This window comes from Chryseobacterium bernardetii, assembly GCF_003815975.1.
GTDB lineage: Bacteria > Bacteroidota > Bacteroidia > Flavobacteriales > Weeksellaceae > Chryseobacterium > Chryseobacterium bernardetii.
This window is the reverse complement of record NZ_CP033932.1, coordinates 1,499,461-1,557,131: the sequence shown is the minus strand read 5'-3', so window position 1 is coordinate 1,557,131 and position 57,671 is coordinate 1,499,461. Positions and strand designations below refer to the sequence as shown.

The following is a 57,671-nucleotide window of genomic DNA, read 5'->3' as shown; positions in this document are numbered from 1 at the left end:
GATCTATCCGGAAAGTTTTCAACAGATTTTAGATGTTTATCAGCAATACCCGGATAAGAAACAGATTGGGATATTAAGCCCGATGCATCTGGATGGAAGCGGAAAAAAACTTGATCTCCATTTTGAAAACTACCTGGCCAAAGATCTGAGAAATAACAGAATGCTTTCAGATATCTATTTTGATGGAATGAAAGCATACTACGAAATTGGTTTTGTAAATGCTGCGCACTGGTGTATTCCCAGAAGTATTATTGAAAAAGTAGGGGGGTTTAATCCTTATTTCTTTCATGGTGCTGAAGATTATGAATATGTAAACCGGATAACTTATTTCGGACTTAAAATAGTGGTATGTTCCAAAAGTAAAGTGGTGCATGACACCGTTCAGTCATTTTATAAACAAGAACCTAAAGATAAAGAGGAGCTGCTAAAAAATAAAAGACTCTCTATGATTATGCAGCGGGAAACAAAATATCTTGATCCCAATTACCATTATGACAGCAGAAGAGAGAAAAAAGCACTCTTTTCTTTCGCTCTGAAAATGGCAGCTAAGAGAAATATCAGTGAGTATAAATTTTATATGGAACAGTATAAATATTTCTCCGGAAAGTTCAATGAAATTGAAATCGCCAGAAAAACGGCCATAACAGCCCAACATCCGTTCCTGAATATTTAAATAAGAATGAATATGGAGAAACTACCCATAAGCATCTGCATTCTTTCCTGGAAAACAGGAAAAACATTGAGAAACACATTGAAATCCTATCAGAAGTATGGTCTTCTGAACATGATTGATGATATTGTAATTCTTTTTCAGGAAGTAAGTGAATCTGACAAAAAACTGGCAGATCAGTACAACATCAGGTACATAGGGCTAAAGGACAATATCGGTATCGGAAAAGGGATGAAAACACTGGCAGAAAATGCAGTTTGTGAAAACATTCTTTTTCTGGAACATGACTTTGAACTTGTTGAAGATCAGAAAACCGTATTCTCCCGCCTCAAAAGCGGATTGAAAATGCTTGACAATGGTTTCGATGTAGTTCGCTACCGAAGCAGGAACACCCCCGGCTATCCTCTTATTTCCATCAGGCATAAAGGAAATGAACTGGATTATTATGATGACTGGCACGAGTGCACCTCTCCCCATCTTCTGGAATCTTTACATTGGCTGGATCCTGCAGTAGAGTTTCCTGATAAAATTCAAAAGCAAGGTGAGTATTTCATTACCACCTCACGTTGGGCCAACTGGACTAATAATCCGTATCTTGTGAGAAAAAGTTTCTTGCTTGAGACCATTATTCCTTTTTCCGGAGAAACAGCTTCTCTGGAAAGAAATATTGCAGCTTGGTGGGTAAAACAGAATTTCAGGATTGCGCAGGGAGAAGGACTTTTTAAACATAACGACCTTACCAAATATCCGAAGAAAACCATTGTTCAGAAAATAGTGGGAAGACTGAAAAAAATATTTAAATAGCACACTAGATGAAAATTCTTTTCCATGAGGATGAACTCAATTACAGAGGAACTTCCATAGCAGTATACGATTATGCAGATTTCAATGAGAAATATCTGGGTAATGAATCTATAATTGTATATAATAAAAATTCAAAGACCAATCATCCGCTAGGTATTGAAAAATTTGAAAAAAGATTCCGTGTACATGGTTATTCAGACTTCAGTGAGGTAGATCAGCTTATCCGTAAAGATAATATAGACCTTTTTTATGCGATTAAAAACGGTAATATTGATGGGATAGATACTAAGGAGTGTAAATCTGTAATACACAGTGTTTTTAAACATTTTGAACCCCATGGGGACGTATATGCCTATGTTTCTGAATGGCTGAGCCAGGAAATGACAGGTTCAAAATATCCTTATGTTCCCCACATGGTTAATTTTGATTCTCAAACCAATGAAGATTTGAGAACAGAGCTTAATATTCCCAAAAATGCCAAGGTTTTTGGTTATTATGGTGGCCATATCAGCTTTAATATTCTTTTTGCCCAAAAAACCATTGAAAAAATTGCATCAAAATATAAAGATATCTATTTCATTTTTATGGGAGTAAATCCTTTTATCAAAAAGAAATGGTGGAAGTCTGTTCCTTCTAATATTATCTTTCTACCGCCAAGCTCGGATATTATGATGAAACAAAAGTTCATCAATACCTGTAATGCTTTGCTTCATGCACGGGAAAGAGGAGAAACATTCGGAATTACCGTGGCTGAATTTGCTATTATGGGAAAACCGGTAATTGCTTTTGCCAACCCTCCGGAAAAGGCACACATTACCCATCTACAGAACCAGGCTTATTATTATAATGACAGTAAAGACCTGCAGAACATTATTCTGGATGCAGACCTCACTTTATCAGCCAAAGAACTTTATGAAAAATTTCTCCCTCATCCTGTGATGGATACTTTTAAGAAAGTTTTTATTGATTGAAACTGCAACAACAGAAAACATATCCTTTCTTTAAAATCTGATAATAACTACTAATGAAAACGAAAATAGCCAATTATATAATAGGTTTGATATTTCTCATTTACTATTGTATCTGTATTTACAATAGCTATCTTCAGCTTGTATTTTATAAAAACGGATGGTATCTTGGCGAGTGGCTGATTAATTATCAGGATGGAGGATTCAAACGCAGAGGCCTTTTCGGAAGTCTTTTTATTTTTCTCAACGAGCTCACCCATATCAAGCTGGAATTTATTGTATTTGCATTTGTATCTATATTGTATGCAATCTTTTTTACAATGCTCATCCAACTCTTTATGCAGAAGAAAAATACCCTGCTCACTATTAGTATTATATTACTTCCGGCAGGCATGGGAATGCTATTGAAAGATCCAACCATTATTGCAAAAAAAGAAATCATGATTTTTCTGCCCTATCTGGTTTATTTCGTAAGACTTGAGGCCCGGAAGTCTATAAAAAGCATTGCTGTAAGTTTATTCATTATTATCGCAATTCTGAATCATGAAGCCGCATTTTTTTACATCCCATTTATAAGTTTTACCTACTTTATCAAAAGTAGTGAACCATCTTTCAGCAAATTTAAAAATATAATACTCTATCACTTAGCACCTGCCAGTGTTGTTATGGTATTACTTTATCAGTTCGGATACAGTATTAGTACCCCCAACTCTATTCAGTTCCTGCAGAAACATGGACTTATGCTCATCCTTAAAGGCATTTACGGGTATGATCCAAACTATAATGTTCTGAACTTTTACACAGCTCATTCATATGGCTATCTTACTTACCTCATCAGCTTATTGTTTGCATCAGTTACCTTTTACATCTATTGTACATTAAACAAAATCAGCATCAATAAAAAATTTATTGCTGTACAGATAATTTTCTTAATTCCCTTATTTTATATTGCCTATGATTGGGGAAGATGGATCAATATTTTCTTCACGTTGTTAACAATCTTTATTATCGGTGAACAACAATTGGTCAGTACCCTGAAAAAAGATATTACAGCTGTTATAGTAATTGCGGTCAATTCGTTATGGAAAATGCTGCTTTTCACAGCAGGCTTCCTTACTTTTCCAGCGCTTGATTCTATTATAAAAAAAGTATATTACTTTATCTACTTTAAATTTTTTTAAAGTAAAACACATCCCTATTGAGAAAATAAATATGAAAACAAAAATAATTAATTACCTCATTGGTTTACTATTTATCATATACTACTACGTCAGTATTACAACCTCTTATACGCTTATCATAGTAGAAAAAGGGGGGTGGTGTTTTGGTGACTGGATTATCAATTATCAGGATGGAGGATTCAAACGAAGAGGGCTTTTTGGAACTTTATTTATAGCTATCAATGAACTTACTCATATTAAGCTTGAATATATTGCATTTGCATTTGTATCTTTACTGTACACCGCCATTTTCTACCTTTTAATTAAACTCTTTTGGAATGAAAAGAATAACCTTCTTGTCATAGCCTTACTTTTGCTTCCGGTAGGCTTCGGGATGATGATAAAAGATCCTAATATTGCTACAAGAAAAGAAATGCTGTTCTTTTTCCTGTATCTTGTATACATCTTATGCCTGCGCTCAAAGGTTGTTATCAAAGATATTACCATTACTTCCTTTATCAGTATTGCTATTCTGACACATGAAGCTGCATTCTTTTATTTGCCGTTTGTTGGATTAGCCTATTTCAAGAAAAATGGAGGTTCATCATTTGATAAGCTGAAAAAAATAACATTCTATCAGCTTTTACCCGCAACGATTATAATGGTACTTCTCTATAAGTTTGGGATCAGCTTAAGGACAGAAAATACCGTGGAATTTTTTAAAGCTCATGGCTTGATACTTAAAGAAATGGGAATTTTTGATTATGATCCTAGCTATGATGTCATTGGCTTTTATAAATCTCATTTTTATGATTATCAAACTTATGGAATAAGTATATTGCTGGGTGCATTAACGGTTTATACTTATTGTAAATTCAATAAAGTCAAAATAAATGGTTTATTCCTGATAATACAGCTCCTATTTTTAATTCCATTGTTCTATCTGGCAGTGGACTGGGGAAGATGGATCAATATTTTCTTCTCCCTTTTAACAATTTTCATTGCTACAGAACCCAGAGCTGTTCTCAGCAGAAAACAGGAAATTATTGCTGTTGCATTAATTTTGTTTAATCTTTCATGGAGAATGATGCTGATTACACAGGGATTCTTAACTTTCCCCCAGTTTGACAAGTTGCTTAAACAGATCTACTATTTTTTGTATTTTAGAATCACTAATTTGTAATAATATCATAGGTTGCCCATTCAGAACCCCAAAACATTAAATAAAAAATGTCTCAAATCCATATTATTATTGTTACCTACAATGCCATGAAATGGGCAGAACGCTGCTTTACCAGTTTAAGGAAATCATCTGTTCCTGTAAAATGCTTTGTAATTGACAACGGATCTACAGATGGAACCCAGGAATACATAAAAACACATTTTCCGGAAGTAAACTTTACCCAGTCTGAATCTAATCTCGGATTTGGAAAGGCCAATAATATAGGTATTGAAAAAGCTTATAAAAATGGTGCTGATTTCTTCTATCTTATGAATCAGGATGCCTGGCTCTATGAAAACAGCATGGAAAGGATGCTTGAAGTATATAACAGTCACCCCAATAAGGATGAAATTGGTATTATAAGCCCTATTCATATTGATGGTTCTGAAAAGTATCTTGATATCTTTCTGGATCAGTATATTGCCAAGAATTATGAAAAAACCAGAATGATCTCTGATCTGTATTTTCAGACTTTAAAACCTTATTACGAAATTCACTTTGTAAATGCTGCGCATTGGCTGTTACCCAAAAAAACAATAGAGACCATAGGAGGATTTAATCCTTATTTTTTCCATTATGGAGAAGATGACGAATACGTTAACCGGGTTCATTTCCATCAGAAAAAAGTTCTGCTGGTTCCGGGCAGTAAGGTAGTTCATGACGGGGTACAGCTTCTCCATAAAATAGATTTCACCAAATATGAAGATCTCCGTATAGAAATCAATATACTGAATCCAAGTCTTCCGGATGCTTTAAGACAGGAAAAAAAAGCATTAAAGCAAAGTATGCTGAAGAATCTAATAACAGGAAATTTCACCCGGTATAAGGAGCTTTCTCTGAAATATAAAAAAATTGCCGGAGACAGCGAAAAATTAAGCAGTTTACGAAATCAATTGATTCAATCAGGCCCTAGTTTTCTGAATCTGTCGTAAATTAGCTATACAAAATTTTTAAAATTAATGATGAAAAATAATATATTATGTGCGGAATAGCGGGGATTATAGGCAGTAATGCAAGGAATTACCAGGAAGAAATCCAAAAGATGACAGATGCATTGGTTCATCGTGGTCCGGATTCTTCTCATTATGAATTTTATGAAAATGCCGCGCTGGGCCACCGCCGCCTTTCCATTATAGACTTATCTGATAATGGGAAACAGCCAATGTTCTCCAATACTAAGAATGAATGTATTGTACTCAACGGAGAGATCTACGGTTATCTGGAGATCAAAAGACAATACGCAGAATATCCTTATCACGGAGGTTCTGATACGGAGGTTATTCTTGCCATGTATCAGAGAAAACAGGAAAATCTCATCCATGATCTTCCGGGAATGTTTGCATTTGCCATTTGGGATGAGCATAAGCAACAGTTATTCTGTGCAAGAGACCGTTTTGGGGAAAAACCTTTTTATTATGCCATAGGAAAAAACAATGAGTTCATTTTTGCATCAGAAATCAAAGCTATTCTGGCTTCCGGGCTTATCCAGCCTCAAGTAAGTTCCCAGGCACTCTCCCACTATCTTCAATATGGATATGTAAGTTCTCATCAGAGTATTTACAGCAATATTCATACACTTCCTCCCGCACACCAGCTGATCTGGAAAGACGGAAAATTTACAGTTTCCCGTTATTATAGCTTACCTGCGAAAGACAGAGTTATAAGCATTTCCGACGCCAGGGAAGAGTTTCTATATCTGTTGAAAAATGCAATAAAGAAACAGCTTATTGCGGATGTAGAAGTAGGAAGTTTCCTGAGCGGAGGGCTGGATTCCTCATCAGTAGTAGCTTTAGTAGATGAATTTTTACCTCATCAGACTACCATCAGCTTCGGATACGATCACAAAGACAATGAACTTAAATATGCAAAGGAAATTGCAGATAAATACAAAACCAATCACATTGAAGTTCATGAAAAGAAATCTGACCTTGTCAGTTCTTTACTAAAAATATCGCCCTTTTTTGATGAACCTTTTGCAGATGCGTCATTTATCCCTCATTATGAGATCTGCAGAGCAGCCAGAAAAAATCTTACGGTAGTATTATCCGGGGATGTAGGAGATGAACTGTTTGGCGGCTATCATTTCTATACTGTTGAAAATAAATTAAAGAAACATTTCAGCTATAAAAATATCATTGCACAGTTCGGTTTAAAGCTATATCAGCAAATAAAGCCAACGTCATTCCTCAGCCGCAAAAACGTAGAATTCTCATCCATTATGGATTTCCATCTGAATGATGTACGGAATGCTTTTAATAAGAAAGAACGGGATCTCCTCGGAGTTTCTTCAGATTATCTGCAAACTTATAGTTTTACCCCAAATCTGGATTCCCTTAACGATATTATGAGGATAGATCTGGAAAACTATGTTCCAGCAAATATGATGGTAAAATCAGACAGAATGGCAATGGCCAATTCCCTGGAAGTGAGAACTCCATTCCTTGATCTGGATTTTGCAGAATTTTGTATCCAATTACCGGATCAGCTTAAACTGAATGACAGTAATGATAAAATCATTCTTCGCGAAGCTATGGGTTCCTATTGGACTGAAACCATCAGAAACCGCCATAAACAGGGCTTTGGACTCGGAGTAAAAAGCTGGTTTGCAGAAGAGAACCTGATGAATCTCTCAAATGACCTGCTAAAGAATCCCAATCATAAAGTATTCAATTTTATTGATTTTAAAGCTGCCCAGAACTTCCTTGATAAGGATGAAAGACATTGGAATCTTTTACAGCTTGCATTATGGGCGGATAATAATCAATCTTATTTATAAAGCAATAATTATTTTAAACACAAAACCTAAAAAAAATTCATATGTCCAATTACTTAAAATCCCTTCAAAGCATATTATTTAAAGAAACTCCTATCAGATTCGTAAAAAGAAAGCTGAATATTTCTTATCTTGATAACCGTAAGCTCTTTACCATTCATTATAATAACAGAAAAACCAGAATTTATCTTAATAAAAAGTTTGGCTATGTTGATCTTTATATTTTTGAGAATGGTATTTATGAAAAACATATCATTGATGATATAAGATCTGTTCTTACTAAAGACAAAGTATTATTGGATATAGGTGCTAATATCGGGCAGCATAGTTTGCTTTTAGCACCTTACTGCAAGCAGGTCTATGCATTTGAACCTATTCCCGATGTATATCATGAGTTCAATGAGAGTATTAAAAAAAACAATTATCAGAATATCAAACTTTTCAATACCGCCATTGGAGGTTCCTCAGCTGTAAAATCATTTAATTATGTTGCAGGACATGCAGGAATGAGTTCGTTTATTGAAACAAAAAATCCAGGTAAAAGATTGATCAATGTACAGATAGAACCACTACAAAATTTGATATCCGATACAAAATTTGATGTTGTGAAAATGGATGTTGAAGGATATGAAGCTGTTGTTATTCTGGAAAACAAAGATGTATTTTTAAAAAACAGGCCTGTATTCTTTATGGAATTTTGTCCGGCTGCAATTGATGAACAGGGAGATTACACCTCTCAGGACCTACTTCAGTTCTTTTTTGATAATAATTTTAAAGTATACAGCAGAGTACATAAAAAAGACTTCTTTACAACAAGCCCAGAATTACTTGTTAATGATAACCTAATTATTACACCCCTTTAGGCTCATGAAGATATCAGTAGTCATTCCCGTGTACAACGCAGAAAAATATCTTATAAAAGCTGTAGAATCTGCTCTACAGCTTGATGAAGTTTATGAGGTAATTCTAATAGAAGACCAATCACCGGATAATGCCCTTCAGATATGCTTTGAACTGGCTCAAAAATATGATAGGGTAAAACTTTTCCAACATCCTGACCGGGGAAATCATGGTGCCGGGGCAAGCAGGAATCTTGGAATTGAAAAAGCCACCGGCGACTTCATTGCTTTTCTGGATGCCGATGATTATTATCTGCCTAACCGTTTTGATGTTGAAAAAGAACTTTTCAAAGATGCGAAGATAGACGGGGTTTTCAATGCTATTGGTACGGAATATTTAACAGAAAAAGGAAAAGAGGAATTTCAATCCAAATTCAAAGAAATAACCCTCAGCACAGTCAATTACCCAGCAGAGGGAGAAGAAGTATTTAAAGGGCTGTTAAGTTTAACAGCTAAAACTTTTGGTACTTCTTTTCACCTTAATTCACTCACAGTAAGAAGAGCCTCTCTGGAGCTACAGCATCTTCTATTCAATCAGGAACTCAAAGTGCATCAGGATTCGGATTTCATCATCAAACTGGCCTATCACTGCCATTTAAAAACGGGAAATATAACAGAAGCAGTTGCCATGAGAGGAATTCATGATGATAACAGGATCACTAAAATTGTAAAGTACTCTCCGCAATATAACCAAAGGCAGTTTCTTTTATGGAAATCCCTGAATGAATGGGCTATTTCCAACCAGATCCCACCAGAATTCAGAAATAGAATTTACCTGCTTTATAAATCATTTGATCTTTCTTTACAGAAAGGCCTTACCAAATACTGTAATATTTTAGGAGAAGCTCTTAAAAACCCAGCAATATTAAAGACCCAATACCGTTTTACTTACTACAATAGATAACATGAAGACCTCAGTAATTATTCCTGTATACAATGCCGAAAAATATCTATCACATGCTGTAGAATCAGCCTTACAGTTTGATGAGGTCTATGAAGTAATTCTGATAGAAGACCATTCTCCGGATAATGCTCTTCAAATATGCCGTGAACTGGCTCAAAAATATGATAAGGTAAAACTTTTTCAGCATCCTGACCTGGGAAATCATGGGGCCGGAGCCAGCAGGAACCTTGGACTTAGTAAAGTTACCGGAGATTTTATTGCATTTCTGGATGCCGATGATTATTTCCTGCCCAACAGATTTACAGCAGAAAAAGAACTGTTTAAAGATCCTGAAATAGAAGGCGTTTTTAATGCTATTGGTACTGAGTATCTGACAGAAAAAGGGAAACGGGAATTCACGTCCAATATCAATGACAGCGAACTTCTGACTGTTAACTATGCTGCAGAAGGAAAAGAGGTCTTCAGAGGACTTTTAAGTTTAACAACTAAAACTTTCGGTACTTTTTTCCACCTTAATTCACTTACAGTAAGAAGACATTCTCTTGAATCTAAAAAATTAAAATTTAATGAGGCTCTCCGTCTTCATCAGGATTCAGATTTCATCATTAAGCTTTCCTGTTTATGTCATTTAAAATCCGGTATAATAGATCATCCTGTGGCGATGAGAGGAATGCATGATGACAACAGAATTACTAAAATAGTAAAGTATTCTCCACAATATAACCAACGGCAATTCCTTTTCTGGAATTCTCTCTACGAATGGTCTAAAACCTTATCTCTTGAAACAGATATTGCACAGCACATTTATCTTCAGAAAATGGCATTCGAGCTTTCACAAAAAAAAGGAATTTCAAAAAAAATAGGATTGTTTGCTGCTATTTTTAAAAACCCAAATATTCTGAGGACAAAATACAGATTTACTTATTCTCATGAGACACAATAAATCATTTATTTCTTACCATCTTCAGCTTTACTTTTGAAGTAAAAGAGCTGCTGTTCTTCAGTTTTCTTAGGCAATTCATACTATTCTTTGTACTTATCTCACCCTTTTGTGGAGATATTTTTCAGAGAAAACAGGGTTACAGCATACATTTGCCTACCACATTTTATTAAAAAATCATCATTGTAATGGCTCTGGCTACATTTCTGTATCATTTTACAGAAAAAAAGATGACTGCATTCTTAAAAATAAAATTAAAAGCTTAAATTTCCAATTCCAAATGGTACTAATAAAAACACAATTGTAATTCTAAATTTATTGTAAAAAGGAGAAGAAATGAGAATCTCAGTGGTTATTCCCGTTTATAATGCAGAAAAGTATGTTTCTCAGGCGGTAAACTCTGTGCTTCAGTTTGACGAAGTGCATGAGATTATTCTGATTGAGGATAAATCCCCTGACAATGCTTTACAGATATGTCAGCAGCTAGCGGAAAAGCATGAAAAAGTAAAACTTTACCAGCACCCGGATAAGAAAAACCATGGGGCAGGCCCAAGTAGGAATTTGGGAATTGAAAAATCTACAGGAGATTTTGTTGCCTTTCTCGATGCAGACGATTATTACCTACCTAATCGGTTTAATGCTGAAAAAGAGCTATTTAAAGATCCAAAAGTAGAAGGAGTTTATGGGGCTCTTGGAGTACATTACTACTCCGAAAAAGCAAAAGAGCAATATTATCAATTATTTGGGGACAGGCTGACTACAGTTTATAAAAAACATGATCCTAAAGATGTTTTCCGTGGGCAGCTTCACATGCTGGGGCCTTTTGGGCTGTTCAGTATAGATACTTTAACAGTACGCCGGGAAGCCTTGATGAGTAAAGTAAAGCCTCTCTTCAAACCTCATTTAAGACTCCATGAAGACACAGAATTCCTGTTTCGCCTTTCTTATTATCTGGATCTTTATCCCGGAATTCTGGACAAAGCTATCGCAATAAGAGGAGTACACGAAGATAACAGAATTACGAAGGTAGATTTGCGTGTCATAGACCCTTCTGTTTCCCGGGCTATACTTTGGAAAGAAGTTGACCTTTGGTCCCAGACTGAAAGTGATATTTCTGAAGATGTAAAGATCCATATCAAAAGGATGCACAGAAGTTTTGAAATTGCAAAAGCTCCATTGCCGAAAAAATGGGCCATGATCCTTAAATACCTTGTAACAGACTATAAAAGTATAAGATCCGGCTTATACAATATCAATTTCCGGCACTCACTGATTTCTTAAAACAATAACCGAAGACTTAAAAGACTCTGATTAAAACACAAAATAAAAGAACTTTGCAAATACTCAATTAAAGCCATCTGGAAACATTTGTTCGGCAGAATTTTTGAACCAGAATTATAATACAAATAAATCTTTATTTTTATATAAAAAAAATTAGACATAAGTCTTCATAATTAACTATATTGCAACGCTTTTAACCACAAATGATAAAAAAAATTAAGTAAACAAAAATGAAAATTTCAGTAATTATTCCCGTTTACAACGCTGAAAAATATGTTACACAAGCGGTGGAATCTGCTCTGCAGTTTGATGAAGTTTGTGAAGTTATACTGGTTGAAGACAAATCGCCGGATCATGCGTTAGAAGTATGTGAACAGCTTGCCGAAAAACATGAAAGAGTAAAACTTTATCAGCATCCGGATAAAGAGAATCATGGTGCAGGCCCTACAAGGAATTTGGGAATTGAAAAATCCAGTGGAGATTTTATTGCTTTTCTGGACGCTGATGATTATTTTCTCCCCAACAGATTTGATGCTGAAAAAGAACTTTTCAAAAGACCTGAAGTAGAAGGTGTATACGGAGCTCTGGGTGTACATTACTATACTGAAAAGGCAAAAGAACAGTATTACTCTTTATTTGGGGACCGGTTAACTACTGTTTATAAAAGGCATGAACCTAAAGATGTGTTTCTTGGGCAGATCTATATGTTGGGAAGTTTTGGACTCTTCAGTATTGATGCCTTAACCATCCGCAAAGATTCTTTAATGAAAAAAATGGATTTTTTATTTAAATCCAGCCTAAGACTGCACCAGGATACGGAATTCTTATTAAGGCTCTCTTATTATCTCCGCCTCTATCCTGGAATTTTAGATAAAGCTGTTGCTGTAAGAGGAGTACACGAAGATAACAGAATCACACTGGTAGACTCTAAAAAGGTAAATCCGGCAACTACCCGCGTCCTGCTATGGAAAGAAGTGGACGCCTGGGCTGAAAATGAAAATACACTTCCTGAACATGTAAAGCTTCACATCAAAAGGATGTATCGCAGTTTTCAGATTGCCAATTCCCCCAATTCAAAAAAATGGGGAATGATCCTCAAATATCTTTTAACAGACTATAAAAGCATCCGGTCCGGGATCTATAATATTAACTTTAGGAATAATTTATTCTAATTTTATTTTCCTCTGCTTGCCAAAATAGAGTCTGCAATCTGAGCCGTAAGTTTTTTACTGGATTCCTTATACATATGATTTCCATCGGTATAATCATAATCTGCATATTTTTTTGAAAAATCAAACACCTTAACATTCTGCTTATGGCCTATATCTTTCAGTAATTCACTGAAATGAGGATATTTTCTATCCTCAATAGCCGTAAGCGTTTGGGATGTTGGTATACGAACGATATAGACAGATCCTTTTGTTCTTAAATAATTAATAATCTCATTAAAAGCTTTTATACGGGCAGGCGAAAGTTCTACCGTACTAGCCAGAAGCTTATAATCCATTTCCTTTCTACGAGTTCTTGCCGCTACAGAATCTGCATTCATATTTATATTGATTTCCATCCATCCATCATCATGGAGAAAGCTATTTGACTTTCCTGCTTCAGCTCTTTCCGTATAAATTTTAAACCAGCTTCTTGTATAATGTTTCAGCAGATATTCATAATTGGGAGACCTGTCGTAAAAATACATATCATTCAAAGGAGAATTTTCTTCCGGGAAGTCTTTTTCATTTTTAATATTCTTATTCAATGAAAGGTTCCATGGCCCAACTGTTAAAATAAAAATACCGTCTTTAGTTTCAGGATCTAATTTCCTTTTTAAAGCTTTAAAATAAACCTGGCCATAGGGAGACTGCACAATATTCAGAGAAAAGTTATCAAAATTTGCAGAAAGCTTATTTTTTAAAACTTCAGGAACTACGCCCTGAGAGCCTCGGGAATCTCCCAGTATTATATTTTTTGGTTTTTTAACGGCAAAATGCATATAGTTATCATCCGTATTGCCATCAGCATAAGATCCAAGAATTGCCAGTACAATAAGCACTGCTACAAAATAAGGTACTATTTTAATTAAAAACTTTTTCATGCTAAAACTGAAAATAAATAAATTCATTATTCCCGAAGTTGGCATAACGGAGAATGATATAAATAACTGCCAGGTAGAAAATACGTCTTATCCAGGGTTTGAATCTTTTAATTTCTAATCCGTGAAACCTTTCCCTGTTGATCCATTCTATAATCAGCATAAACCCGATCAACGCCAATATTTTTACTGGCAGTGTATGTGGAATAGAAAGCAAATCCCTGCTAAAAATTCTGCCGATATAATGAATAGCCTGAGCTACAGATTCAGCTCTGAAAAAAATCCATGCGAAGCAGGTAATCAGAAAGGTAACCAGAATCTGCATACATTCTCTGAAAGATGGCAGAAACTTCCCCTGCCCCGCAACTTCCATATTCTGACGGTTTTTATTCATGATCAGCAAAGGCATAAAATACAGAGCATTAAGACCACCCCAAACCATAAACGTCCAGTTTGCTCCATGCCAGAATCCTGACACCAGGAAAATAATAAATGTATTTCTGATCTTCATAGAAAGCCCTCCTTTACTTCCGCCCAATGGAATATACAGATAATCCCTGAACCATGAAGACAGTGAAATATGCCATCTTCTCCAGAATTCTGCAATATCCCTGGAGAAATAAGGAAATGCAAAGTTTTTCAGCAATTCTATCCCGAACAACCTTGAAACCCCCAATGCAATATCTGAATATCCGGAGAAATCTCCATAGATCTGAAAAGCAAACAATACAGCTCCTATCACAAGATTACCGGGGCTTTCTGTTTGATAATTGTTGAAGATTTCATTTACCAGCGGTGCACAGTTATCAGCAATAACCATCTTTTTGAAAAATCCCCACAGGATTTGGCGCATACCATCCACGGCCTGCTCATAGTTGAACACTCTTTCCCGCTGTATCTGAGGCAGAAGATGTGTTGCTCTTTCTATAGGACCTGCAACCAATAGAGGAAAATAGCTTACAAAAACGGCATAGTCTGTAAAGCTTCTCTCAGCCTTTATCCTTTTTTTATAGACATCAATCACATAAGATAACCCATGAAATGTATAAAACGAGATTCCTACGGGAAGTATAATATTAAGCAGCCAGATATTTACCTTAAAGCCAAAGCCATTAAGAAGGTCTGCAAAACTTCCGACAAAGAAATTATAATATTTGAAGAAGCCAAGGAAACCAAGATTGATGACAATACTCAGGGTAAGCCAGAATTTAGCTTCACGATTTGTTTTGCTGTTCTCTATTTTAATTCCTGAGATATAATCAAGACCAATGGAAAACATGAGTAAAAAAAGAAACCGCCAATCCCAACAGGCATAAAAGTAAAAGCTGGCCAATAGCAGCAGCCTGTTCTGTTCATGAAATTTCCTGTTGAAAACAAACCAATAGAGGCAAAATACTATTGGTAAAAAAATAAGAAATCCTATTGAATTGAATAACATCGTCTGTTTTTAGAAGTTAATGGCGGTTATACTTAACTGCTGCTTTATTTCTGCTGCTTCAATATTACATTTCTTGTAAACCAATATGGATAGAGTATTTTCTGTTGAGAAAACACCATTTATTCTTTGTGGGATATTTATTTGTTCATTCATTGTGAGTGTTTTGGATGATATACTTTTTCTTATTTAAATGTTCGTGAATATTCTAAGAGATAAAAATAAATGATTTAAGCTAATAAATTTACAATTCTTTTAACCAAACCTCTATATATTCTGCTTTTTTTTGATATTAAAGATGCTTATCTGAGTCTCAGGCTTTTCAGATAATCTCTTAATGGCTTTTCAATAAATTGATAAAACAGAATACAGGTTATGACAAGAACTACTATATAAATTCCAAAAACAATATCAATAGAAAAATTATAATTACCCTGCTTCAACAGCTCCCGCAGGATATAGAGAACAGGAATATGGGTAATGTATACAGCATAGCTTGCTTCACCTAAATATTGCAGAGGTTTCAATGAGAATATCTTCGTCAATACACCATTATTTCTGGATATCAAAATAATAAGAGGAATGAAGAGAATGGCCATCAGCCCATTATGGTAGAACAACGGAAGAAAAATCAGAGACAGTAAAAGAAGTCCGAAAATAATAACTACCGGCACATCATAATTTTTCTGACCTGAATTTTTCACAAAATATAATCCTGCAAGATTTCCTGCCAGGAATTCATTGATATGCATTAGTGGAAAATAGTATAGCAGCTCATGGCTTTCCGTATGTGGTCCCTGGTAATAAGATGAAGCCGAATACAGATTACAAAATACCTGTGTAATGATCCAAATAATAACTGTGATTATCCAGATGCTCTTATTTCCTTTAGAATAAAGATAATTATACAGCCAAGGAAACAACAGGTAAAAAAGAAACTCTACAGAAATAGACCAGCCTGGAAAATTAAGGATCATAGCTTCTCTCGGAATCCAGCTCTGAAGCCCAAACAGGTATAAAAAACCTTTGTAGAAACTGAAATTGGAATATCTTGTTATCAGATACAGCAGAAGCCCTAATACATACAGCGGATAAATCCTGGCAAAACGGTTTCTATAATAATCAAAATACTCAATCTTATCTTTCCTGTGGTAAGCTACAATCATGATAAAACCTGAAAGAATGAAGAAGTAACTGACTCCTACATTGGCGTGCAGAAATATATCTGAAATATAATTGATCTTATATAAAAACAGATCTTTATTGAAATGGGAAATGACAATAGCCATAGCCGCAAGAAATCTGGTAAATGTAATCTGACTTATTTTCATAAAAACCGTCTCAACAGCTGTATCATAAATTTATACCCTTATTTTTGTCCAGAAATCTTTATAAATAGGATTCACAGCATTTCCTCTCAGGATATCAGTATCTCTAAAAAATAACTCTGTCAAAATTTAAAAACACCAATATATTTTCCTTCGAGTTCTACTACAAGAGTTAATAACTGCTTTTTTCAAATGCTTGTAAACTTAATCATATGTTCACCACATTATGTGAAGCACTGATAACCTCACAGATATAATGAGTCAGTTCCAAAGCACCCCATTTTATAGAAATGTTTTGAGAACCCTTATTATTTCACCCACCATGCTGTCTTTAAGCAAGCAAAAATAAAGTTTTTTTTCCACTTTCATAAAAACAGGTTATATTTGTGTAACTCAAGTGAAAAAAAAGTATTATCCTATCCCTATTATGAAAAATGCCAGTTTACTATCAGGGTTTCATTTTTCAATGAACAGTTTTCTTTCGGTTTATTTTCTGAAATCCCTATTGGTGGCAACTGATAAAAATATCACCACTACCCATCAGGATAATCTTACAGGAATTAACCATCAATGCTTTTTATAATTCAACATGAAGTTTTCCATACTTATTGCCCACTACAATAATGCCACTTTGTTCAGGGATTGCTATGATTCCCTACTGAAGCAAACCTATCCCAATTGGGAAGCTGTTATTGTTGATGATGCGTCTTCAGAAAATGAAAAAGAGCTGGTAAAGACCATCATTGCCGGAGATGAAAGATTCAGGTTTTTCGAAAATGAAAAAAACTCTGGCGTAGGTGTTACAAAAAGCAGACTTATTGAATTGGCTACGGGGGAAATTTGCGGATTTGTAGATCCTGACGATGCCATACTTCCCACAGCTATTGAAAAAGCAGTTCAGGTTTTTAAAGCCAAAAAGAAAGTGGCGCTCACTTATTCACGTTTTATGGGTTGTGATCAGTATTTAAGGCCTATTGCTCCATTTAAATCTGCAATGCAGGTAAGGAATGGTGATCCTTTTTTCTTCAATTATCCCAATCAGATCAATCATTTTGTAACATTCAGAAAGGATGTTTATGAACAGACAGAAAAAATGAATCCTGAATTAAGGATTGCTGAAGATCAGGATCTGTACTTAAAGATATATGAAAAAGGAGATGTTTACTTCATAAATGACACCAATTATCTTTACAGGGCACATGCAGGCGGCATTTCCCAGAACAATAATAAAGGTAAATCATATGATTATTTTGCTCAGGTTGTCTTAGCTGCTATGAAGAGGAGAAATCTCACCAGCATCAACGGAAAAAAGATCCCGGAAAAATATACCAATCACCAGGAGATTTTTGCTCTTTTGGAATATCAGCATGGAATTTGGTACAGGATAAAAAAAAATATCACTATTACTTTACAAAAACTTTTCAGATAATGCCAGAAAATAAGAAAATACAGGTTCTTTTCAGACACCGCTCTATGGAAATGGGAGGGGTGGAAAAAGTGGTATTGAGCATGCTCAACAATCTTAATCCTGATAAATTTGACCTAACCATATGTCTAAACATGGACCAGGGAGAGCTTAGAAATGAAATTCCGGGCCATGTGAAAAAGGTTTACCTTACCGAAGGCAAAGAAAATTTTTCCAAAAATCCGTTCATTAATAAACTTCAGCTTGTACGCAGAAGGCTAAAGCTGATGCACATATTAAAGAATTCTAAAATTTCTGACCGTATTCTAGGAAATAAAAAGTTTGATATAGAGATTTCACCATCGTATGCCACATTCTCATCTGTCAATAATTCAAGCAATAAACATTCAAAAAAAGTAGGCTGGTTTCACTCTGAGATTAATTTACCGGCCTTGCAGCCAGCGGTTCCGGAGATCATCCACAACTTTCAGAAGTTTGATCATATGATTTACTGCTCACAAAGGATCAAAGAAATGATGCACCTTTATTATCCGGATTTAAAATATCCGGTAGAAAGTGTAGTTATCAATGCCATTCCCATTGAGGAAATTAAAAAAAAGGCAGAAGAAAGATTAGAGGACTTCCCGCAGGGCCCTGTCTTTGTTTCCGTAGGCAGACTTCATCACAGAAAAGGCTTCCACAAACTTATAGATGCCCATAAAAAACTGATAGACGAAGGCTTTCACCACAGCATCTTAGTTATTGGAAATGGAGAGGAAATGGAAAACCTGACAGAACAGATCAAAACCAATAATGTTCAGGATACGTTTATTTTATGTGGCAATAAGATGAATCCGTATCCATATATTAAAAATGCCGATTATTTTATTCTTCCTTCTGAATCTGAAGCCTGGCCACTTGTAGTTGCAGAAGCATTGATTCTACAAAAACCCATTATTGCAACAGATACCGGCGATGTTGGAATCATGATTAAAGACCGCGAAACAGGATATCTGATCCAATATGAAACCAACGAAATGTATGAAGCGATGAAAAAGTTTCTTTCTGATCCGGAATTGATATCCAGAATCAGAAAGAACCTTCTTACCATTGAAGATCAGTTTGACAATCAGAAAATCTTTAATGCCGTTGAAAAAATCCTTGAGGACCTCTATCAACAAAAACAAAGTGAACGATGACCACCATTAATTCTCTTCAAAATTTTCCAAACCAATAATATTCATCAGATCGGAAACAGTTTCCATATCTTTAAACTGATCCGGATCAAGCTGTTGATTAAAATTTTCGTCTACAAAAGCAATGACGGAGAGTAGGCTTATGGAATCATAATTTTCCAGATCCTTTAGCCTGGTATCTCTCTCCAGGACTTGTTTTTCTTCTAGTTCCTCTTGTAGTTTTTCTAAAAAAACGGAAGTTTTCATATATTTTTAAATTTTGTGATTGATGATTTGAAAATTAAAAATCTATTATAGTAGCTCCCCAGGAATATCCCACCCCAAAACCGGCCATTAAAATCCTATTTCCTTCTTTCAGCATACCTTTATCAAACATATTTTTCAGGGCAATCGGAATGGTTGCAGAGACCGTATTGCCTGTTTTCTCCATATCAATATAGAATTTTTCAGTGGGAATCTTTGTTTTCCGTCTCAGATAATTCAGCATAAAAGAATTCGCCTGATGAAAAACAAAATAATCAATATCATCCATGGTAAGTTTATTTTCATCCAAGGTCTCTTTAATCAGTCCTGGGATCTTTTCAATGGTAAAATTAAAAATTTCAGGGCCATTCATATAAAGATTCTCAGGATCAAACTCATGGTTCGGATTTACTGTAAAATCTGTCCTGAAACCTCCTTTTTTTACAATTAGATTTTCAGCTCCGCTGCCATCCGTTCCCAAACAGAATCTATAATCTCCTGCCATTATATCTTTCTCAACAATTACCGAGGCTGAGGCATCTCCAAACAGACATCGGTTTCCTTTATCTTTTGGGTGAATATGTTTGGTGTAGGTTTCTGAAGTAACTAATAAAATACTGCTGGCTATTCCTGCGGTAACCAATCCTCTGGCAAAAGCCAATCCGTAAACAAACCCGGAACATCCAAGATTAAAATCTACAGCTCCGATATTTTTTCTAAGACCAAGCTTTTCCTGTAAGATGCATGCCGTGGTAGGAAGAAAATAATCCGGGCTTTGAGTACAGAAAAGAATAAAATCTATTTTGCTCCTGTCATAATCTTTAAACACTTTTTCTGATGATTGTACAGCAAGATCCAGTACAGTCTCATTTTCTGAAGAAATATGACGCTGTACAATTCCTACTTTTTCCCGGATTCTTGCAGAACTCCATTCAGGAAATTCCTTTTCCAGATCCATATTAGTAAGAACTAATTCGGGCAAATAATATTCTATTTTAGAAATTCTTATCATATAAATTCTTTTCTTTGTATGAGAAAAACAAATTTAGAATAATGATATTTATATATCGTATCATATTAAAAATTCATACCACTTATCAATACCTTATCAAGAGAATATATCTCAAAATTTGTATTGCTAAAGGATTAAAGGTAGGAAAAAATGTTCGTTTTGTAGAAGTTCCCGAATTAGGCACAGAACCTTTTTTAATTGAAATAGGTGACGAAACAACACTTTCTAATAATGTTAGATTCATTAATCATGACGGCGGTTATAATGCCTTACATTTTTTCGAAAAATACAAGGATGTAAGAGCTTTCGGGCGTATAAAAATCGGAAAGCAATGCTTTATTGGCGCAGATACCATCATCATGCTCGGTTCTGAAATAGGTGATAACTGTGTATTGGGAGCAGGCTCCATTTTAACTTCCTCTATGCCGAGCGGAACGGTCTATGCAGGGATTCCTGCAAAATTCATCTGTACTATTGAAGAATATGGAGACAAAGCATTAAAAAACAATGTTATGTACCCGCGAGAACTCGAAGCAGACAGGCCTAAACTGGAAGCTTATGTAAAAGAACACCTCCCTCATACCTACAAACCTATAAAAAAATAAATGTCTGAAAAAAAGAAAATCCTTATTAGAATCGGTTCCCTTCGCCATGGCGGTGCAGAAAAAGTTTTGATTAACTTCCTCAAAAACCTTCCCAAAGATAAATATGAAGTTGATCTTTTGATTAACCTCTATACGGGAATGTACATACAGGAAGTTCCATCCTGGGTAAAACTCCATTATCTTCTGAAAGGGGAAATGATAACCACTAACAGGCCTCATGAAATTCCAGTGAAGGCATTCAGGGTACTATATCAGAAAATGTTCCTGATATTCCCTTCCCTTCTCTATAAATTTATACTGAAAAATAAAAAATACGATGTAGAAATAGCGGCTATCCATGGGATGTATAAAGAAATACTATCCAGCCCGCAAAAGGACTCCAAAAAGATCGTATGGGTTCAGAATGACATCTTTAATCTGAAAGAATATACGCCAGAAATAATCAGGCAGTTTTTCAATTTTGACAAAATTCTGGTCATTTCCAACAAACTTAAAGAAGAAATGCAGAAGCTGGCCCGTAATGAAAAAGAAAAACAGGCCGTTGTTAAAATATTCAACCCTATTGATTCTCAGGATACACTTAGGAAAGCTGAAGTTGAAATTAATGATTATCCTTTTTCCAAAGACCTGCCAACCTTTGTAACCATAGGAACAGTGTATCCTCAAAAAGGCTACGACAGACTTTTAGATGTTCATAAAAAATTAATGGATGAAGGATTAAAACATCAGATCATCATTATCGGAGATGGATTTGATTTTGAAAATATTCATGCAAAGCTCAATCAGCTAGGACTTCAGGATACGGTAAAGATGCTTGGCTTCAGAAGTAACCCCTATCCCTACCTTAAAACATCGGATTTTTATGTAATGTCATCCCGACATGAAGGATTCCCAACGATTATTGCAGAAGCCCTGATCCTGAATAAGCCCGTTGTGTCCACAGATGTTTCAGGAATAAAAGATCTTCTGCAGGACGGAAAATTAGGTCTCATTACCGCTAATTCTGAGGACGGGATTTATAAGGGAATGAAACAATTCTTAATTCACCCCGAGCTTCCGAAACAATATGAAAAGGAAATAGCAGAGACTGAGCTTCCCTTTGTCCTTGAAAAATCGGTAGCACATCTTCAGGAAATCATTGATTATGTATAAAATATTTTGTTATGCCAGAGTATACAGCAATACAGAAAGATTTTTACAGGGAAAGCGGTAAATGGCTTTCTACATTTGGGATTTGGAAAAAATGTATTAATCCCAATCTACATTATCTCTACCTCTTCAGAAAGGCTCAGAAACACCGGAAAAAACCTATTTCCGGGGTATTCTGGAAATTTCTCCTAAGACATTATCAAATAAAATATGGCTTCCAGATTTATCCTGAAACACAGATTGGCGAAGGATTGTATCTTGGCCATTGGGGTGCCCTCGTCATCAATCCTAAAGCTAAGATCGGTAAAAACTGTAATATTGCCCAAGGGGTAACAATAGGACAGCAGAACAGAGGTAAAAATGAGGGATACCCTGTTATTGGAGATGAAGTATGGATAGGCCCGAATGCCGTTATTGTTGGAAGTGTGAGTATAGGGAACAATGTTTTGATTGCGCCTAATGCCTATGTGAACTTTGATGTTCCTGAAAATTCTATGGTTATGGGGAATCCCGGTAAAATTTACCCGGCAGATAATGCTACTCAAGGATACATTAACAATAAAATATAAGCTGTCTTTCACAAAGGACAGCTTTTTTATAAATTTAAAAATATTTTAACCTTCATATCTTATTTATGGTTTATACTTTGTAAATTTATCTTGATTTTTTTAACGTTTGGATTATTGAAAACCTTTATTCATGCTAAAACAAAGTATACTGGAATATTACATATGATTTTAAGCATATTTTAATATTAAACTTTGTTAAAAGTAGATAGTTTTTCCGTAAAAATTATATTTTTGTATAATTATTGATTCGATCTATTGATTTCGAAAATAATTTAAACGAAATAAATAATTATAAACCTTTTTTAATTGTAAAATTATGTCACAATCGTACGAAGTTATTTTTGAGAACAATAAGAAATGGGTAGAATCTAAAGTTGCACAGGATCCCAACTTCTTCCATGAGCTGGCAAAAACTCAAACTCCTGATTATCTCTACATAGGATGCTCAGACAGTAGAGCTACAGCAGAAGAACTGATGGGAGCCAAACCAGGGGAGGTTTTTGTTCACAGAAATATTGCCAATGTTGTGAATACTTTAGATATGAGCTCCACAGCAGTAATTCAATATGCTGTAGAACATCTTAAAGTAAAACACATTATCGTTTGTGGACATTACAACTGCGGTGGTGTAAAAGCAGCGATGACTCCTCAGGATTTGGGATTATTGAATCCTTGGCTGAGAAACATCCGTGATGTTTACAGATTACATCAGGCAGAACTTGATTCTATCGAAGATGAGGATAAGCGTTATGACAGGCTGGTTGAACTTAATGTTCAGGAACAGTGTATCAACGTTATCAAAATGGCCTGCGTACAGGAGAGGTATATTTTAGAAGAACAACCTGTTGTACACGGCTGGGTATTTGACCTTAGAACAGGTAAAATTATTGATCTTGAGATTGATTTTGAGAAAATCTTAAAAGATATTCAGAAGATCTACAACCTTACCGGTTCAGATTGGGTAATGAGCAGAAAGACTAAATAGTTTTTCGAAAAAAAGAATGTGAAATGAAATTCTGGAGTATTATTGTATTAACGTTTTTTCTGAATTTTACAGCGCTGCCAGGCATTGCTGCGGTGGCAGGCTGGGACATTGTAAGAACGAATATAATAGTAAATGAAGAAGAATCACATTCTCACCCGTCCTCATTTATTGTTTATGAAAAGACTATTCCTAAACCTTTAGATGTTTTCGACTATCTGAAGTTTTCTGAGCCTGCACCTCAGTCTATGTCTTTTGTACTGGTAGATGATTCCTTTCATCTATCCCCTTTACTTACTATATTTTCTCCGCCTCCGGAAGCTTAATTTTTAAAAGTAGTAGTTAGATTTTATAGTTATTCATGCCTTTAAGGTACTGAATAAGCTGTTTATGCTTTAAAAATTAATTTTCCAATCTTTTATAATTGATTATTTAAGAATAAATCAATCGGTTATAATATTTTCAAAAATATCATGAAAAAAACATCATTATTAGGAGGAATCAAGGAGAATTTCCCTTCCGGACTCGTTGTATTCTTAGTAGCACTGCCTTTGTGCTTAGGAATCGCCCTAGCATCTGGAGCACCGCCATTATCAGGAATTATTTCCGGGATTGTGGGCGGGCTTGTTGTAGGATTTCTTAGTAATTCAAACATATCAGTTTCAGGACCTGCTGCAGGTCTTACAGCTATTGTGCTTACCGCCATTACCGACCTTGGAGCATTTGAACTCTTCTTATGTGCCGGGATTATTGCCGGGATTATCCAATTGGTTTTAGGCTTTGTAAGAGCCGGCAGTATTTCCAATTATTTTCCCAATAATGTAATTGAAGGAATGCTTGCAGCCATCGGTATCATTATTATTTTAAAACAAATTCCTCATGCACTGGGATTTGATAAGGATTATGAAGGCAATCAGTCATTATTCAGCAACGGACTTAATTTCGGTTATTTTACTGAACTTTTCGGAGCTATTCATCCTGGAGCTATTATTGTAACAGCAGTATCTGTAGGAATTCTTATTGCCTGGGATAAAATTCCGGTTCTTAAGAGAATGAAAATGCTTCCGGGCGCACTGGTAGCAGTAGTTACAGGAATATTATTAAATGAACTGTTCAAACTATCAGGAAGTTCATTGGCTATTGGTACAGAGCACTTGGTTTCACTACCTGTTCCACAGTCATTGGATGACTTTAAGAACCTGATTACTATGCCGGATTTCGGAGGTTTTACCAACCCAAAAGTGTGGATCGTTGGGGCAACTATTGCCATTGTAGCATCAATTGAAACATTACTTTGTATTGAAGCATCAGACAGATTGGATAAGCAAAGAAGAATTACAGACACCAATCTTGAGCTTAAAGCACAGGGAATTGGAAACCTTGTCAGTTCATTTATTGGTGGGCTTCCCATGACTTCCGTAGTGGTGAGGAGTTCAGCGAATGCCAATGCAGGAGCTACATCCAAAGTATCTGCTATGATTCATGGGGTGCTTCTATTAGTTTGTGTATTGAGTATTCCGGTTATTCTGAACCTGATCCCGCTGGCAACTCTTGCTGCTGTTTTAATCCTGGTAGGATATAAACTGGCGAAGCCTGCTACTTTCAAACATTTCTGGCATCTGGGGAAATTCCAGTTTGTACCATTCGTGGCAACTGTTGTAGCTGTTGTGGCAACCGACCTGTTAAAAGGAGTTGGAATTGGTCTTGCGATCTCTGTATTCTATATCCTTCAGGGAAATATGAAAAGAGCTTATTACCTAAGCAGAGAAAAACTGGATGACGCGGATGGAATCAAGATTAAACTGGCTGAAGAAGTATCTTTTTTAAATAAGGCAGCCATTAAAAAAACACTAAAAAACATTAAATCTAACTCTACTGTAATCATTGACGCGAGAGAAACTTCATATATTGCGACAGATGTACTGGAAATGATCCAGGATTTTGCCAATATCCGCGCAAAAGAAGAAGATATCAATGTAGAACTTCTGGGCTTCAAAACTTCATACAAAGATTATGAGAGAAGCCAGGATTCTCATATTCTGATTACCCACAAAAGAGCGATGTAAGCTCAAAACCAATTTTATTTTAAACTTAACAATTCAACAAACAACTAAAATTATATGAAAGCACATACATACGAAACCCAGTCTACCATTACTCCTGAAAAAGCTTTGGAATTTTTAAAGGAAGGAAACCAAAGGTTCGTTAATAATCTTAAAGCCAACAGAGACCTTCTGGAGCAGGTAAATGCAACCCGCGAAGGACAATGGCCTTTTGCCGTAGTTCTAAGCTGCATAGACAGCCGTACTTCTGCAGAATTGATTTTCGACCAGGGTCTGGGAGACGTTTTCAGTATCAGAATTGCCGGTAACTTTGTGAATCAGGACATTCTCGGTTCCATGGAATTTGGCTGTAACGTTGCGGGTTCTAAACTGATCGTGGTTTTAGGACACACTAAATGCGGAGCCCTGAAAGGAGGTCTTGATGCAGCACAAATTGAAGGGATGGGAATGGATAACCTGAACCATCTTATCAATCATTTCAACCCGATTATCAATGAAGTGATTGAAGAAAATGAAGAACGTTCATCAAAAAACAGTTCTCTTTTGGAAAGGCTTAATCACCAGAATGTAAAAAATGCTATTGAAGACATCCGTAAACAAAGCTCAACACTTAAAAGACTTGAAGAAGAAGGGAAAATTAAGATTGTTGGAGCTAACTACGATGTTGAAACAGGTGCAGTAAGCTGGTTATAGAATAATCAAGAGTCCTATTTAAGTACTTTCTAAAAAGTATGTAATACAGCTCAGATAAATTGATTGGAAATTAATTTAAATGCATAACAGAAGGCCATCGGAAATCCGATGGCCTATTTTTTTATCGTAGCAGAAAACAATTAGTTATTTCCCGTTAAATGTGGACATTGTATTGTTAATTCCTGCAAACACAAAGGAAAGGCTTGCTTTTGAAAAAGTATCGATTCTTTCTGTGAGTTTTTCCGTTTCTTCTTCATTCCATGTTCCTAATACATAATCTACCTGGCGCCCTGCAGCAAAGTCTGCTGAAATTCCAAAGCGAAGTCTTGCGTAGTTCTGAGTCTGTAACACTTCATTGATATTTTTTAATCCGTTATGCCCTGCATCAGAGCCTTTTCCCTTCATTCTCAGAGTCCCGAAAGGCAGTGCCAGATCGTCTGTTACGATCAGTACATTTTCCAAAGGAATATTTTCTTTCTGCATCCAGTATCTTACAGCGTTACCTGATAAATTCATGTATGTATCCGGTTTAAGAATAAAGACTTTCCGCCCTTTATACTTCCCTTCTGCCATCCAGCCGAAATTAGCAGTATTAAATGATACTTCAAGTTTTTCAGCTATTTTTTCAGCTACTTTAAAACCTATATTGTGTCGTGTATTTTCATATTCTGAGCCTTTGTTCCCCAGCCCAACAATTAAATATTTCATCAGAAATTTTTTACAAAATTAAGGGATAAAAAATAAAAAACTCAATCTTGGGAAGATTGAGTTTAAATATTGTTGAAAAACTATTCTATTGTGGTTTATAAATATAGTTGATACCATAGCCCTTTGTCATGTATGTCTGCAGATCATATACATAATTTGTACTCATTACAATAGGCTGAGGAATATTTGCACTAAGATCTGTTACGGACCATCTTTTAGGATTATTCGGAGATAGAATTAAACTCTCTTTAATGCTGTGTTTTGTGGCCAATAATCTTGAGATCTTATATACATTCGGTAATAGGGTAAATGGACTGATCTGTTGATCGTAAGCATAATACTCATAGCCATATTTCTCAGTAGGGGTACCATATACAATTGGGTTATTGGATGTTACCGGACCGGAAGTATTAAGTACTTTAGACACATTGTCTCCAGCATAAGTAAACTCGGACTTGTAATATTCTTTATAATTAATGGGACCTCCCATAGTTTCTTCTCCTTTTATTGTAATGATAGACTCCAGCTTTGAAGTAGCAGTATTATAAGCTAAAGTATGAATATATTTTTCTGAAGCGAATAAGGTTTGAGGGCCTGGCTTAGTAGAAGGCGGAACCGGTGGCGGTCTTCTGAAAACAGAACGGGTTTCAGAAATAGACTGTAGTCTGCTGTTATTTCCATAGTTGAACTGTCTCTCGTAAGATATACTGTCTTTATCCAGCTTTCCATTTCCATCAAGATCAAGAAAACCCCTGAAGTTAATCTGGCTGATTCTGTCACCACTGTACATAATATCTGTAATAGAAGCACTATCTGTGATAACCCTGTTCATAAGCAGTCCGCTGTATTGATATTCTGCCAGAGTAGTTTTATCTGTAATTTCTTTATATAAAGCTCTTGGCCCGCTCAGTCCTCCTGTATTGTTCAGATCCAAAAGAGGATTCCCGTCTTCATCCAATAAATCTTTGCAGGAATGTATTGAAGAAAAGCCTGCAATTAATAAGATAAAATAGAAAATTTGTTTCATTTCCTGGTAATTGATTATTTTTTGACAAATATAATTTTTTTTTGCATAAAAATTATATGATTATTTATATTCTGATAAGATTAACAATAATTATTCACCTATAATTTGTAATAGATAAACATCAGATTCTGAGATCTGTTATTAGAGTTTGATAAGATCTCTGATGTTCCTGAGCTGTGTAAAGTGAGATCGGCAAACTGAATGGAAAAGCACCAGCCAGCACCTGAAGAAAATAGTTTTTTACCATATATTTTAAATTTATTCAAATATAATTCAATTTTATACAATACAGTCTATTTCCAGCAATAAATTCACAAAGAACAGAGCCAATAAATAAAAAAATCTAAAAACATAACGTTTTTAGATTCTTAATTATTATATAGATATGAAAATTAATAAGGCTGTAATACAGACGTTGTTAAGACAGACTGTGCCATATCAGCATTAAGAGATGCTGTATCTACCGCTTTACCTACTCCAAGTACATTATTATTCAATGTTCTGTTTGTACAGGCTACTTTAACAGAATATTTGTTTTTAGGGCTAAGATTCTGAAGTGTTGCATTAAGGTTAAATATTTTATAAGTCCCACTATCTCCCTGCAATACATCAGCTCTTACTGCTTTAAGTTTATTATCTACAAAAACACCACATGCAAAACCTGCTGATGAAGCATTATTTGCCTTTTGAGCAGTGGTTTGAAATGAAAATGTTACTTTATTTGTCATATTGGTAATAGAAAATGTATCAATAGCCTGAGGTATCACAATCCAGCTACTCGTTAAGTCATCATCTAAATCATAAGGTACAGGATTACCATTGCTATTGAATGAGACTCCCGTTTGATCTGCAACAGTATTTATAGAAAATAAAGACATACTTCCCTGCCCGTCAGCGATTTTGATACTTTTCCAATCGTTTACAGCCATTTCCGAATTGTTATGGAAGATATCTCCATCATTCCCTGCCGACCCTTTCAGTAAGTCAGTACCGGCAGTTCTTAATTCTTTTCTGATATTAACATCTCCATTTACATCCAGCTTATTAACAGGAGTTGAAGTATTTATACCAACCTGAGCGCTAACCAGCCCGATAATTAATAAAAATTGAACAAAAAATATTTTTTTCATAGTTGGTTTTAATTTGTTATCGTATTAAACACTTGTGGTACTTCATATACATCTGCTTTCAAAGATGACTGAGCAATAAAACTATTAATATTGCTACTTGTATTTGTTCCTATAGTCAGTTTTCTGTTAGAAGCATCTCCATAAGAAGCAAGTCTTGAGCATCCTACGCTCACAGTATGGTCTCCTTTAGAGAGGTTCGTTACAATTCCAATTTGATTATGAGTAGCAAAAGTGAACTGAGCACTACTTGCCCTTAGGTTATTCTGCCTCAAATTAATCAGTTTATCATCTACAAAAATCCCACAGGCATAATCTATAGAGGTATCCGGATTTCCATTGGCCGCAAAATTGGCCTGCACAACTGTTTCAAACTGAAAATAAGCTTTACTCTCGGTACTGAAAACGCTGATCTTCTGAGTCAGTCCGTCTATTTTTTTAAACCCGCTAAGATTAGAAAAACTGGCTCCTTTTGTAAAGGTCGCCGCTTTTGAAGTCGTCATATTAGGCTGTTCCGAAGATAAAAATCCAACCCCAGTGTTATCTGAAAGAGAATTGTTAAAAATCAGATAAAATTTATTAGGTTCATATTCAGGAATACGGAGCGTTTTCCAGGTAGGAGGATATCCTTCTCCCTGCGACACCAGTAGCTGGTCATTATTTCCCATAGAAAGAGTATTATCTGTAACATCAAGTACAGCAATCTTATCTCTCAGATTTAAATCTCCGTTTACATCCAGTTTTGCTTTTGGAGAATCAGTATTAATACCCACCTGTGCGGAAAGCATCAATCCTGAGGTAAGAAGTAGAGAAGAAAGAAAATTTTTCATCATTTTGATTAATTGGATTTATAAGTTACATACTCAATAACATCTATCTTCATGGTAGATTCCAGGGTGAATGCATTAGATGCACCATTAGAACCTTGCACATCACGCCCAATAGCAAATTGGGAGTTTACATTGGAAGTACTTATTTTTCTACAGGCAATCTCCAGTTTCTGAACTCCGACAGGAACATTGAGTTCTGTATAGTTGAGGGTGAAAATATAATCCTGGAGTCCGTTTTTCCCTGAATTATTACTGGAGCCTACCCTGTCCGGACGTACAGCCACCAACTTATTATTTCTGAAAACTCCGCAGGCAAATCTTACATTTTCTGAAGTGGTAGACACTGGAGCTTTCATTTCAATTCCAGTCTGAAACTGATAAGTAAGCCTGTTCTTCCCATTTTTAATGGTAAATGTGTTTGTGAGACCATCAATTTTTACCCATTTGCCTTTGCTGGCATCATTAATATCGTCTCCCACACTATTTCTAGAGGTCCCATCACCTTGAATCCCATTGGTAAGAGTTAAAATACCTGTTTGATCTGATGACAAATACGAATTAATCAGTTTGTACTGCCCTTCTTCCATAAAGGGAACATTTATAGATTTCCAAACAGGAGATTTACCTTCTCCCTGAGAAACTAATACCTGTCCGTTCAAACCTGCACTTCCAATTGTAGAAGAAGTGCCTCCTACTCTAAGTTCTCCTCTTAAAGTAGTTTTTCCATTCACATCGAGCGTTGACTTTGGTTTCGTGGTCCCGATTCCCACCTGTGCGTTCGCGTAGAAAGATAAAAATCCAACTACACAACTGAATATAATTTTTTTCATAATAAGGACTGCAAAGGTACAAATTACGAATCGAAAAAATTCCAGTTATTATACTTAAAGCTATAGAAATAAACATATTACACAATAGAATTTTTTATACCAAAAAGTAGAATTATTTCTACATTCAGCCATTTGGAAAGCCAAACTGAATTTATACAATACCTCAAACCACTTCTGTTGCGTGCTTTACGCTGTGGCTTTTTCTCATTGAAAAGTGATTTTAACACTACTAAACAAGGGTTAATTCTCATAAGCAGGAATATTCCAGGCAAAAAACATGATAATAATCACAAAAAAACCATATAAAAATTCATCCTTTTTATATGGTTTAGTATGGTTTACAGAAAAATTTGCAATTTTTGGTCGCTATATTTTAATTATGTTCAATAATAGCTTTTAGTAAAATATTAACCTCATCTACATTTTTCACTTTCTCTTTTCTCATCATGAGTTGGTTTCCTTCCTTACCTGACTTCTCCTTGAGCTGAGCTTCTGCAGGATTTCTGGTTAAATAATTGATAATATGCCTGAATCTGTCTGTCTGATAGAATTTATCCTGAGGATTGCCAGGGAAATACCCTAAAAATATTCCATTCTTCATCACAATCTTCTCAAAGCCAATATCTGCTGCAAGCCATTTTAAGGAAACACTTTTAAGCAGATTTACCGCCTCTTTAGGTAAAGCACCAAATCTGTCAATCAGTTCAAGTTCAAACTGATGAAGATCTTTTTCATTATTAATTTCTGCTATTTTCTGGTACAGCAGCAATCTTTCTTCCGTATTAGAGATATAGAAATCAGGCAGCATCAGTTCCAGATCCGTATCAATATTAACATCTTTTACAGATTTGAAAAGCTTTTGCCTGTCCTCTTCATTTTCGAATAAATTCTCAAAATCAGCATCGTCTTTCAGCTCTTCAAGTGCCTCCTGCATTAATTTCTGATAGGTTTCAAATCCCATCTCATTAATAAATCCGCTCTGCTCTGCTCCCAATAAATCTCCCGCACCACGGATCTCAAGATCTTTCATTGCAATCTGGAAACCGCTTCCAAGGTCAGAAAACTGTTCAATTGCCTCCAGACGTTTTCTGGCATCAGAAGTCATCATATCATAAGGCGGAGTAATAAGGTAGCAGAAAGCCTTCCTGTTGCTTCGTCCTACTCTTCCCCTCATCTGGTGGAGATCTGCCATCCCGAATCTTTGAGCATCATTGATAAAGATCGTATTCGCATTCGGAACATCCACTCCACTTTCTACAATAGTGGTAGAAACAAGTACATCATATTTACCTTCCATAAAGTCCAGAACATTTTTCTCCAGCTGCTTACCATCCATCTGACCGTGTCCCGTGATCACTCTTGCATCAGGAACCAGACGCTGAATAAGCCCGGCAATATCTTTCAGGTTTTCAATTCTGTTATTGATAAAATACACCTGCCCATCTCTCTGGATCTCATAAGAAATAGCATCACGAAGTATTTCTTCACTGAACCCTATTAGCTGTGTATCTACCGGCTGCCTGTTAGGCGGCGGAGTTTTAATTACAGACAAATCTCTTGCTGCCATCAAAGAAAACTGTAATGTCCTTGGAATTGGAGTTGCTGTTAGTGTAAGCGTATCCACATTGTTTTTAAGAGTTTTCAGTTTATCTTTCACGGAAACGCCGAACTTGTGTTCCTCATCAATAATCAATAATCCAAGATCTTTGAATTTAACCGAGCTGCTTACCAACTGATGGGTCCCGATAATAATATCTACCTTCCCGTTTTTCAGATCCTCTAATGTTTCGGATTTCTGCTTGGCCGTTCTGAATCTGTTCACATAAGAAACATTTACGGGAAAATCTTTAAGTCTTTCCTTAAAACTTCTGTAATGCTGGAACGCCAGAATAGTAGTAGGAACCAGTACTGCCACTTGTTTTCCATCTGTTGCAGCCTTAAATGCGGCACGTATTGCCACCTCTGTTTTACCGAACCCTACATCTCCACAAACCAATCTGTCCATCACCGTATCCGCTTCCATATCTTTTTTTACATCTACGGTAGCTTTTTCCTGGTCCGGGGTATCTTCGTAAATAAAGCTTGCTTCCAACTCATTTTGCAGGTAAGAGTCCGGAGTATAAGCAAACCCTTTTGCCGTTTTTCTTTGAGCGTATAATTTAATAAGATCAAATGCTATCTGCTTAACCTTAGCCTTTGTTTTTTGCTTTAATGATTTCCAGGTTGGAGAGCCAAGCTTGCTCAGCACAATCTCTTTTCCATCCGGTCCGTTATATTTTGAGATTTTATGTAGTGAATGAATACTTACATACAGCAGATCTCCGTTTTTATAAGTCAGTTTAAAACATTCCTGGATTTTCCCGTCATTATTCACTTTTACCAATCCCATAAATTTTCCAATTCCATGATCAATATGGGCAATATAATCTCCAATCTTGAGGCTCATCAGGTCTTTCAGAGTAAGCTGTTCAGATTTTGCAAAGGTATTCTTAGCCTTATATCTCTGATAACGGTCAAAAATTTGATGATCAGTATATACCAACAGCTTATGACCGTTATCTACAAAGCCCTCATGCAGTTCAGATTTAAAGCTTTTAAAAGGAAGCTCATGTTCTAGTTCTTCAAAGATAGATTCCAGTCTTTCTTTCTGTTTTTCTGTAGAGAAAGAAATCCAGGTATCGAATCCAATTTTTTGTTTTTCTTCAATATCTTCAATGAGAAGCTCAAAATTTTTATGAAAAGAAGGCTGTGGAAGCTGCTCCATTTTTACTTCAGCTACTTCTTTCAATCCTTCTATAGCAACATTCCCGAAATCAACGGTTTTAAATTTTTTATAATCAAACAAAAACTCCTGGTCGGAAATAAAAAGCTCCTGTGGAGTTCTATGAGCAATATCTTTACTTAAAGTTTCATATTTTTCAAGGGATTTTTCATAGAATGTCCGGATCTTCTGCATCCCTACCATTCCGTTTTTGGAAATCACATAGCTTTCTTTAGGCAACAGCTGGAGCAATGAAACCCTGCTCCCAGTTACTGAGAAATTCATATTGGATACCAGCTGAAAATCTTTCACCTTATCTACTGAAAGCTGAGTTTCTATGTCGAATGTTTTAATACTTTCCACCTCATTACCAAAGAATGTGATCCTGTACGGCTTTTCATAAGAATAAGAAAATACATCTACAATTCCTCCTCTTACAGAAAATTCTCCAGGCTCTGAAACAAAGTCTGTTTGCTGAAAATGATAATGATTAAGCAGTTCATCTACAAAATCAAAATCCAGCTGATCGCCTACTTTTATGTGATGAGAAATCGCTTTGAAATCTTCTTTCTTCAGTACCTTTTCCGACAGTGCTCCTGCATAGGCAACAATTACTTTCGGAGATCTCCCGGAATTGATTTTATTCAGTACCTCAGTTCTTAATACAAGGTTAGCATTCTGAGTTTTCTCCACCTGATAAGGTTCCAGATGAGTAGCTGGGAAGTACAATACTTTTTCTTTCCCAAGCAGGTCTTCCATTTCGGAATTCGCATATAATGCATCCTCTTTATCATCTACCAGATAAAGAATATTTTTTTTCTGAACCAAAAAGAGTTCAGCCACAAAAACAGAAACTGAAGATCCCGCACTTCCCTTCACGGCAATATGCTGACTATTTTCTAACTGGGTAAAAATTTCTTTCCCGAACTCTTTCTGCATAAGGTCCGGAAGAAACTTTTCGTTGATGGATTTTAACTGCATAAATAGTAATGGTATAAACGACAAAAGCGATTTCGGGAGTTTTCCGAAACCGTTGTAACGCTACACAAAGGTAAGCATATTTTTCTTCAACCCCGGAATCCTGCAGACTTTTAGATTTAAAATGAATTACTTAACGGCTATAAATCTTAATTTTTTATTAATTTATTTAATAACCTGTTAAAAAAAAACGAATATTTTCTCATGGCATAATCTTTGGGAATTCAAATCAACCAAACATTAATTAAAAGTAGTATTATGAAAAAAGCAATGAAAATTCTAGGAGTTTTAATGCTGTTGGTTTTTACAGCATTATCTTTTTCGTCGTGCAGCAAGGATGATGATCCTGCAGACAACGACTTTTTCGCAGGAACTTACAAAGGAAGCGTTTCCTATAATGACGGAGGCTCTACCAACATCAGCACTGATGCAGGAAGTGTATTTGTAACAAAAATCGCCAGTGGCACCAAATACAATTTTACCTTCTCAAACAATATTCCAAGCCTAAACGGGATAGAATTTAACAAACAGGGTGATAATACCCTTGTAATGGTAGGTTCTACAGCAACATCTTATATCAGAATTGATAATAATACATTGAAAATTTTATACGTTCAGGATGGTAAAACATGGACGGCAAACTGCACGCGTTAATCCATCCTCTAATCATGTAAAAGCCTGTTCTCTTAATTGAAAACAGGCTTTTTTTATTTTTCAGGAAGCTGCTTTAATCTTTTTTTAAGCTGTAATAAACTTTAGTTAAGTTTAAAAAACCAGAATTTCTAGCCTGCTTTTTGTATATCTTTATTCAACAAAAATAAACAGTATTCTTATGAAAAAATTATTATCAGCAATGTCATTAGTTTTAGGACTAGGCCTTGCTACTGCTCAGCAGACTGCTCCCGCTACTCATACAACTCATGCTCCTGTAAAAACGGTTGCTGCTAAACCTGCAGAAGTAAAGGCAGCCAAGCCAATGGTTGCTAAAACAGCTAAACCAGCTCAGCCAGCTCCTGCTGTTAAAATGAAAAAGGACGGTACTCCGGATAAGAGATACAAAGAAAATAAACATCTGAAAAAAGATGGCACTCCGGACAAAAGGTATAAGGCAAACAAATAAAGCATAACATCAACATATAGTTGTTATTTTCATAATCAAATTTCGAGAAAAGCCGATGGATTTATTTCATCGGTTTTTTTATGTCTTACCCTGTAAAATGGTTCCACAATTCTCTACTTATTTATAAATTTGAACCATGTTAAACTTCTTCAAGAAAAACGCAGCGCTTATCTGGGCAAAAAAACATGTTCAAAAGGCAGAGGAATTCAAAAAAAATGCAGACAAAAACCAGGAGGACCTTTTGATCTCCCTCGTAAACACAGCTCAAAAAACACTTTTCGGGCGGGAACATGATTTTGAAAACATCCGTTCCGTAAAGGATTTCCAGGACAGGGTTCCTGTTGCCGACTATGAAGATTTAAAACCCTATATAGAAAGGGTAAAAAAAGGGCAGGGAAATATTCTCTGGACAGATACACCTGAATATTTTGCAAAAACTTCGGGAACAACTTCGGGATCAAAATATATTCCTATATCTAAAGAAGGAATGCCTTATCAGATCGCAGGAGCCCAAAGTGCTTTATTCCACTATATCAGCAAAAAAAACAATGCAGATTTCGTTAACGGGAAAATGATCTTTCTGCAGGGCAGCCCGGAACTTGAGGAAGTTTTTGGGATTAAAACAGGAAGACTATCCGGAATTGTAGCACATCATATCCCTAATTACCTTCAGAAAAACAGATTACCAAGCTGGGAAACCAACATCATGGAAGACTGGGAGGCAAAAGTAGATAAGATTGTTGAAGAAACAGAACATCAGAACATGACTCTGATCTCGGGAATACCACCCTGGCTTATCATGTATTTTGAAAAACTGACCGAAAAACACGGAAAAAAAATAAAGCAGCTTTTTCCTAACCTTCAGCTTATTGTTACTGGCGGAGTGAATTATGAGCCTTACCGCGATAAAATGGAAGATCTCTTGGGTGGAAAAGTAGATATCATTCAAACTTTTCCTGCCTCTGAAGGCTTTTTTGCTTTTCAGGATGACTATACTAAGGAAGGGCTTTTGCTTTTAACCAACCACGGTATTTTCTATGAGTTTATCCCATTGGAAGAATATGGAAAACCGGATGCCATAAGATTGACCCTGAAAGAAGTTGAACTTAATAAAGATTACGCTTTGATTTTAACAACTAATTCAGGATTATGGGGCTACTCTATTGGTGATGTAGTGAGATTTATTGATAAAAAACCATACAGGATTTTGGTAAGCGGAAGAACGAAGCATTTTACTTCTGCCTTCGGAGAACATGTAATTGCTTTTGAAGTAGAAGAAGCCCTGAAGGCAACCCTTGAAAAATATCCTGCACAGATCACTGAGTTTCATTTGGCACCACAGGTTAATCCTAATGAAGGCCTTCCTTATCATGAATGGCTTATAGAATTTGAAAAGGATCCCGAAAACATAGAAGTGTTCAGAAATGAACTAGATCAGCAGCTCAGAAACAGAAATACCTATTATGATGATCTTATTTCCGGAAATATTCTTCAAAAACTTCATATTACAAAGCTGAAGAAAAATGCGTTCAATGAATATGCAAAATCTCAGGGAAAACTGGGGGGGCAAAATAAAACTCCAAGATTAGCCAATGACAGAAATATCGCAGATATATTAGAAATTTACAAATTTTAGAGATATTTTTTCAATTCCAAAAACGTATATTCGAAAAAAATTATAAATTTGAAAAACTAAACGAAAATAATGAAAGCATCTGTACTGTTGAAATCATCTTTATTAACGTCTTTATTTGTTATTACATCTTGCGCTACTACAAAATACAGCGAGGATATTTCAAAAAACAACTACTCCAATCTGGAAGCCGGAAAAGTTTACAAAGTTACTATGAGAGACGGATCCCCGAAACAAAAAATATTATTCAGAAACGTTGTTGGAGATAATCTTGTAGGTACAGCCGGTAAAAAAGACAGTACAGAGGTAATTATTCCTAAATCTAATGTAGCCGCAGTGAAAGACAGCAGAAAAGCAAGAATTGCTGCAGGTGCCACAATTATTGGCGCAGCAGGAGTTGCTGCTATTGTTCTTAGCTCTTCAAGAGCAGACTAAAATAGATTTTATCTTTTGACATATATTTAATATATCTTTTAAAAAACCATATACTGATAGCCCTAAATAAATTTTTAGGGCTATTTTTGTTCATGATTTCCTTTACCCCGTTACAAACATTACAAAATGTTGAGTTCAGAAATCTTCTAACCGGGAGATTTTTTATTGTTTTAGCCTTCAGAATGCTTGCCACTTTATTAGGATGGTGGGTATACCAATTAACCAAAGACCCTTTTTCAATTGGACTTATAGGACTTTCCGAAGTTATTCCTGCGGTGAGCTGTGCCTTATATGCCGGACATGTTATTGATATGAATGAAAAAAAGAGACTCTTGCTTATCTGCAATTATGCTTACATCTTTCTGATCGGGCTGCTTTTGATCCCGGCATTCTTTAATGTTCAAATGCATTTTACAGGGCACCAGATCACTTATTTCATCTATGGGGTCATATTTTTCACAGGAATTGCAAGAGCTTTTATTGGGCCTATTGTTCCTTCTATGATTCCTAAAATTGTAAAAAAAGAGAACCTGCCGAATGCTGTAACACTAAACCAAGCCACCTTCCTTATTTCTTCTGTATGCGGACATGCAATTGGCGGGCTTCTTATCGGATATTTTGGGGTACAATGGACATTAGTTGTTATTTTATCCCTGATATTTATAGCTTCTCTGTTTTTCTGGCAGCTCAACAAACAATATTCTGAATATAAAAAAGAAACGGTAGATGTTGTGGAAAGTATGCGTGAGGGCATTACCTATATTTTTAAAACAAAAGAGATCATGGGAGCCTTATGTCTTGACATGTTTGCTGTACTTTTTGGAGGAGCCGTAGCCATGATCCCCGTATTCGCTACAGATATACTGAATTCAGGAGCGGAAGGATTCGGATTGCTGAATGCAGCTTCTGATATAGGTTCTATGTGCATTATTACGCTCCTGTCTATTGTCCCTTTAAGAAAAAATCAGGGAAAAATACTTCTTGCAGTAGTAACCGGGTTTGGGATATGTATCATTGGATTTGGATTATCTAAACTGTACTGGCTTTCCTTTATGTTCCTGGTATTAAGCGGAATGCTTGATGGTATTTCTGTAGTGATCCGTGGAACTATTGTACAGCTTAAGACGCCTGACCATATAAGAGGGCGTGTACTGAGTGTGAATTCCATATTCATCATGTCCAGCAATGAAATGGGGCAATTTGAAAGCGGCTTAATGGCTAAAGCGTTGGGAGTAGTTCGTTCAGTAGTATTTGGCGGCTGCATGACTGTTCTGATCGCTCTGATTGTTGGAAGCACTAATCCAAAGCTAAGAAAAATGCAATATTAATAAACTTATCTTCAATTGATTAAAAAACGGTTAAACCAACTTAAATTAATATATATATAAAATAAGGATAGAAAATTTTCTATCCTTATTTTTATTTTTAAACCTAATTTATTCAAAATAATCTATAGCTTCCATTTAAAATCACAGACTAAAACACCCTTCCATTATAATGTTCATATATTATAATACAATGGCAAAAATACAATATCACAAAACAAGACTATACATTACTTAAATATACATCAAAATTTATTACAAAACGTTAATAATTTCATATATTTGCTACAAATATCCCCTTTATGAATAAAATTTTACTCATTTTAAGCTTTTTTGTAACCGGTTTCTGGGCCAGCGCTCAGACTTTTACTGACAAGGCATTACAACAAAGTGCTTCGCAACTCAATACCACCAATACAGAAGGTGATTATGACAAACTGTTTAAGAGATTTACAGAAACTAATACTTCTGAAAAATGGCAGGCCTTTCATTATGCTGCTGTTTCTATGTATCTGAAAGCAGAACTTTTAGCAAAAAAATCTACTGCTTCAGCTTTTGAATCAATTACTACGGCTGAAAAATTCGCTCTTGGAGTATCCCTTTCTCAGCCTGACAATCAGGAAAACAACATCCTTCTTGGGCTTATCACACTGGAAAGCATACAATTGGGTGTTTATAATGATCCGGTGAAAGCAGCACAGGAGGTTTCAAAATACATTGCAAAAGCAGAAAGCTCTGACCCAAACAATCCAAGACTAGCAATATTAAAAGCAAAATCAGCTGAAAAATCTGGTAATGTGACCGAAGCTGAAGCTCAATACCAAAAAGCAGCAACAGGATTCACAGCTCAGAGTTCTGTACCTGGATGGGGTAAACAACTTATCCCTAAAAACAAATAATTTACTTTAAGTTTTCAATTTTAAATCGGTCAAAAAATGAAAAAATATCTACTGATTTTTCTAATTTTCATTACCCAGATGGTTTTTGCACAACAGGATTGTATCACTGCCATCCCTATATGCAGTGATTCAGAAATCTCTCTAAAACCTAATGGAAGCGGAAGTGTAAAAGAAGGAAGCGGCTGCCTAAGCAGTGAGAGTAACTCTATCTGGTTTACCTTCAGTATACAAACTGCAGGAACATTAACCTTCCTTATTACCCCTATGGGCCCCAAGGCTTACGATATCGATTATGACTTCGCATTATACGGACCTAATCACAGCTGCAGCAACATCAAAGAAACTCCTTTACGATGTTCTTACGCGGGAATGGGCAACCTAATCAGCAGACCTCTTACCGGTCTTAGCATGACGGCTACTGAAACTACTGAGGGTGCTGGCGGAATTGGTTTTGTAAAATATATTGATGTACTTCCGGGAGAGGTATATCACTTGCTTTTAAATAACTATTCTACTGAAATTGCACCTTTTAAATTAAGCTTTGGTGGAACAGCAACACTGCTTACCCCATTTGATAATAATTCATTAAAAATCTATCAGCCTTTCCCATTCTTAAAGCCTGGAGCAAATAATGATGGGGATATTGATATTTGTGGTAACCCGGTAACGTTTGATTTTGCAACTCTATCAAATCACATCAGAAATAACAACCCAAATTTTGTTATAAAGTATTACCGCAGTGCTGCTGATGCGGCGAGCGACTACGATCCTATCACAACTCCTATTCCGGTTAACACTACCACTCAATATGCCTATTCCATTTCTTATGTTGACCCTACCAAACCTCTCTCGTTTTTAAATCAATGTAGGGAATTTGGAAGTATAAAGTTTGTTGACAGATCTTTTACTCTTACCCCCGGGGAACTTACTTCATGCAGCAACAACAACTCTGGAACAGCGCTATACGACCTTTCATCTGCAGACATAGGGCTAACTCCTAATTTGAATGTAAAGTATTATCCTTCAATGTATGATCTTGACCATGGCATCAATGAAATAACCAACCCATATCAATATGTTTCTGCAGAAGGATCAGCTTTTGTAAAGGCAACCAATCAATTCGGATGTATTACGATTACAGAAATTAAATTGAAATTCCACCCACTGGTAAAAGCACTTCCGGACCCTACACTAGTAGAATGCCATCTGGAAACAAACCCTTCCATGGGAATGTTCAATCTTGACAACGCACCAATCACAGTACCTGCTGATGGTACCAAGAAAAAATACTACCCTTCACTGGCAGATGCAGTAGATGCCACCAATGAAATAACAAATTACAAAACCTATATGGCACCTAATGGCGTAGTATATGTAAGAGTATATGATGACCTTGGATGCTTCACTGTTGCGAAAATAACACTTCAGGTACTTCCTCCGGTAAAATCCAGCGTACTTCAGGATAAAATCATCTGTATGGAAGACAAAACCACTCTGGATGCAGGGCCTGGATTCAAAAAATATGAATGGAGCACCGGGGCAACTACACAAAGCATCAGCAATGTGGGAGTCGGTACTTATTGGGTAAAACTTACAACCAGAATCGGAGAATGTACTACCACTCAAAAGGTAACAGTATACCCTTCTGAACAACCAGTAATCTCCAGCGTTGATGTATCTACTACAAACATTACTGTAAACGTAACGGGAGGAACTCCTGATTACAAATACTCTATAGACAATGTGGTATGGCAGGATTCTAACGTATTTACCAATGTAGCAAGAGGTAATTACAAGATATATGTAAAAGATGCTTATGATTGCGACCCTATCGTAATTGAAGTAATAGTTCCTAATATTGTAAACGTTATTACACCTAACGGAGACGGAATTAATGATGTTCTTGACTATTCCGCAATAGCAGGTAAACAAAACCTGACACTGAATATTTTTGACAGATATGGTGTAAAAATTCACCAGGCTGACAAATCTAACGGATACAAATGGGACGGAACAATTGCAGGTAAAAAAATACCTACAGGTACTTACTGGTACTCTTTAACATGGAATGAGAATAACAGCAAGAATACTCCATTCAAATTCTCAGGATGGATTATTGTGAAAAACAGAGAGTAAGCTCTCAGTTATATCATAAAAAAATCACCTCAGTTGAGGTGATTTTTTTTATCAACATACCCAATCCCCTATTAACCGTATTTTTACAAAGGCTGCTCATAATTTGTTGAATACTATTTTTTAAATATTTTTTAAATAAACTATCTTTGCACTATGGCGCAGAAAGAAACATTATCATCCCTTACACACGGAAACTTTGCAAAAGAACTGTCTATTGCGGATGGAAAAATGCCTCCTAATGCAGTAGATTTTGAAAGACTTGTTATCGGAACTTTTTTGATTGACAAAAAAGGTCTTGACCATTCTATTGACCTCCTTACCCCGGAAGTATTTTACGATCCCAGACATCAGGTTATTTTTTCTACCATCTTAAAGCTTTACGAAGGCAACCATCCGGTAGATTTAATGACTATTATTCAGGATCTTAAGAAAGAAGATAAGCTAAGCCAGGCCGGAGGAGACCATTATATCATTGATCTTACTATGGGAGTAAGCTCATCTGCCCATATTGAATATCACGTTCGTGTTATCCTTGAAAAATATATTTTAAGAAGCCTTATTAACGTTTCCGCGAATGTAATTGATTCTTCTTATAAAGAATCCACTGATGTATTTGAACTGCTGGATAAGGCAGAACAGTCTTTCTTTGAGATTACTAACGGAACCATTAAAAAAGGATTTGACACTGCCAACTCACTGGTAAAGCAGGCTATTGACACTATCAAATCGTTAAAGGATAAACAGGGACTTTCAGGAGTTCCTTCAGGATTCCGCGATGTAGATAAAGAAACCGGAGGCTGGCAGAATTCCGACCTTATTATCATTGCAGCACGTCCCGCGATGGGAAAAACCGCATTTCTTCTTTCGATGGCAAGAAATATTGCTGTAGGACACAAAATCCCAATGGCATTATTCTCTCTCGAGATGGCCTCAGTACAGCTTATCACCAGAATGATCGCATCCGAAACAAGAATCTCATCCGAAAAGCTGAGAAAAGGGACTCTTGACGATGAAGAATGGCAAAGGCTATTTTCCAATGTTTCTGAATTGGAAAATGCCCCTTTATATATTGACGAAACTCCATCGCTCTCCATCTTCGACTTCCGTGCAAAGTGCCGAAGACTGGTAATGCAGCATGGCGTAAGACTAATAATGGTCGACTATCTTCAGCTTATGACTGCCGGTGGTGGCGGAAAAGGAGTTGGAAACCGTGAACAGGAAATCTCCATGATCTCCCGTTCATTAAAAGCGATTGCAAAAGAACTGAATGTTCCGGTAATTGCACTTTCCCAGCTTTCCCGTAGTGTGGAAACACGACCAGGAAAAAGGCCTCAGCTTTCAGACCTAAGGGAATCCGGAGCGATTGAGCAGGATGCGGATATTGTATCTTTCATCTTCAGACCTGAATATTATAAGATTGCCGTTTGGGATAATGATGAAGAAGGACAGGAAACCTCTACTGAAAACCAAGCTGAATTGATTATTGCCAAACACAGAAATGGAGCTACGGCTGATGTAAGATTATCTTTCTTAAAGCATTTTGCAAAATTCGGGGATATTGAAGCCGCTTTTGACGGTGGTAACGGAGGCGGATATCCGTCAAACTTCGGCGAGCCGAGCGGTTTTGATAAAATTAAAACTACAATCCAGCCAGGAGCAGCATTTGATCTTCCGGACAGTTCGAAACTTTCAGGCTCCTCCATGAATGACTTTGACGATGACGATGACTTCCCGTTTTAAATAATTCAATTTTATAAAAAAGATTTGAAAATCGAAATTTATACCGATGGTGCATGCAGCGGAAACCCTGGAAAAGGCGGATATGGAATCCTTATGCGCGTTCCAGAAAAAAACTATCAGAAAACATTTTCTAAAGGCTTCAGAAAAACTACCAATAACAGAATGGAACTCCTTGCTGTAATTTCTGCATTGGAAAAACTAAAATCTACAGAAAATGACATCCATGTATATACCGACAGTAAATATGTAGCAGATGCCGTAAATCAGAATTGGATTACCGGATGGATCAAAAGAGGCTGGAAAAACGTAAAGAATCCGGATCTATGGAAAAAATTCATTGAACTTTATAACCTACATAAGCCTACCATGCATTGGGTAAAGGGACATGCCGGCCACTTCGAAAATGAACTCTGTGACAAATTAGCTGTGGCGGCCGCCAGTTCTCCCAACCTCGAAATTGACACTTATTTCGAAGGAATGGATAGCAATACACTCTTTTAATTTAATTAATACAAATCCAGAATAAAGAGTACAACTTTCACTACTTCATCACAATAAATATCATTTTTTGAATAATAATTAATTTTTTTAACAAAATTAACATAAAATACACATTTATTAACTAGGATTTAATATATTTACTGATAATTAAATTCCTAGTGAAATGAATAAAAATTTATTATTTTACTTCTCTATTCTTTTACTCTCTCTATCTGGAAAAGCCTTTGCCCAGACCTACCAACTCACCGGAAACCCTATCAATACCACAGGATGGACCGTTGTCCCCAGCGCTACCACAAGCGGTGATTTCATCATGCTTACTGATGATGTAGGAAATAAATCCGGAGCAATAAAGCTCAATGATCCTATTAATCTAAAATATTGTGATAAATGGAAAGTAGAATTCGACTTCAGAATCAATGGAAATGGAATACCGGGGTTTGGAAAAGGTGACGGATTTGCTTTTTGGTATCTCGCCAATCCACCAATAACAAGCCAGCAGGGATCAGGATTAGGAATTCCACAGAATGCAGTTGGCTTTATGGTTGGTTTTGATATTTTCAATAATACAACCAGCGCTCAAATGAGCAAGGTACACATCGCTTATGGAGTAGTTCCCAACACTACAGATACTAACAATATTGAATTTTTCAATACTCCCGGAAGCTCTTTCCACTCTCCAGACCTCAACTCAACACAGCCTTTTGTAGGAGATACCTATAAACACGTTGAAGTAACCGGTGAAACAGATCCTGCTAACCCTACAAGCTGGATCATTACTGTAAAAATGGATGGAGTTACCATCACCTCACAGTCATTTGCTCCTTCAGGCGGAGCTGCAACCATGACACAGGGATACTTTGGCTTTTCTGCATCTACAGGAGGCGCTTCAGCCAGAAACTCCATTAAAAATGTAAAAATATTCACGGATAAAGTATCTATTCTGAAAAGCTTAGTTACACAATCTTTCTGCCCCAATCCTACTACCGGATACGGAAGCGTTAACTTAACGGATTTCAATGCCCAGTTTGTAGCCAATCCAGGAAATTATACATTCAAATATTATCCTCAGGGAAGCTCAACTCCTATTGCCAATCCTGCCAATTATGAATTTAACGCCAACACAACAGTAACCATTGTTATAAAGGATAATGCAGGAGTACTCTGTGATAACCCTGATGGAAAAATCCAACTGGATCTGGCTCCGTTTAAAGCCAACGACAAAACACTTACCGAATGTAATAACAATAAAGCCGGAACCGCCACTTTTAATTTAAATTCCGCTAATGTAACAGATGTACCTGGTGTTACAAAAAAATACTATAAAACACTCAATGATCTAAATTCAGGGACTAATGAGATTTTGTATCCGGACAACTATGTATCTGCACCGGGAACTGTTTATGTAAAAGTAACCACTCCACTGGGATGTACAGGTACTGCGAAAATCAATCTTACTTTTTACCCTGAAACCATTGTAAGAGATGACACCATCCAATCCTGTTTTATTGAAAACAATATACTGAATGGTGTTTTCAATCTGACAACAGCCAATGTTACTTCACTCACTACAGGAATTATTAAAAAATATTATACAACCGTTGCTAATGCTGTTAACAACACCAACGAAATTACCGATCCTTATCAGTATACCTCAACAAGTACAGCTGTGTATGCTAAGGTAATAGATACTAACGGATGTTTTGCGGTTGCAAAGATTAACCTTGTTGTACTTCCACCTGTAAAATCCTCGATTCTTAAAGACAAAACCATCTGTATAGAAAATAAAACAGATTTGGATGCAGGACCTGGTTTTGATGAATATTTATGGAGTACCGGTGCCAAAACACCTTCTATTAAAGATGTAAGCGTAGGAACCTATTGGGTTAAACTCAGAACAGGAAACTGTATTACCACACAAATCGTGAACGTGCAACCGTCGCCCAATCCCGTAATTGCCAGTATTGACATCCACAACAATACAATTACAGTTAACGTAACAGGCGGAAAATCACCTTATCAATATTCGCTGGACGGCATTCATTGGCAGGCCTCAAATACTTTTACCGGTCTGGCAAGAGGAGAAGTAAAGGTTTTTGTAAAAGATTTTTATAACTGCTCCCCTATTGACGTTCAGGTGACTGTTCCTAACCTCATCAATGCCATCACTCCAAACGGAGATAACAAAAACGACTTCATTGATTACTCTGCTCTGGCTTATAAGAAAAACTTAGTATTCACAGTATATGACAGATATGGAAACAAGCTTTACGAAGCAAACAAAATAAGAAATTATACATGGGACGGAAGAGCTTACGGTAAGAAGATCCCTTCTGCCACCTATTGGTACACGATTTCCTGGAATGAAAACGATAAAAATAACACTGAAACAAAATACTCAGGTTGGGTATTGGTAAAAAATATGGAATAAACAGTAATACAAACAACAACATCACAATCCTTCCACTATGAAAAAACATCTACTCTTTCTTTTGCTGGGCATTTTGCTCTGTTTTCCAGGAAAAACTTTTTCTCAAACCTATCAGCTTACCGGAAACCCCGTAAACACTACAGGTTGGGATCTTGTTTCAGATGCCATTGTAAGCGGAGATTTCATAAGGCTTACTACAGACCAAACAAGCAAGTATGGAGCAATAAAACTCTCCACACCAATTACATTAAGTTACTGTGATAAATGGAAGGTAGAATTTGATTTCAGAATAGATGGAAACGGAACAACACAGTTTGGACGAGGAGATGGCTTTACCTTCTGGTATCTCGCCAACCCTCCAACCGGATTCGTATCAGGAGGTGGTCTTGGGATTCCAGCCAATGCATCAGGACTAATGGTGGGTTTTGACATTTTTAATAATACCACGGAAGGCCAAATGAGCAAAGTACATGTCTTATATGGTACAAATAATACTGCTGGTAACAATATAGAATTTAACAACACCCCGGGAAGCACTTTTCATTCTCCAGATCTGAATCCTACCCAGCCATTTGTAGGTAATAACTTCAAGCATGTTGAAGTAAATGGAGAAACAGACCTTTCCAATCCTACCAACTGGATTATTAAAATTAAAATAGACGGAGTACTTATTGCCGATCAATCATTTGCACCATCCGGGAATGCAGTAGGAATGACACAGGGATATTTTGGTTTCTCTGCTGCAACAGGAGGAGCGAGTGCCAGGCATTCTATTCAAAATGTCAAAGTATTTGTAGATAAAGTTCCTATTCTAAACAATACCATTAAACCTTTTGTTTGCACCAACCCAGCAACCGGAAGCGGAACAGTAGATCTTACTTCATACAATACACAATTTGTAAACAATCCTGGAAACTATATTTTCACCTATTATATATTAGGGACAGCTACTCCTATTGCCAACCCTGCCAGCTTTCAATATACAGGAAACACTATCATTAAAGTAGTTGTTAAAGATCCTACATCAACGCTTTGTGATAATGGAGATGGTATTATAGAGCTGAACCCTACGCCATTTGCGGCAACAGATGCAAGCCTTACAGAATGCAATAACAATAATGGCGGAGTTGGTATTTTTGACCTCAACGCTGCAGCTGTTACCACTTTAACAGGTGTTACCAAAGAGTTCTATCCAAGTATATATGACCTTAATGCCAGCACAAACCAGATCACTACTCCTTCAGCCTATGTTTCTCCTCCCGGGACTATATATGTAAGGGTAATTACCGCACAAGGATGTATAAGTACTGCTAAAATCACATTGAATACCCATCCGGTTGTGACTGTTTATGATGTTGATATAGAATCATGTTTTATAGAAAGCAACCCATTAACAGCTTCTTTTAATCTTATTAATGCCGCCGTTGTTCCAAACCCGGCCGGGTATACAAAAAAATATTATCCATCTTTAACGGATGCTCTTAACGGTACCAACGAAATTACTACTCCAGCTTCTTATATTGCTCCTAATGGAGTAGCCTATGTTAAAGTTTTCAACACAATCGGATGCTTTTCAATCGCTAAAGTTACTTTAACAGTTAAAGCTCCCGTTCCGTCCAGAGTTTTAAAAGACAAAATTATCTGCATGGAAAGCAAAACAACATTGGATGCAGGCCCAGGATTCAAAAGCTATGAATGGAGTACCGGAGCCACAACACAATCTATTAAAGATGTTGGCGTTGGCGTTTATTGGGTAAAACTAAAAACCGGAGAATGCATTACCACTCAAAATGTAACGGTATTTCCAGCAGAAAGCCCTGTTATCTCCAGCGTAGATATTTCAGGAGGATCTGTTACTGTAAACGTAAATGGAGGAATGCCTCCTTACCGGTATTCCATGGATAATATCGTCTGGCAGGATTCTAACGTATTCACCAATATCCCAAGAGGAATTGCTAAAGTATACGTAAAAGACAATTATAATTGCGAACCAACTATCATTAACATTACAATACCTAATCTGATTAATATTATCACCCCCAATGATGATGGCATCAATGATTTTATAGACTACTCAGCATTAGCGGTCAAATCTAATTTTGACGTTAATATTTTTGACAGATATGGCATACAGGTTTTCAGGGCAGATAAAACCAACGGATACAGATGGAATGGCACAGCTAACGGCAGAAGAGTTCCTACAGGGAGTTACTGGTATTCCGTTTCATGGAATGAAAAAAATAATATGAACAGAATAACACCTATCAACTTTGCAGGCTGGATTATTGTTAAAAACAGGAATTAATCACGTTTATCATATTATATCAGAAGAGTCACCCCATTATGCGGGGTGATTTTTTGTATTAATTTAAAAGGATATATTCATTTTAAAGCCCGTTATTCATATTCAATTCTTAAATTTGTACTATGAATTATTTGGAAGCTTTAAGCAGAAGATATTCTGTAAAGAAATTTAATAATCAAATTATTCCTCAGGAAACCCTTCACAACATTCTTGAGTCAGGAAAACTGTCTGCAAGCTCTCTGGGACTTCAACCTTATAAAATTCTTGTTGTTGAAAGTGAAAAAATGAAGGAGAAATTGATTCCTGCTTTTTATAATCCATCCCAGATCTCCACATGCTCTCATCTTGTTGTAATTGTTTCAAAGAAAAATATTGAAGAAAATTATATCCAGGGATATTTTAAACATATTTCCGAGGTAAGAGAAACTCCAATTGAGCAACTTACCCCATTCAGAAACAGCATCCACCAGCATGTAAATCAAAAAACACGGGATGAAATTTTCAACTGGGCAGAAAAACAGTCATACATTGTATTAGCCAATCTGATGTATGCCGCTGCTATTGAAAATATAGACTCCTGCCCCATGGAAGGTTTCAGGCAAGACCTCATAGAAGAGATCCTGAACATCAATCCTGAAACAGAAAAAGTAACCGTAACCCTCGCTTTAGGCTACCGTTCTGAGGAAGATCACTTCCAGCACATGAAAAAAGTAAGAAAACCAAACGAAAAATTGTTTAAATTTATTTAATATTTAAATGATTGTACCTAAAGCAAGCACATGATAAAAGCGGATGTATTAGTAATCGGTTCCGGTATTTCCGGACTTTCTTATGCCATTAAAGTTTCTGAACAACTCCCTGATGCCAAAATCATCATTGTAACAAAGTCTGATGAAGACGAAAGCAATACCAAGTATGCACAGGGTGGCCTTGCTGTAGTTACTGATTTTCAGAAAGACAATTTTGAAAAACATATAGAAGACACCATGCGCGCCGGAGATGGTGAAAATAAACGCGATGTTGTAGAGATGGTAGTAAAAGAGGCCCCTGCAAGATTTAATGAAATTGTAGAATGGGGTGCCCAGTTCGATATGAAAAATGGCAAATTTGCCTTAGGAAGAGAAGGCGGCCACACCGAAAACAGAATCGTACATCATAAAGACATTACAGGTTTCGAAATTGAAAGAGCTCTGTTGCAAACAGCCAACAACAGCCCAAATATTGAAATTCTGGATCATCATTACGTAATTGATATCATCACTCAGCACCATGTTCCGGGAAAAGAACTTAATGAAGGGGACATTCATTGCTATGGTGCTTATATTCTGGATGAAAAATCCAAAACCATCAAAAAAATCACCTCGAAAATTACACTCGCTGCAACGGGAGGTGCCGGACATGTTTATAAAAACACCACCAATCCTACCATTGCAACAGGAGACGGAATTGCTTTTGTAGCCCGTGCAAAAGGAAAAGTTTCCAACATGCAGTACTACCAGTTCCATCCCACTGCCCTTTATAATAAGATTGACGGAATGCTTTTCCTGATTTCCGAAGCAGTACGGGGAGATGGCGCCAAATTAAGAACCAAAAGAGGTGAAAAATTCATGCAGAAATATGATGAGCGTGAAGAATTGGCCTCCAGAGATATTGTTGCCAGAGCTATTGATAACGAAATGAAAATTTCAGGAGATGAATATGTAGGCCTGGACTGCAAGGAAATGAATCAGGAAAAATTTCTTGAACACTTCCCGAATATCTATAAAAAATGTAAAGACGAAGGTATTGATCCATTCACTCAGTTAATTCCCGTAGTTCCTGCCTGCCACTACCTGATGGGAGGTATTGAAGTAGACAGAGATGGGCAGTCTTCCATCAGAAACCTTTTTGCAGTGGGAGAATGTACAAATTCCGGATTACATGGAGCCAACAGACTTGCTTCAAATTCTTTGTTAGAAGGACTGGTCTTCGGACACAATGCTGCCATGAAAACAGTTGCTCTTCTTAATGAAAATCTGTTCAATTTTGACGATCTGAAAGCCGTCCCGGAATGGAATGAAGAAGGAATGAAAATCATGGACGAAATGGTTATCATAAGCTATTTAAGAAAGCAGCTTCAGGAAATGATGAGCGATCTGGTAGGAATTGTAAGAAGCAACAGACGTCTGAATATGGCATTACAGAAACACCAGGAAATTGCTGCAGCTGTTGATGAAATCTATCACTATTCCATCCTTTCTCCACAATTATCAGAACTGCGAAACTTAACCACTGTTGCCCACCTCATCATTACCCAATCTATGGAAATGACAGAAAATAAAGGGGCATTTTACAATAAAGATTTAGTGTAAACTTCCTCTGATGAAGCTTAGAAACTTAAATATAACAACAGAAATAAACATTTTGTTCTATTCAAGAAAGGTCATTATTGCCTTCCTTGCATTCAGTTTTATCTTTATCCTTTCAGTATTCAGAAAAAATCTAAATGATTCTGTACAAATATCATTATTTCTTGCAGCATTTCCTTTGGCAATTGCAGCAGGATATGGTATCAATATAGGGTTAAGAAAATATTTTGTTTCAAAATCTAAATATCCTTTAGTCTTAAAAATAATATGCAATATCTTAGGAATTTCAAGGCAAAAGATTCCCTCTAAACCTATTGATATTGATATTGAAGAATTTATAAAAGACAACAATTTATCTTTAACTTATTATTATATCAATAATCCCGCGCATCCCATTTTAACTTTTAATAAAAATAAAATCCATTATTTTACACAAGAATACGACTGGGATAACTTTAAATGGGATTTCTACATAAAAAGAGAAGGAAGATTTACTAAAGAAGTATTAAAATACAGAGGAATAAACCAAGACAATACTTCTATTCAAGATTATATTGAATTTGAAAAAATAGAAGCTAAAAATCATGAGATTGTCATTCTATTTATCATACACGATTTATTATTCGGAAAAGGTTTATCCAGATATTATTAAAAAATATAACAAATGAAAAGACCAGCATACGTTACAGATAAAGCATTAAAAACATTCATAAAAACTGCCCTTGAAGAAGATATCCAGGATGGGGACCACTCTACTCTTTCTACCATTCCTGAAGAACTCCAGCAAAGTGCAAAATTATTGGTAAAACAGGATTGCATTCTTGCAGGCGTTGAGTTGGCCGAAATCATTTTTAAAACTTTTGATAAAAATCTTAAGGTGGAAACTTTCATTAAAGATGGCACCCCTTGCAAAGTAGGAGATATCGCTCTTATTGTAACAGGAAGTGCCAGATCAATACTTTCTACTGAGAGATTTGTTCTTAACTGTATGCAGAGAATGAGCGGTATTGCAACCCTTACTCATGATTGGGATTCACGATTGGTAGGAACAAAAACCAAACTTTTAGATACCAGAAAAACAACTCCTAATTTCAGAATGTGTGAAAAATGGGCAGTGGCTATTGGTGGTGGAACCAATCATAGATATGGTCTTTATGATATGATTATGCTTAAAGATAATCATATTGACTATAATGGAAGTATTACCAATGCTGTAAAAATGGCGAAAGACTACGTTAAAAAGACGAAGAAAAAATTAAAAATTGAAGTCGAAACCAGGAATCTGGAAGAAGTTCAGGAAGCCATTAACGCAAAAGTCGACCGAATTATGCTTGATAATATGGACGTTAAGACCATGAAGAAAGCTGTAAAAATGATTAACGGCTCATGTGAGTCTGAAGCATCAGGCGGAATTACCCGGGATATGCTTAAAGAAATTGCATCTACAGGAGTAACCTATATCTCTGTAGGAGCTTTAACACACTCGGCTGAGAATATAGATTTGAGTCTCAAGGCCGTGAAATAGCGTTGAATTTTTAACAAAAACACCCCCTTTTTATTAAAAACTCAATAACATGACTTTTTTCATGTAAAAAGTCGTTTTTTTCCGATAAAACTGACAATCAAACACTTAACATTATTAAGACTGATTAAAAATTAACATTGAGTTAATAATAGTTAAAATATATTTTGCGAATTTTGCAGAAAATTAAATCTAATTATTACTAACGATTATGAAATTAATCAACAAAACGATGCTAACTGCAGTAATTACTTTATCTACAGCTAGTATCTATTATGCTCAACAAACTCAGGACACAGTTAAATCTCAGTCCAAAGACATTGAAGAGGTAATCTTAAAAGGTGTTACAGATATCGCTAAAGATAGAAAAACGCCAGTAGCTGTTTCTAACATTAAAGCAGCTCAAATTCTTGAAAGACAAGGAAATCAAGAACTTGTTGAAATTTTAAATACAACACCTTCTGTATATGCAACTAAAGGTGGTGGTGGTTTCGGAGACTCTCAAATTGTAATCAGAGGATTCGAATCAAGAAACATCGCAGTAATGGTAAACGGTATGCCTGTAAATGATATGGAAGGAGGTACAGTTTACATGTCAAACTGGACAGGTTTAGCAGACGTAACAAGTACTATGCAGGTACAAAGAGGACTTGGTTCTTCTAAATTAGCTATTGCTTCTGTAGGAGGTACAATGAACTTCCTTACAAGATCTGCAGATATGAAAAAGGGAGGTATTGTTAGATTAGGAGTTGGTAACAATGATTTCTTAAAAACCTCTTTTGCCTATAATACTGGTAAATCAGAAAAAGGTTGGTCTGCTTCATTCTTAATGAGCAGACAGGCAGGAGGAACATATATTCAAAACACAGATTATGAAGCCTACGCTTACTACTTTGCATTAGGTTGGGAGCCTAACAAAAAACACAACTTCCAGTTCACTATTACAGGATCACCTCAATGGCACGATCAAAGAACTTATTCTCCTTTCATTAAAGATTACATAAACTATAATCCAGATCATGACAATACTCCTGACAGAACATACAACTCTGACTGGGGATATTACATCAATGCTGATGGATCAAGAACTGCAATTGCCAACAGAGCAAATTATTACTCTAAACCAGTAATGATGTTTAACTGGGATTGGACAATGAGTGAAAAATCTAAGTTAAGTACTGTTTTGTACATGTCTAATGGTAGAGGTGGTGGAACAGGAGATCTTGGAAGCTTCTGGAACGGAAAATTTGGAAGCAACGGAAGCCCTACTACCAATGCTATCAACTTTTACAGAAGGCCAGACGGAACTTATGACTACAACCAAATTTTTGCTTTAAATAGTGGCTTGGCAGCAGCTGGTGACCCTTATATGGTGACTAACCCTGCTAATGGAAAACAATATCAGGTAAGAGATGGTATCATCAGAAGATCAAGTATTAACTCTCACAACTGGTATGGTATCTTAGCAAACTTCCAGCACAAAATTAATGACAACTGGAACTTCTCAATCGGTACGGATGACAGATATTATTATGGTTACCACTATCAGGTAGTTTCTGATCTATACGGAGCAAAAGGATATAAAGAAATTCTAAACAAAAATGTTGCTCCTTACATACCATCAAGAGGATATGATTACAAGCAACTTGCATGGAACCCATTCGGAGGAAAAACAGCTCCTTTAAATGACCAGATCGGATACAGCAACGATGGAGAAGTTATCTGGTACAGTGCATTCGGTCAGGTTGAATATACTAAAGATAAATTATCAGCATTCCTTCAGGGATCCGTATCTAACCAAGGATATCAGAGAATTGACAACTTCGTTCAGGATGGAATAACTAAACAACAAGGACAAATTGTTAACACTAAAACAGGATTCAAGAACCTTTTCGGATATAACATTAAAGGGGGTGCTAACTATAATATTGACGATCACCACAACGTATTCGCAAATATTGGTTACTACAGCAAGCAGCCATTCATGAACTCTGTTTACCCAAGTAACTTCCAGGTTCTAAACCCAAGCTTAACTAACGAGAAAATTTTCTCAGCTGAAGTTGGATATGGTTTCAGATCTCCTAAATTCAGTGCAAACGTTAACCTTTACAGAACTGAATGGAGAGACAGATGGTTAAGAAGAACGAACCAGACATTTACATTAGCTGATAATACAACAGCAACAGGATATGCTGAAATCAGTGGTATCACCGAAATCCACCAGGGAGTTGAATTTGATGCAGTTTACAAACCAACTAACTTCTTAGAATTCCAGGGTATGTTCTCATGGGGAGACTATTACTATAAAGGAAATGCTACAGGATCTGCATTTGATGACAACAACAATCCACTTGCATTATCCGGAACTTCAACTTCAACAACACTTTACCTGGATAAAGTAAAAGTAGGAGGAACAAGTAACAACAGTATTCCTCAGCTGACAGCTTCATTAGGAGCTACTGTTAAACCGGTAAAAGATCTTAGTATCTTCGGAACATGGAGATATGTAGGAAAAGTATATTCATCTATTGATATTGCTACTTTCTCTAACCAGGCTGCACAAGACAAAGGAGTATTACAATTACCTGATTTCAACTTATTTGATTTAGGTATTTCATACAAAATCAAGTTAAAAGACGCTGCTCAGTATTTCACAATCGGAGCAAACGTTTACAACCTGTTTGATACATTCTATATTTCTGATGCTTCAACAAACGTATTTGCATCTGATGCACCTTCCAAACTGGCTGATGGGTCAAACAATACAGCTAAGAAGACGTATGAACAGTTAGGATATATGTATAAAGGTGTTGCAACAGATAACCGTGTTTTATTCGGATTCGGAAGAACTTGGGCTGCAACTCTATCATTCAACTTCTAATTATCACAATATTAGATTTTATAAATATGAATCCCGGCTTCGAGCCGGGATTTTTGTTATCTTTGTCTACAAAAAAATAGGATTATGGATTTTTACAAGATTTTACTTAGTGCCCACAAAGGATTCGGATATCTGGAATTACTTTTGGCTGCATTATTTATCATTGCACTTTTGGCTACCATGTTTGGTTTTAGTGGAAAAGTGAACAAGTTTTTAAAGAAGACTACACTTTTTACAATGATTTTCTTTCACGTTCAATTTCTAGCAGGACTTTTCTTATTATTTGTTTCACCTGGTGTGAAAGCAGCTTTGGCTTCCGGAACATTAATGAGTGATGCATATGCAAGATTCCAATATGTTGAACACCCATTTTCTATGCTTATTGCAGCAGTACTAATGACTATCGTTAACAAAAAAGTGAAGTCAAACGATACCATTTCCCTGGGAATTACCATTATGGGATTAATTGCTGTAGGTTTATTTGCATTCGCATTCCCTTGGACAAGAGTCTTTGGGGCTTAAACAGACAAAAAAATTATATGCGTTATAATTTATAAATAGTTTAATCTTAAATTTTTAATTAAATCAATGAAAGTAGCTGTAGTAGGTTCAACAGGAATGGTTGGACAAGTTATGCTTAAAGTTTTGGAGGAGAGAAACTTCCCTGTAACAGAATTAATTCCGGTAGCATCCGAAAAATCTGTAGGTAAAAAGGTGAAGTATAAACAGAAGGAATTTACGATTGTGAGCATGAAGGACGCTATAGCTGCCAAACCGGATATTGCCATCTTTTCTGCCGGAGGTTCTACTTCTCTTGAATTCGCTCCTTTATTTGCGGAAGCTGGAGTAACAGTTATTGATAACTCTTCAGCCTGGAGAATGGACCCTGATAAAAAATTAGTTGTTCCTGAAATTAATGCAGATGTATTAACTAAAGACGATAAGATCATTGCAAATCCGAACTGTTCTACCATTCAGTTGGTTATGGTCCTGGGACCTTTGAACAAAAAATATGATTTAAAAAGAGTAATTGTTTCTACTTATCAGTCTGTAACGGGAACAGGTAAGGCTGCGGTTGACCAATTGAACGGAGAAATCAGCGGGGATGATTCTACTGCGAAAGTATATCCATATCAGATCTTCAAGAATGCATTACCGCATTGTGATGTATTTGCAGATGATGACTATACTAAAGAAGAAATTAAATTGATGAAAGAACCTAAGAAAATTCTTGGTGACGATACATTCAATTTAACAGCTACTGCAGTAAGGGTACCGGTGCAGGGAGGTCACTCAGAAAGTGTAAACATCGAGTTTGAAAATGAATTTGATCTGGACGAAGTAAGAAAGATTCTATCCGAAACTCCGGGAGTAGTTGTAATGGATGATGTGAAAAACAACCAATACCCGATGCCACTTTACTCGGAAGGAAAAGACGAAGTCTTTGTAGGAAGAATCAGACGAGACCTGTCTCAGCCGAAGACGCTCAACCTTTGGATCGTAGCAGATAATCTGAGGAAAGGGGCCGCAACAAACGCTGTACAAATTGCAGAATACCTTGTAGCAAACAACTTAGTATAAACTAACAAAATAAAAAAGAGTCTCAGAATTGAGATTCTTTTTTTTATCAAACACATTTATGAATACCCATAAAGAAAAAATAGGATTTCAAAAAATCATTGCTGCATTTGGAGTTATTCTTTTTGTAGGAAAAATCATTGCATGGAAACTTACCAATTCCGAT

At 36.2% G+C, this 57,671-nt stretch carries 52 protein-coding genes (2 of these 52 only partly in view); 40 read left to right on the top strand and 12 right to left on the bottom strand.

All coding sequences use genetic code 11. The features are described 5' to 3' along the window. The 12 genes from EG339_RS07195 to EG339_RS07140 all read left to right on the top strand — a co-directional run. Positions 1 to 673 carry the 3' portion of a glycosyltransferase family 2 protein gene (locus tag EG339_RS07195; protein ID WP_123869617.1) on the top strand. The gene continues 278 nt to the left of window position 1, outside the view, so 673 of the gene's 951 nt are visible here — the last part of the coding sequence; its start codon lies beyond the left edge, outside the window; its stop codon occupies positions 671 to 673. Between the two features lie 12 nt (positions 674 to 685). Then, the gene (locus EG339_RS07190; protein ID WP_123869616.1) at positions 686 to 1,474 is read left to right on the top strand and encodes a glycosyltransferase family 2 protein; all 789 of its coding nucleotides are present in this window, start codon (positions 686 to 688) and stop codon (positions 1,472 to 1,474) included. A gap of 8 nt (positions 1,475 to 1,482) precedes the next feature. Then, on the top strand, positions 1,483 to 2,445 hold the full coding sequence (locus EG339_RS07185; RefSeq protein ID WP_123869615.1) for a glycosyltransferase family protein: 963 nt from the start codon (positions 1,483 to 1,485) through the stop codon (positions 2,443 to 2,445). Between the two features lie 53 nt (positions 2,446 to 2,498). Then, entirely contained in the window at positions 2,499 to 3,623 is a 1,125-nt protein-coding gene (locus tag EG339_RS07180) for a hypothetical protein (RefSeq protein ID WP_123869614.1), read from the top strand. 31 nt (positions 3,624 to 3,654) lie between these two features. Further along, positions 3,655 to 4,785 (top strand): hypothetical protein, encoded by a 1,131-nt coding sequence (locus EG339_RS07175; RefSeq protein ID WP_123869613.1) that lies wholly within the window; start codon positions 3,655 to 3,657, stop codon positions 4,783 to 4,785. A 47-nt stretch (positions 4,786 to 4,832) separates the two neighbouring features. Continuing rightward, on the top strand, positions 4,833 to 5,756 hold the full coding sequence (locus EG339_RS07170; protein WP_123869612.1) for a glycosyltransferase family 2 protein: 924 nt from the start codon (positions 4,833 to 4,835) through the stop codon (positions 5,754 to 5,756). Between the two features lie 47 nt (positions 5,757 to 5,803). Then, complete coding sequence (gene asnB / locus EG339_RS07165) at positions 5,804 to 7,600, top strand: asparagine synthase (glutamine-hydrolyzing) (protein WP_123869611.1); 1,797 nt, start codon at positions 5,804 to 5,806, stop codon at positions 7,598 to 7,600. Positions 7,601 to 7,641: 41 nt separating this feature from the next. Next, positions 7,642 to 8,460 (top strand): FkbM family methyltransferase, encoded by an 819-nt coding sequence (locus tag EG339_RS07160; protein ID WP_123869610.1) that lies wholly within the window; start codon positions 7,642 to 7,644, stop codon positions 8,458 to 8,460. Between the two features lie 4 nt (positions 8,461 to 8,464). Further along, positions 8,465 to 9,400, top strand: coding sequence for a glycosyltransferase family 2 protein (locus tag EG339_RS07155; RefSeq protein WP_123869609.1), 936 nt, complete (start codon positions 8,465 to 8,467; stop codon positions 9,398 to 9,400). 1 nt (position 9,401) lies between these two features. Continuing rightward, positions 9,402 to 10,343 (top strand): glycosyltransferase family 2 protein, encoded by a 942-nt coding sequence (locus tag EG339_RS07150; protein WP_123869608.1) that lies wholly within the window; start codon positions 9,402 to 9,404, stop codon positions 10,341 to 10,343. Positions 10,344 to 10,676: 333 nt separating this feature from the next. Then, a complete protein-coding gene (locus EG339_RS07145) occupies positions 10,677 to 11,621 on the top strand; it encodes a glycosyltransferase family 2 protein (protein ID WP_123869607.1) in 945 nt (314 codons plus the stop codon). Positions 11,622 to 11,851: 230 nt separating this feature from the next. Beyond that, the gene (locus tag EG339_RS07140) at positions 11,852 to 12,793 is read left to right on the top strand and encodes a glycosyltransferase family 2 protein (protein WP_123869606.1); all 942 of its coding nucleotides are present in this window, start codon (positions 11,852 to 11,854) and stop codon (positions 12,791 to 12,793) included. Positions 12,794 to 12,795: 2 nt separating this feature from the next. Here the strand turns inward: EG339_RS07140 and EG339_RS07135 are convergent, their stop codons facing one another. From EG339_RS07135 to EG339_RS07125, 4 genes are all read right to left on the bottom strand, one after another. Beyond that, positions 12,796 to 13,713, bottom strand: coding sequence for a hypothetical protein (locus EG339_RS07135; RefSeq protein ID WP_228459717.1), 918 nt, complete (start codon positions 13,711 to 13,713; stop codon positions 12,796 to 12,798). Between the two features lies 1 nt (position 13,714). Further along, entirely contained in the window at positions 13,715 to 15,148 is a 1,434-nt protein-coding gene (locus EG339_RS07130) for an MBOAT family O-acyltransferase (RefSeq protein WP_123869604.1), read from the bottom strand. A gap of 9 nt (positions 15,149 to 15,157) precedes the next feature. Further along, the gene (locus tag EG339_RS24190) at positions 15,158 to 15,301 is read right to left on the bottom strand and encodes a hypothetical protein (RefSeq protein ID WP_164465419.1); all 144 of its coding nucleotides are present in this window, start codon (positions 15,299 to 15,301) and stop codon (positions 15,158 to 15,160) included. 146 nt (positions 15,302 to 15,447) lie between these two features. Next, positions 15,448 to 16,476, bottom strand: a complete 1,029-nt coding sequence (locus EG339_RS07125) for an acyltransferase family protein (RefSeq protein ID WP_123869603.1) — start codon at positions 16,474 to 16,476, stop codon at positions 15,448 to 15,450. Positions 16,477 to 17,062: 586 nt separating this feature from the next. Here EG339_RS07125 and EG339_RS07120 point away from each other — a divergent pair. Both EG339_RS07120 and EG339_RS07115 read left to right on the top strand, forming a co-directional pair. Continuing rightward, positions 17,063 to 17,902, top strand: coding sequence for a glycosyltransferase family 2 protein (locus tag EG339_RS07120; protein ID WP_123869602.1), 840 nt, complete (start codon positions 17,063 to 17,065; stop codon positions 17,900 to 17,902). Then, positions 17,902 to 19,077, top strand: coding sequence for a glycosyltransferase (locus EG339_RS07115; protein WP_123869601.1), 1,176 nt, complete (start codon positions 17,902 to 17,904; stop codon positions 19,075 to 19,077). Before EG339_RS07120 ends, EG339_RS07115 begins: the two co-directional genes overlap by 1 nt. Before the next feature lie 6 nt (positions 19,078 to 19,083). Here EG339_RS07115 and EG339_RS07110 read toward each other — a convergent pair whose 3' ends face one another. After that, positions 19,084 to 19,320 carry a phosphopantetheine-binding protein gene (locus EG339_RS07110; RefSeq protein WP_123869600.1) on the bottom strand — a complete coding sequence of 79 codons (237 nt, stop codon included), beginning with the start codon at positions 19,318 to 19,320 and terminating at the stop codon, positions 19,084 to 19,086. A gap of 34 nt (positions 19,321 to 19,354) precedes the next feature. After that, positions 19,355 to 20,329, bottom strand: a complete 975-nt coding sequence (locus EG339_RS07105) for a 3-oxoacyl-ACP synthase III family protein (RefSeq protein ID WP_123869599.1) — start codon at positions 20,327 to 20,329, stop codon at positions 19,355 to 19,357. A gap of 41 nt (positions 20,330 to 20,370) precedes the next feature. On the opposite strand from EG339_RS07105, the gene EG339_RS07100 reads away from it, so the two are divergent. The 7 genes from EG339_RS07100 to EG339_RS07070 all read left to right on the top strand — a co-directional run bounded on the left by EG339_RS07100 (position 20,371) and on the right by EG339_RS07070 (position 26,390). Then, the gene (locus EG339_RS07100; RefSeq protein WP_123869598.1) at positions 20,371 to 20,934 is read left to right on the top strand and encodes an acyltransferase; all 564 of its coding nucleotides are present in this window, start codon (positions 20,371 to 20,373) and stop codon (positions 20,932 to 20,934) included. Then, entirely contained in the window at positions 20,935 to 22,086 is a 1,152-nt protein-coding gene (locus tag EG339_RS07095; protein WP_123869597.1) for a glycosyltransferase, read from the top strand. 11 nt (positions 22,087 to 22,097) lie between these two features. Continuing rightward, positions 22,098 to 22,652, top strand: a complete 555-nt coding sequence (locus tag EG339_RS07090; RefSeq protein WP_123869596.1) for a serine acetyltransferase — start codon at positions 22,098 to 22,100, stop codon at positions 22,650 to 22,652. Positions 22,653 to 22,968: 316 nt separating this feature from the next. Next, positions 22,969 to 23,637 carry a carbonic anhydrase gene (locus EG339_RS07085; RefSeq protein WP_123869595.1) on the top strand — a complete coding sequence of 223 codons (669 nt, stop codon included), beginning with the start codon at positions 22,969 to 22,971 and terminating at the stop codon, positions 23,635 to 23,637. Positions 23,638 to 23,660: 23 nt separating this feature from the next. Continuing rightward, the gene (locus tag EG339_RS07080; RefSeq protein ID WP_123869594.1) at positions 23,661 to 23,960 is read left to right on the top strand and encodes a hypothetical protein; all 300 of its coding nucleotides are present in this window, start codon (positions 23,661 to 23,663) and stop codon (positions 23,958 to 23,960) included. Positions 23,961 to 24,107: 147 nt separating this feature from the next. Further along, positions 24,108 to 25,700 (top strand): SulP family inorganic anion transporter, encoded by a 1,593-nt coding sequence (locus tag EG339_RS07075; protein WP_123869593.1) that lies wholly within the window; start codon positions 24,108 to 24,110, stop codon positions 25,698 to 25,700. A 54-nt stretch (positions 25,701 to 25,754) separates the two neighbouring features. Next, positions 25,755 to 26,390: a carbonic anhydrase gene (locus EG339_RS07070; RefSeq protein WP_123869592.1), complete on the top strand. Its 636-nt coding sequence runs from the start codon at positions 25,755 to 25,757 to the stop codon at positions 26,388 to 26,390. Positions 26,391 to 26,534: 144 nt separating this feature from the next. Here the strand turns inward: EG339_RS07070 and pth are convergent, their stop codons facing one another. The 6 genes from pth to mfd form a co-directional block, all read right to left on the bottom strand. Then, complete coding sequence (gene pth / locus EG339_RS07065) at positions 26,535 to 27,098, bottom strand: aminoacyl-tRNA hydrolase (protein WP_123869591.1); 564 nt, start codon at positions 27,096 to 27,098, stop codon at positions 26,535 to 26,537. Between the two features lie 85 nt (positions 27,099 to 27,183). Then, on the bottom strand, positions 27,184 to 28,125 hold the full coding sequence (locus tag EG339_RS07060; RefSeq protein ID WP_123869590.1) for a hypothetical protein: 942 nt from the start codon (positions 28,123 to 28,125) through the stop codon (positions 27,184 to 27,186). Between the two features lie 392 nt (positions 28,126 to 28,517). Beyond that, complete coding sequence (locus EG339_RS07055) at positions 28,518 to 29,255, bottom strand: hypothetical protein (protein WP_123869589.1); 738 nt, start codon at positions 29,253 to 29,255, stop codon at positions 28,518 to 28,520. Positions 29,256 to 29,263: 8 nt separating this feature from the next. After that, positions 29,264 to 30,085 (bottom strand): hypothetical protein, encoded by an 822-nt coding sequence (locus EG339_RS07050; protein ID WP_123869588.1) that lies wholly within the window; start codon positions 30,083 to 30,085, stop codon positions 29,264 to 29,266. Between the two features lie 5 nt (positions 30,086 to 30,090). Beyond that, the gene (locus EG339_RS07045) at positions 30,091 to 30,912 is read right to left on the bottom strand and encodes a hypothetical protein (RefSeq protein WP_123869587.1); all 822 of its coding nucleotides are present in this window, start codon (positions 30,910 to 30,912) and stop codon (positions 30,091 to 30,093) included. A 373-nt stretch (positions 30,913 to 31,285) separates the two neighbouring features. Then, positions 31,286 to 34,654, bottom strand: coding sequence for a transcription-repair coupling factor (gene mfd, locus EG339_RS07040; protein ID WP_123869586.1), 3,369 nt, complete (start codon positions 34,652 to 34,654; stop codon positions 31,286 to 31,288). A 255-nt stretch (positions 34,655 to 34,909) separates the two neighbouring features. Here mfd and EG339_RS07035 point away from each other — a divergent pair, with 255 nt between their 5' ends. From EG339_RS07035 to EG339_RS06945, 19 genes are all read left to right on the top strand, one after another. Continuing rightward, on the top strand, positions 34,910 to 35,305 hold the full coding sequence (locus EG339_RS07035; protein WP_123869585.1) for a hypothetical protein: 396 nt from the start codon (positions 34,910 to 34,912) through the stop codon (positions 35,303 to 35,305). Between the two features lie 178 nt (positions 35,306 to 35,483). Then, positions 35,484 to 35,771, top strand: a complete 288-nt coding sequence (locus EG339_RS07030; RefSeq protein ID WP_123869584.1) for a hypothetical protein — start codon at positions 35,484 to 35,486, stop codon at positions 35,769 to 35,771. A gap of 136 nt (positions 35,772 to 35,907) precedes the next feature. After that, a complete protein-coding gene (locus tag EG339_RS07025) occupies positions 35,908 to 37,407 on the top strand; it encodes a GH3 auxin-responsive promoter family protein (protein WP_123869583.1) in 1,500 nt (499 codons plus the stop codon). 69 nt (positions 37,408 to 37,476) lie between these two features. After that, the gene (locus EG339_RS07020; RefSeq protein WP_123869582.1) at positions 37,477 to 37,839 is read left to right on the top strand and encodes a hypothetical protein; all 363 of its coding nucleotides are present in this window, start codon (positions 37,477 to 37,479) and stop codon (positions 37,837 to 37,839) included. A 92-nt stretch (positions 37,840 to 37,931) separates the two neighbouring features. Next, positions 37,932 to 39,167: an MFS transporter gene (locus EG339_RS07015; RefSeq protein ID WP_123869581.1), complete on the top strand. Its 1,236-nt coding sequence runs from the start codon at positions 37,932 to 37,934 to the stop codon at positions 39,165 to 39,167. A 299-nt stretch (positions 39,168 to 39,466) separates the two neighbouring features. Next, positions 39,467 to 40,063: a hypothetical protein gene (locus EG339_RS07010; protein WP_123869580.1), complete on the top strand. Its 597-nt coding sequence runs from the start codon at positions 39,467 to 39,469 to the stop codon at positions 40,061 to 40,063. Between the two features lie 36 nt (positions 40,064 to 40,099). Continuing rightward, entirely contained in the window at positions 40,100 to 42,199 is a 2,100-nt protein-coding gene (locus EG339_RS07005; RefSeq protein WP_123869578.1) for a T9SS type B sorting domain-containing protein, read from the top strand. Positions 42,200 to 42,352: 153 nt separating this feature from the next. After that, positions 42,353 to 43,939: a replicative DNA helicase gene (dnaB, locus tag EG339_RS07000; protein WP_123869576.1), complete on the top strand. Its 1,587-nt coding sequence runs from the start codon at positions 42,353 to 42,355 to the stop codon at positions 43,937 to 43,939. Between the two features lie 24 nt (positions 43,940 to 43,963). Beyond that, positions 43,964 to 44,440, top strand: coding sequence for a ribonuclease HI (gene rnhA / locus EG339_RS06995; RefSeq protein ID WP_123869574.1), 477 nt, complete (start codon positions 43,964 to 43,966; stop codon positions 44,438 to 44,440). 163 nt (positions 44,441 to 44,603) lie between these two features. Next, the gene (locus EG339_RS06990) at positions 44,604 to 46,871 is read left to right on the top strand and encodes a T9SS type B sorting domain-containing protein (RefSeq protein ID WP_123869572.1); all 2,268 of its coding nucleotides are present in this window, start codon (positions 44,604 to 44,606) and stop codon (positions 46,869 to 46,871) included. A 37-nt stretch (positions 46,872 to 46,908) separates the two neighbouring features. Continuing rightward, positions 46,909 to 49,176 carry a T9SS type B sorting domain-containing protein gene (locus tag EG339_RS06985; protein ID WP_123869570.1) on the top strand — a complete coding sequence of 756 codons (2,268 nt, stop codon included), beginning with the start codon at positions 46,909 to 46,911 and terminating at the stop codon, positions 49,174 to 49,176. A gap of 122 nt (positions 49,177 to 49,298) precedes the next feature. Next, the gene (locus EG339_RS06980) at positions 49,299 to 49,925 is read left to right on the top strand and encodes an NAD(P)H-dependent oxidoreductase (RefSeq protein WP_123869568.1); all 627 of its coding nucleotides are present in this window, start codon (positions 49,299 to 49,301) and stop codon (positions 49,923 to 49,925) included. A gap of 30 nt (positions 49,926 to 49,955) precedes the next feature. Further along, positions 49,956 to 51,527 carry an L-aspartate oxidase gene (gene nadB, locus EG339_RS06975; RefSeq protein WP_123869566.1) on the top strand — a complete coding sequence of 524 codons (1,572 nt, stop codon included), beginning with the start codon at positions 49,956 to 49,958 and terminating at the stop codon, positions 51,525 to 51,527. Positions 51,528 to 51,537: 10 nt separating this feature from the next. Continuing rightward, on the top strand, positions 51,538 to 52,176 hold the full coding sequence (locus EG339_RS06970) for a hypothetical protein (protein ID WP_123869565.1): 639 nt from the start codon (positions 51,538 to 51,540) through the stop codon (positions 52,174 to 52,176). A gap of 12 nt (positions 52,177 to 52,188) precedes the next feature. Further along, positions 52,189 to 53,049 carry a carboxylating nicotinate-nucleotide diphosphorylase gene (gene nadC / locus EG339_RS06965; protein ID WP_123869563.1) on the top strand — a complete coding sequence of 287 codons (861 nt, stop codon included), beginning with the start codon at positions 52,189 to 52,191 and terminating at the stop codon, positions 53,047 to 53,049. Between the two features lie 208 nt (positions 53,050 to 53,257). Further along, on the top strand, positions 53,258 to 55,927 hold the full coding sequence (locus EG339_RS06960) for a TonB-dependent receptor (protein ID WP_123869561.1): 2,670 nt from the start codon (positions 53,258 to 53,260) through the stop codon (positions 55,925 to 55,927). Between the two features lie 84 nt (positions 55,928 to 56,011). Beyond that, complete coding sequence (locus tag EG339_RS06955; protein WP_123869559.1) at positions 56,012 to 56,449, top strand: hypothetical protein; 438 nt, start codon at positions 56,012 to 56,014, stop codon at positions 56,447 to 56,449. 66 nt (positions 56,450 to 56,515) lie between these two features. Continuing rightward, complete coding sequence (locus EG339_RS06950) at positions 56,516 to 57,508, top strand: aspartate-semialdehyde dehydrogenase (RefSeq protein WP_123869557.1); 993 nt, start codon at positions 56,516 to 56,518, stop codon at positions 57,506 to 57,508. A gap of 58 nt (positions 57,509 to 57,566) precedes the next feature. After that, positions 57,567 to 57,671: the 5' portion of a cation diffusion facilitator family transporter gene (locus EG339_RS06945; RefSeq protein ID WP_123869555.1), read on the top strand. 882 nt of this gene lie beyond the right edge of the window; 105 of the gene's 987 nt are visible here — the first part of the coding sequence; it begins with the start codon at positions 57,567 to 57,569; its stop codon lies off the right edge, out of view.

Coding starts and splice junctions, on each gene's coding strand:
- EG339_RS07190 (WP_123869616.1), top strand. CDS start 686: ATGGAGAAACTACCCATAAGCATCTGCATTCTTTCCTGGAAAACAGGA.
- EG339_RS07185 (WP_123869615.1), top strand. CDS start 1,483: ATGAAAATTCTTTTCCATGAGGATGAACTCAATTACAGAGGAACTTCC.
- EG339_RS07180 (WP_123869614.1), top strand. CDS start 2,499: ATGAAAACGAAAATAGCCAATTATATAATAGGTTTGATATTTCTCATT.
- EG339_RS07175 (WP_123869613.1), top strand. CDS start 3,655: ATGAAAACAAAAATAATTAATTACCTCATTGGTTTACTATTTATCATA.
- EG339_RS07170 (WP_123869612.1), top strand. CDS start 4,833: ATGTCTCAAATCCATATTATTATTGTTACCTACAATGCCATGAAATGG.
- asnB (WP_123869611.1), top strand. CDS start 5,804: ATGTGCGGAATAGCGGGGATTATAGGCAGTAATGCAAGGAATTACCAG.
- EG339_RS07160 (WP_123869610.1), top strand. CDS start 7,642: ATGTCCAATTACTTAAAATCCCTTCAAAGCATATTATTTAAAGAAACT.
- EG339_RS07155 (WP_123869609.1), top strand. CDS start 8,465: ATGAAGATATCAGTAGTCATTCCCGTGTACAACGCAGAAAAATATCTT.
- EG339_RS07150 (WP_123869608.1), top strand. CDS start 9,402: ATGAAGACCTCAGTAATTATTCCTGTATACAATGCCGAAAAATATCTA.
- EG339_RS07145 (WP_123869607.1), top strand. CDS start 10,677: ATGAGAATCTCAGTGGTTATTCCCGTTTATAATGCAGAAAAGTATGTT.
- EG339_RS07140 (WP_123869606.1), top strand. CDS start 11,852: ATGAAAATTTCAGTAATTATTCCCGTTTACAACGCTGAAAAATATGTT.
- EG339_RS07135 (WP_228459717.1), bottom strand. CDS start 13,713: ATGAAAAAGTTTTTAATTAAAATAGTACCTTATTTTGTAGCAGTGCTT.
- EG339_RS07130 (WP_123869604.1), bottom strand. CDS start 15,148: ATGTTATTCAATTCAATAGGATTTCTTATTTTTTTACCAATAGTATTT.
- EG339_RS24190 (WP_164465419.1), bottom strand. CDS start 15,301: ATGAATGAACAAATAAATATCCCACAAAGAATAAATGGTGTTTTCTCA.
- EG339_RS07125 (WP_123869603.1), bottom strand. CDS start 16,476: ATGAAAATAAGTCAGATTACATTTACCAGATTTCTTGCGGCTATGGCT.
- EG339_RS07120 (WP_123869602.1), top strand. CDS start 17,063: ATGAAGTTTTCCATACTTATTGCCCACTACAATAATGCCACTTTGTTC.
- EG339_RS07115 (WP_123869601.1), top strand. CDS start 17,902: ATGCCAGAAAATAAGAAAATACAGGTTCTTTTCAGACACCGCTCTATG.
- EG339_RS07110 (WP_123869600.1), bottom strand. CDS start 19,320: ATGAAAACTTCCGTTTTTTTAGAAAAACTACAAGAGGAACTAGAAGAA.
- EG339_RS07105 (WP_123869599.1), bottom strand. CDS start 20,329: ATGATAAGAATTTCTAAAATAGAATATTATTTGCCCGAATTAGTTCTT.
- EG339_RS07100 (WP_123869598.1), top strand. CDS start 20,371: ATGATATTTATATATCGTATCATATTAAAAATTCATACCACTTATCAA.
- EG339_RS07095 (WP_123869597.1), top strand. CDS start 20,935: ATGTCTGAAAAAAAGAAAATCCTTATTAGAATCGGTTCCCTTCGCCAT.
- EG339_RS07090 (WP_123869596.1), top strand. CDS start 22,098: ATGCCAGAGTATACAGCAATACAGAAAGATTTTTACAGGGAAAGCGGT.
- EG339_RS07085 (WP_123869595.1), top strand. CDS start 22,969: ATGTCACAATCGTACGAAGTTATTTTTGAGAACAATAAGAAATGGGTA.
- EG339_RS07080 (WP_123869594.1), top strand. CDS start 23,661: ATGAAATTCTGGAGTATTATTGTATTAACGTTTTTTCTGAATTTTACA.
- EG339_RS07075 (WP_123869593.1), top strand. CDS start 24,108: ATGAAAAAAACATCATTATTAGGAGGAATCAAGGAGAATTTCCCTTCC.
- EG339_RS07070 (WP_123869592.1), top strand. CDS start 25,755: ATGAAAGCACATACATACGAAACCCAGTCTACCATTACTCCTGAAAAA.
- pth (WP_123869591.1), bottom strand. CDS start 27,098: ATGAAATATTTAATTGTTGGGCTGGGGAACAAAGGCTCAGAATATGAA.
- EG339_RS07060 (WP_123869590.1), bottom strand. CDS start 28,125: ATGAAACAAATTTTCTATTTTATCTTATTAATTGCAGGCTTTTCTTCA.
- EG339_RS07055 (WP_123869589.1), bottom strand. CDS start 29,255: ATGAAAAAAATATTTTTTGTTCAATTTTTATTAATTATCGGGCTGGTT.
- EG339_RS07050 (WP_123869588.1), bottom strand. CDS start 30,085: ATGATGAAAAATTTTCTTTCTTCTCTACTTCTTACCTCAGGATTGATG.
- EG339_RS07045 (WP_123869587.1), bottom strand. CDS start 30,912: ATGAAAAAAATTATATTCAGTTGTGTAGTTGGATTTTTATCTTTCTAC.
- mfd (WP_123869586.1), bottom strand. CDS start 34,654: ATGCAGTTAAAATCCATCAACGAAAAGTTTCTTCCGGACCTTATGCAG.
- EG339_RS07035 (WP_123869585.1), top strand. CDS start 34,910: ATGAAAAAAGCAATGAAAATTCTAGGAGTTTTAATGCTGTTGGTTTTT.
- EG339_RS07030 (WP_123869584.1), top strand. CDS start 35,484: ATGAAAAAATTATTATCAGCAATGTCATTAGTTTTAGGACTAGGCCTT.
- EG339_RS07025 (WP_123869583.1), top strand. CDS start 35,908: ATGTTAAACTTCTTCAAGAAAAACGCAGCGCTTATCTGGGCAAAAAAA.
- EG339_RS07020 (WP_123869582.1), top strand. CDS start 37,477: ATGAAAGCATCTGTACTGTTGAAATCATCTTTATTAACGTCTTTATTT.
- EG339_RS07015 (WP_123869581.1), top strand. CDS start 37,932: ATGATTTCCTTTACCCCGTTACAAACATTACAAAATGTTGAGTTCAGA.
- EG339_RS07010 (WP_123869580.1), top strand. CDS start 39,467: ATGAATAAAATTTTACTCATTTTAAGCTTTTTTGTAACCGGTTTCTGG.
- EG339_RS07005 (WP_123869578.1), top strand. CDS start 40,100: ATGAAAAAATATCTACTGATTTTTCTAATTTTCATTACCCAGATGGTT.
- dnaB (WP_123869576.1), top strand. CDS start 42,353: ATGGCGCAGAAAGAAACATTATCATCCCTTACACACGGAAACTTTGCA.
- EG339_RS06990 (WP_123869572.1), top strand. CDS start 44,604: ATGAATAAAAATTTATTATTTTACTTCTCTATTCTTTTACTCTCTCTA.
- EG339_RS06985 (WP_123869570.1), top strand. CDS start 46,909: ATGAAAAAACATCTACTCTTTCTTTTGCTGGGCATTTTGCTCTGTTTT.
- EG339_RS06980 (WP_123869568.1), top strand. CDS start 49,299: ATGAATTATTTGGAAGCTTTAAGCAGAAGATATTCTGTAAAGAAATTT.
- nadB (WP_123869566.1), top strand. CDS start 49,956: ATGATAAAAGCGGATGTATTAGTAATCGGTTCCGGTATTTCCGGACTT.
- EG339_RS06970 (WP_123869565.1), top strand. CDS start 51,538: ATGAAGCTTAGAAACTTAAATATAACAACAGAAATAAACATTTTGTTC.
- nadC (WP_123869563.1), top strand. CDS start 52,189: ATGAAAAGACCAGCATACGTTACAGATAAAGCATTAAAAACATTCATA.
- EG339_RS06960 (WP_123869561.1), top strand. CDS start 53,258: ATGAAATTAATCAACAAAACGATGCTAACTGCAGTAATTACTTTATCT.
- EG339_RS06955 (WP_123869559.1), top strand. CDS start 56,012: ATGGATTTTTACAAGATTTTACTTAGTGCCCACAAAGGATTCGGATAT.
- EG339_RS06950 (WP_123869557.1), top strand. CDS start 56,516: ATGAAAGTAGCTGTAGTAGGTTCAACAGGAATGGTTGGACAAGTTATG.